General features: G+C 62.8%; 53 protein-coding genes, 1 pseudogene and 1 riboswitch (2 of these 55 running past the window's edge). Of the genes and pseudogenes, 41 read left to right on the top strand and 13 right to left on the bottom strand.

Annotated features, from left to right (window positions below; translation table 11 throughout):
* Positions 1 to 274 carry the 5' end (the start) of a hypothetical protein gene (locus HNO82_RS04520; protein ID WP_008334675.1) on the bottom strand. The gene continues 368 nt to the left of window position 1, outside the view, so only the first 274 of its 642 coding nucleotides appear in the window; the start codon lies at positions 272 to 274; its stop codon lies off the left edge, out of view.
* 66 nt (positions 275 to 340) lie between these two features.
* On the opposite strand from HNO82_RS04520, the gene mpl reads away from it, so the two are divergent.
* The 9 genes from mpl to HNO82_RS04475 all read left to right on the top strand — a co-directional run bounded on the left by mpl (position 341) and on the right by HNO82_RS04475 (position 9,456).
* The gene (gene mpl / locus HNO82_RS04515; protein ID WP_175342891.1) at positions 341 to 1,723 is read left to right on the top strand and encodes a UDP-N-acetylmuramate:L-alanyl-gamma-D-glutamyl-meso-diaminopimelate ligase; all 1,383 of its coding nucleotides are present in this window, start codon (positions 341 to 343) and stop codon (positions 1,721 to 1,723) included.
* Positions 1,720 to 2,310, top strand: coding sequence for a YqiA/YcfP family alpha/beta fold hydrolase (locus HNO82_RS04510; protein ID WP_175342890.1), 591 nt, complete (start codon positions 1,720 to 1,722; stop codon positions 2,308 to 2,310). Before mpl ends, HNO82_RS04510 begins: the two co-directional genes overlap by 4 nt.
* A complete protein-coding gene (locus HNO82_RS04505; protein WP_175342889.1) occupies positions 2,310 to 2,924 on the top strand; it encodes a chorismate--pyruvate lyase family protein in 615 nt (204 codons plus the stop codon). The genes HNO82_RS04510 and HNO82_RS04505 overlap by 1 nt, the downstream gene beginning before the upstream one ends.
* Positions 2,925 to 2,930: 6 nt before the next feature.
* A complete protein-coding gene (locus HNO82_RS04500; RefSeq protein ID WP_175342888.1) occupies positions 2,931 to 5,015 on the top strand; it encodes an RNB domain-containing ribonuclease in 2,085 nt (694 codons plus the stop codon).
* A 55-nt stretch (positions 5,016 to 5,070) separates the two neighbouring features.
* On the top strand, positions 5,071 to 5,952 hold the full coding sequence (tolA, locus tag HNO82_RS04495; protein ID WP_175342887.1) for a cell envelope integrity protein TolA: 882 nt from the start codon (positions 5,071 to 5,073) through the stop codon (positions 5,950 to 5,952).
* Between the two features lie 101 nt (positions 5,953 to 6,053).
* Positions 6,054 to 6,869 (top strand): shikimate dehydrogenase, encoded by an 816-nt coding sequence (aroE, locus tag HNO82_RS04490; RefSeq protein ID WP_175342886.1) that lies wholly within the window; start codon positions 6,054 to 6,056, stop codon positions 6,867 to 6,869.
* 131 nt (positions 6,870 to 7,000) lie between these two features.
* Entirely contained in the window at positions 7,001 to 7,708 is a 708-nt protein-coding gene (gene mtgA, locus HNO82_RS04485; RefSeq protein ID WP_008334693.1) for a monofunctional biosynthetic peptidoglycan transglycosylase, read from the top strand.
* 186 nt (positions 7,709 to 7,894) lie between these two features.
* Positions 7,895 to 8,860: a magnesium/cobalt transporter CorA gene (gene corA, locus HNO82_RS04480; protein WP_008334694.1), complete on the top strand. Its 966-nt coding sequence runs from the start codon at positions 7,895 to 7,897 to the stop codon at positions 8,858 to 8,860.
* Positions 8,861 to 8,985: 125 nt separating this feature from the next.
* The gene (locus tag HNO82_RS04475; RefSeq protein WP_008334695.1) at positions 8,986 to 9,456 is read left to right on the top strand and encodes a glycine zipper 2TM domain-containing protein; all 471 of its coding nucleotides are present in this window, start codon (positions 8,986 to 8,988) and stop codon (positions 9,454 to 9,456) included.
* A gap of 150 nt (positions 9,457 to 9,606) precedes the next feature.
* On the opposite strand, the gene HNO82_RS04470 is transcribed toward HNO82_RS04475, so the two are convergent.
* On the bottom strand, positions 9,607 to 10,725 hold the full coding sequence (locus HNO82_RS04470) for an anhydro-N-acetylmuramic acid kinase (RefSeq protein ID WP_175342885.1): 1,119 nt from the start codon (positions 10,723 to 10,725) through the stop codon (positions 9,607 to 9,609).
* Between the two features lie 81 nt (positions 10,726 to 10,806).
* On the bottom strand, positions 10,807 to 12,204 hold the full coding sequence (locus HNO82_RS04465; RefSeq protein WP_008334704.1) for a M23 family metallopeptidase: 1,398 nt from the start codon (positions 12,202 to 12,204) through the stop codon (positions 10,807 to 10,809).
* 242 nt (positions 12,205 to 12,446) lie between these two features.
* On the opposite strand from HNO82_RS04465, the gene tyrS reads away from it, so the two are divergent.
* The 7 genes from tyrS (at position 12,447) to purH (ending at position 18,925) form a co-directional block, all read left to right on the top strand.
* Positions 12,447 to 13,718 carry a tyrosine--tRNA ligase gene (gene tyrS, locus HNO82_RS04460; RefSeq protein WP_008334706.1) on the top strand — a complete coding sequence of 424 codons (1,272 nt, stop codon included), beginning with the start codon at positions 12,447 to 12,449 and terminating at the stop codon, positions 13,716 to 13,718.
* A 12-nt stretch (positions 13,719 to 13,730) separates the two neighbouring features.
* A complete protein-coding gene (gene dtd / locus HNO82_RS04455; RefSeq protein WP_175342884.1) occupies positions 13,731 to 14,213 on the top strand; it encodes a D-aminoacyl-tRNA deacylase in 483 nt (160 codons plus the stop codon).
* 87 nt (positions 14,214 to 14,300) lie between these two features.
* The gene (locus HNO82_RS04450; protein WP_008334713.1) at positions 14,301 to 14,948 is read left to right on the top strand and encodes a YbhB/YbcL family Raf kinase inhibitor-like protein; all 648 of its coding nucleotides are present in this window, start codon (positions 14,301 to 14,303) and stop codon (positions 14,946 to 14,948) included.
* An 8-nt stretch (positions 14,949 to 14,956) separates the two neighbouring features.
* Positions 14,957 to 15,601: a histidine phosphatase family protein gene (locus tag HNO82_RS04445; protein ID WP_175342883.1), complete on the top strand. Its 645-nt coding sequence runs from the start codon at positions 14,957 to 14,959 to the stop codon at positions 15,599 to 15,601.
* Positions 15,602 to 15,819: 218 nt separating this feature from the next.
* Positions 15,820 to 16,839: a tRNA dihydrouridine synthase DusB gene (gene dusB, locus HNO82_RS04440; protein ID WP_175342882.1), complete on the top strand. Its 1,020-nt coding sequence runs from the start codon at positions 15,820 to 15,822 to the stop codon at positions 16,837 to 16,839.
* 172 nt (positions 16,840 to 17,011) lie between these two features.
* The gene (locus HNO82_RS04435; RefSeq protein WP_006463627.1) at positions 17,012 to 17,245 is read left to right on the top strand and encodes a Fis family transcriptional regulator; all 234 of its coding nucleotides are present in this window, start codon (positions 17,012 to 17,014) and stop codon (positions 17,243 to 17,245) included.
* Between the two features lie 108 nt (positions 17,246 to 17,353).
* Entirely contained in the window at positions 17,354 to 18,925 is a 1,572-nt protein-coding gene (purH, locus tag HNO82_RS04430) for a bifunctional phosphoribosylaminoimidazolecarboxamide formyltransferase/IMP cyclohydrolase (protein WP_175342881.1), read from the top strand.
* 80 nt (positions 18,926 to 19,005) lie between these two features.
* Here purH and HNO82_RS04425 read toward each other — a convergent pair whose 3' ends face one another.
* On the bottom strand, positions 19,006 to 20,034 hold the full coding sequence (locus tag HNO82_RS04425; protein WP_175342880.1) for a MerR family transcriptional regulator: 1,029 nt from the start codon (positions 20,032 to 20,034) through the stop codon (positions 19,006 to 19,008).
* A gap of 96 nt (positions 20,035 to 20,130) precedes the next feature.
* On the opposite strand from HNO82_RS04425, the gene HNO82_RS04420 reads away from it, so the two are divergent.
* From HNO82_RS04420 to ruvC, 5 genes are read left to right on the top strand one after another with little or no spacing between them, the layout of a single operon-like run.
* Entirely contained in the window at positions 20,131 to 20,307 is a 177-nt protein-coding gene (locus HNO82_RS04420) for a DUF2256 domain-containing protein (protein WP_175342879.1), read from the top strand.
* Between the two features lie 11 nt (positions 20,308 to 20,318).
* Positions 20,319 to 21,635 carry an FAD-binding domain-containing protein gene (locus HNO82_RS04415; RefSeq protein ID WP_175342878.1) on the top strand — a complete coding sequence of 439 codons (1,317 nt, stop codon included), beginning with the start codon at positions 20,319 to 20,321 and terminating at the stop codon, positions 21,633 to 21,635.
* Complete coding sequence (locus HNO82_RS04410; protein WP_175342877.1) at positions 21,628 to 22,041, top strand: thiol-disulfide oxidoreductase DCC family protein; 414 nt, start codon at positions 21,628 to 21,630, stop codon at positions 22,039 to 22,041. The genes HNO82_RS04415 and HNO82_RS04410 overlap by 8 nt, the downstream gene beginning before the upstream one ends.
* Position 22,042: 1 nt before the next feature.
* Positions 22,043 to 23,509: an FAD-binding domain-containing protein gene (locus HNO82_RS04405; RefSeq protein ID WP_175342876.1), complete on the top strand. Its 1,467-nt coding sequence runs from the start codon at positions 22,043 to 22,045 to the stop codon at positions 23,507 to 23,509.
* A 36-nt stretch (positions 23,510 to 23,545) separates the two neighbouring features.
* Positions 23,546 to 24,088, top strand: a complete 543-nt coding sequence (gene ruvC, locus HNO82_RS04400) for a crossover junction endodeoxyribonuclease RuvC (protein ID WP_008334734.1) — start codon at positions 23,546 to 23,548, stop codon at positions 24,086 to 24,088.
* Here the strand turns inward: ruvC and HNO82_RS04395 are convergent.
* Positions 24,085 to 25,026 carry a DUF808 domain-containing protein gene (locus HNO82_RS04395; RefSeq protein ID WP_175342875.1) on the bottom strand — a complete coding sequence of 314 codons (942 nt, stop codon included), beginning with the start codon at positions 25,024 to 25,026 and terminating at the stop codon, positions 24,085 to 24,087. The genes ruvC and HNO82_RS04395 overlap by 4 nt on opposite strands.
* Before the next feature lie 113 nt (positions 25,027 to 25,139).
* Between HNO82_RS04395 and ruvA the strand changes: the two genes are divergently transcribed.
* The 4 genes from ruvA to HNO82_RS04375 all read left to right on the top strand — a co-directional run bounded on the left by ruvA (position 25,140) and on the right by HNO82_RS04375 (position 28,304).
* Positions 25,140 to 25,718, top strand: a complete 579-nt coding sequence (ruvA, locus tag HNO82_RS04390) for a Holliday junction branch migration protein RuvA (protein WP_088756219.1) — start codon at positions 25,140 to 25,142, stop codon at positions 25,716 to 25,718.
* A gap of 32 nt (positions 25,719 to 25,750) precedes the next feature.
* Positions 25,751 to 26,806: a Holliday junction branch migration DNA helicase RuvB gene (gene ruvB, locus HNO82_RS04385; protein WP_175342874.1), complete on the top strand. Its 1,056-nt coding sequence runs from the start codon at positions 25,751 to 25,753 to the stop codon at positions 26,804 to 26,806.
* 180 nt (positions 26,807 to 26,986) lie between these two features.
* Positions 26,987 to 27,829, top strand: a complete 843-nt coding sequence (locus HNO82_RS04380; RefSeq protein WP_034351620.1) for a 2-keto-4-pentenoate hydratase — start codon at positions 26,987 to 26,989, stop codon at positions 27,827 to 27,829.
* A 19-nt stretch (positions 27,830 to 27,848) separates the two neighbouring features.
* Positions 27,849 to 28,304 (top strand): YaiI/YqxD family protein, encoded by a 456-nt coding sequence (locus HNO82_RS04375; RefSeq protein ID WP_175342873.1) that lies wholly within the window; start codon positions 27,849 to 27,851, stop codon positions 28,302 to 28,304.
* Positions 28,305 to 28,315: 11 nt separating this feature from the next.
* On the opposite strand, the gene HNO82_RS04370 is transcribed toward HNO82_RS04375, so the two are convergent.
* Positions 28,316 to 28,780, bottom strand: a complete 465-nt coding sequence (locus HNO82_RS04370; protein WP_008334746.1) for a DUF2147 domain-containing protein — start codon at positions 28,778 to 28,780, stop codon at positions 28,316 to 28,318.
* Between the two features lie 155 nt (positions 28,781 to 28,935).
* Positions 28,936 to 31,746, bottom strand: coding sequence for a valine--tRNA ligase (locus HNO82_RS04365; protein ID WP_175342872.1), 2,811 nt, complete (start codon positions 31,744 to 31,746; stop codon positions 28,936 to 28,938).
* A gap of 158 nt (positions 31,747 to 31,904) precedes the next feature.
* On the opposite strand from HNO82_RS04365, the gene HNO82_RS04360 reads away from it, so the two are divergent.
* The 8 genes from HNO82_RS04360 (at position 31,905) to HNO82_RS04320 (ending at position 40,169) form a co-directional block, all read left to right on the top strand.
* On the top strand, positions 31,905 to 32,156 hold the full coding sequence (locus HNO82_RS04360; protein ID WP_088756279.1) for a type II toxin-antitoxin system Phd/YefM family antitoxin: 252 nt from the start codon (positions 31,905 to 31,907) through the stop codon (positions 32,154 to 32,156).
* Positions 32,153 to 32,566 (top strand): type II toxin-antitoxin system VapC family toxin, encoded by a 414-nt coding sequence (locus HNO82_RS04355; RefSeq protein WP_175342871.1) that lies wholly within the window; start codon positions 32,153 to 32,155, stop codon positions 32,564 to 32,566. Before HNO82_RS04360 ends, HNO82_RS04355 begins: the two co-directional genes overlap by 4 nt.
* 103 nt (positions 32,567 to 32,669) lie before the next feature.
* Positions 32,670 to 32,780: riboswitch (TPP riboswitch) on the top strand.
* Positions 32,781 to 32,877: 97 nt separating this feature from the next.
* Positions 32,878 to 34,791 carry a phosphomethylpyrimidine synthase ThiC gene (gene thiC, locus HNO82_RS04350; protein WP_039789264.1) on the top strand — a complete coding sequence of 638 codons (1,914 nt, stop codon included), beginning with the start codon at positions 32,878 to 32,880 and terminating at the stop codon, positions 34,789 to 34,791.
* Positions 34,792 to 34,796: 5 nt separating this feature from the next.
* A complete protein-coding gene (thiS, locus tag HNO82_RS04345; RefSeq protein WP_008334753.1) occupies positions 34,797 to 34,997 on the top strand; it encodes a sulfur carrier protein ThiS in 201 nt (66 codons plus the stop codon).
* Positions 34,998 to 35,077: 80 nt separating this feature from the next.
* Entirely contained in the window at positions 35,078 to 35,887 is an 810-nt protein-coding gene (locus HNO82_RS04340; protein WP_008334754.1) for a thiazole synthase, read from the top strand.
* A 2-nt stretch (positions 35,888 to 35,889) separates the two neighbouring features.
* A complete protein-coding gene (thiD, locus tag HNO82_RS04335; RefSeq protein ID WP_175342870.1) occupies positions 35,890 to 36,756 on the top strand; it encodes a bifunctional hydroxymethylpyrimidine kinase/phosphomethylpyrimidine kinase in 867 nt (288 codons plus the stop codon).
* A 1-nt stretch (position 36,757) separates the two neighbouring features.
* Positions 36,758 to 37,390, top strand: a complete 633-nt coding sequence (thiE, locus tag HNO82_RS04330) for a thiamine phosphate synthase (protein WP_175342869.1) — start codon at positions 36,758 to 36,760, stop codon at positions 37,388 to 37,390.
* Positions 37,391 to 37,733: 343 nt separating this feature from the next.
* Positions 37,734 to 40,169 carry a tetratricopeptide repeat protein gene (locus HNO82_RS04320; protein WP_217509804.1) on the top strand — a complete coding sequence of 812 codons (2,436 nt, stop codon included), beginning with the start codon at positions 37,734 to 37,736 and terminating at the stop codon, positions 40,167 to 40,169.
* 128 nt (positions 40,170 to 40,297) lie between these two features.
* Here the strand turns inward: HNO82_RS04320 and HNO82_RS04315 are convergent, their stop codons facing one another.
* From HNO82_RS04315 to aroQ, 3 genes are all read right to left on the bottom strand, one after another.
* Complete coding sequence (locus tag HNO82_RS04315) at positions 40,298 to 40,792, bottom strand: Dps family protein (protein WP_008334773.1); 495 nt, start codon at positions 40,790 to 40,792, stop codon at positions 40,298 to 40,300.
* A gap of 235 nt (positions 40,793 to 41,027) precedes the next feature.
* A complete protein-coding gene (locus tag HNO82_RS04310; RefSeq protein ID WP_175342866.1) occupies positions 41,028 to 42,269 on the bottom strand; it encodes an MFS transporter in 1,242 nt (413 codons plus the stop codon).
* A gap of 192 nt (positions 42,270 to 42,461) precedes the next feature.
* Positions 42,462 to 43,031, bottom strand: coding sequence for a gamma subclass chorismate mutase AroQ (aroQ, locus tag HNO82_RS04305; protein ID WP_175342865.1), 570 nt, complete (start codon positions 43,029 to 43,031; stop codon positions 42,462 to 42,464).
* 107 nt (positions 43,032 to 43,138) lie between these two features.
* Between aroQ and HNO82_RS04300 the strand changes: the two genes are divergently transcribed.
* The gene (locus HNO82_RS04300) at positions 43,139 to 45,418 is read left to right on the top strand and encodes a UvrD-helicase domain-containing protein (RefSeq protein ID WP_175342864.1); all 2,280 of its coding nucleotides are present in this window, start codon (positions 43,139 to 43,141) and stop codon (positions 45,416 to 45,418) included.
* An 82-nt stretch (positions 45,419 to 45,500) separates the two neighbouring features.
* Here HNO82_RS04300 and HNO82_RS04295 read toward each other — a convergent pair whose 3' ends face one another.
* The 3 genes from HNO82_RS04295 to HNO82_RS04285 form a co-directional block, all read right to left on the bottom strand.
* Positions 45,501 to 46,610 (bottom strand): J domain-containing protein, encoded by a 1,110-nt coding sequence (locus tag HNO82_RS04295; protein WP_175342863.1) that lies wholly within the window; start codon positions 46,608 to 46,610, stop codon positions 45,501 to 45,503.
* A 65-nt stretch (positions 46,611 to 46,675) separates the two neighbouring features.
* Positions 46,676 to 47,581: a carbohydrate kinase family protein gene (locus tag HNO82_RS04290; RefSeq protein WP_175342862.1), complete on the bottom strand. Its 906-nt coding sequence runs from the start codon at positions 47,579 to 47,581 to the stop codon at positions 46,676 to 46,678.
* 51 nt (positions 47,582 to 47,632) lie between these two features.
* Complete coding sequence (locus HNO82_RS04285) at positions 47,633 to 48,595, bottom strand: sugar-binding transcriptional regulator (protein ID WP_008334792.1); 963 nt, start codon at positions 48,593 to 48,595, stop codon at positions 47,633 to 47,635.
* 322 nt (positions 48,596 to 48,917) lie between these two features.
* Here HNO82_RS04285 and HNO82_RS04280 point away from each other — a divergent pair, with 322 nt between their 5' ends.
* The 7 genes and pseudogenes from HNO82_RS04280 to xylB all read left to right on the top strand — a co-directional run.
* Positions 48,918 to 50,273: an ABC transporter substrate-binding protein gene (locus tag HNO82_RS04280; RefSeq protein WP_008334797.1), complete on the top strand. Its 1,356-nt coding sequence runs from the start codon at positions 48,918 to 48,920 to the stop codon at positions 50,271 to 50,273.
* A gap of 153 nt (positions 50,274 to 50,426) precedes the next feature.
* Positions 50,427 to 51,401 (top strand): carbohydrate ABC transporter permease, encoded by a 975-nt coding sequence (locus HNO82_RS04275; protein ID WP_175342861.1) that lies wholly within the window; start codon positions 50,427 to 50,429, stop codon positions 51,399 to 51,401.
* A 32-nt stretch (positions 51,402 to 51,433) separates the two neighbouring features.
* Positions 51,434 to 52,213, top strand: a pseudogene (locus HNO82_RS04270) (carbohydrate ABC transporter permease); the annotation flags it as partial.
* Positions 52,213 to 52,938, top strand: a complete 726-nt coding sequence (locus HNO82_RS04265) for an HAD family hydrolase (protein ID WP_175342996.1) — start codon at positions 52,213 to 52,215, stop codon at positions 52,936 to 52,938. The pseudogene HNO82_RS04270 and the gene HNO82_RS04265, both read left to right, overlap by 1 nt.
* 52 nt (positions 52,939 to 52,990) lie before the next feature.
* The gene (locus HNO82_RS04260) at positions 52,991 to 54,109 is read left to right on the top strand and encodes an ABC transporter ATP-binding protein (protein ID WP_008334806.1); all 1,119 of its coding nucleotides are present in this window, start codon (positions 52,991 to 52,993) and stop codon (positions 54,107 to 54,109) included.
* A gap of 37 nt (positions 54,110 to 54,146) precedes the next feature.
* Entirely contained in the window at positions 54,147 to 55,580 is a 1,434-nt protein-coding gene (dalD, locus tag HNO82_RS04255) for a D-arabinitol 4-dehydrogenase (protein ID WP_175342860.1), read from the top strand.
* Positions 55,581 to 55,650: 70 nt separating this feature from the next.
* On the top strand, positions 55,651 to 56,559 hold the 5' portion of the coding sequence (gene xylB, locus HNO82_RS04250) for a xylulokinase (protein WP_008334811.1). Its footprint extends 564 nt past the window's final position; only the first 909 of its 1,473 coding nucleotides appear in the window; the start codon lies at positions 55,651 to 55,653; its stop codon lies beyond the right edge, outside the window.

Below are 56,559 nucleotides of genomic sequence, written 5' to 3'. Positions count from 1 at the left end.
GCAGGGCCACCTGGCGCAGGTGCAAGAGGCGCGCCGGTTGCGTGTCGGCAAAGAAGAGTTCGTTGTAGATGCGCACTTCTTCTTCGATCTGCTCGTTATCCGGCATGATCTCGCCGCGCACCTTCTGGTTGCCCAGGATCTGTCTGGCGGCCTTGCGCTTGGCGCTGCCGTAGTCGGCACCGTCTTCGGCGATCATGCGAGCGGCGGCCGCGGCGATTTCGGCGCGCAGCTGCTCGGTAGGGGAAGTGAATTCGAATTCAGACATGGCCGACATCATACTCGTTAGCGGGTGCACCCGCCGCCTCAGGTAAAATCGCGGGATTACACCCCAAGATTCGCTATGCACATACACATCCTCGGCATCTGCGGCACCTTCATGGGCGGCCTGGCCGTGCTGGCCAAAGAGGCTGGCCATACCGTGACCGGCTGCGACGCCAACGTCTATCCCCCGATGAGCACCCAGCTGGAAGCCCAGGGCATCACCCTGACCCAGGGTTTCGAGCCGTCCCAGGTGGACATCCAGCCTGATCTGTTCGTGATCGGCAATGTCGTCTCGCGCGGCAACCCGCTGATGGAAGAGATCCTCAACCGCGGCCTGCCCTACGTCTCCGGTCCACAATGGATGGGCGAGAACATCCTGCAGAACAAATGGGTCCTGTCGGTGGCCGGCACGCATGGCAAGACCACTACCTCGGCCATGCTGGCCTGGGTGCTGGAGCACGCGGGTTACCAGCCCGGCTTCCTGATCGGCGGGGTGCCGATGAACTTCGGCATCTCGGCACGCCTGGGCAGCGATGGTCACGGTGGACCTTCACCCTTCTTCGTCATCGAGGCCGACGAGTACGACACCGCCTTCTTCGACAAGCGCAGCAAGTTCGTGCACTACCGCAGCCGCACCGCCGTGCTCAACAACCTGGAATACGATCACGCCGACATCTTCCCCGATCTGGCCGCCATCGAGACGCAATTCCACCATCTGGTACGTACCGTGCCCGGGATCGGCCGGGTCATCGTCAATGGCCGTGAAGCCGCGTTGCAGCGCGTGCTGGCGCGCGGCTGCTGGAGCGAACGTGAAGATTTTGGCGTGGCCGCAGGCCAGCCCGGCTGGTCGCTGCAGACCCACGACGATGGCCGTTTCGAGGTCTTCTTCGAAGGCCAGTCACAAGGCACGGTGGACTGGTCGCTGACCGGTGAACATAACCGCATGAACGCCATCGCCGCCATCGCCGCTGCCCGTCACGTGGGCGTACCGGCGGCCCAGGCCATCGCGGCCCTGGGCGCGTTCCAGAATGTCAAGCGGCGCATGGAGCTGCGCGGCAGCGCCAACGGCGTGGCCGTGTATGACGATTTCGCCCATCATCCGACCGCGATTGCCACCACCGTGGCCGGTCTGCGCAAGAAGGTCGGCGCGGCCCGCATCCTGGCGGTGCTGGAGCCGCGTTCCAACACCATGAAGCTGGGCACGATGAAAGAGGCCCTGCCGGGCAGCCTGGTGGATGCTGACCTGGTCTTCGGTTTCGGCGCCCGGTCCGGGCGCGATGCGCTGGGTTGGGATCTGGCCGAGGCGCTGGCGCCGTTGGGGCAGAAAGCCTCTGCCTTCGACGATCTGGATGCGCTGGTGCAAGCCGTCAAGGCCGCCGCGCAGCCGGGTGACCACGTGCTGGTGATGAGCAATGGCGGCTTCGGCGGTGTGCACCAGAAACTGCTGGACGCGCTGGCATGATCCTGTACCTGCACGGCTTTCGTTCCTCGCCGCAGTCCTTCAAGGCGCGTGTGATGGGGCAGCGCATGGCCGCGCTGGGATTGCAGGACCACTACGTTTGCCCGCAACTGCCGGCGTCACCGGCCGGTGCCATCGCCCTGGCCGGCGCGCTGGTGGCCGGCGTGGACCCGGCGCGGCTGACCGTGGTCGGCTCTTCCCTGGGCGGCTATTACGCCACCTGGCTGGCCGAGCATACCGGCTGCCGGGCGGTGCTGGTCAACCCGGCGGTCAAGCCGCCGCGCGACCTGGAATCCTATGTCGGCGTGAGCACGCAATATCACTCCGACGAGCCCTTCGAATTCAAGCGCGAGTACATCGCCGAGCTGCTGGCTCTGGCCGTACCGGCGATCACCCGTCCCCAGCGATATTTCCTGCTGGCCGCCACCGGCGACGAAGTGCTGGACTGGCGCGAGATGGTGGCCCATTACCCCGGTGCCCGCCAGACCGTCATCGAGGGCAGCGATCACGGCATGGCCGAGTTTGCTGACCATCTCGACGAGGTGCTGGCCTTCTGCGGTGTGGATGTGTCCGGCAAGGCGGTGCGTTGATGCCGCATGCCGTGCGCAAGGCGCGCTGGATGGCGCATCCGCAGGCATTGGCGGGGCTGTTGGCCGCCGATGGCGAGCTGATGCGGCGCACCCGGTCCTGGTTGGCGGACCCGGGTTCCATGACCCTGAAACTCAGGAAACGGACAGAAAGCTTCAGTGTGCGCCTGCTGCGTCAGCGTCCGGGCCGCATCCTGGCCGATGAGCATGAAGCCTTGTGCATATCGCCCCGCAGCCGCGTGGTGGAGCGCGATGTGATCTTGCTGGGTGACGGGCAGCCGCTGGTGTTCGGGCACACGATCCTGTCCACCGGCTCGGTCAAGTCCGACTGGCCTTTTTTCAGCAAGCTGGGTACCACCCCGCTGGGCGCCAACTTGTTCTTTGATCCGCTGGTCGGGCGCAGTCCCATCCAGTATGCTCGGCTGTGCGCCGGCCATCCGCTGATGCGTCGCATTGCGCAGGCCCTGCCCGAGACCGAATTGCCGACCACCTTGCTCGCGCGCCGCTCCCTGTTTACCCGGCGCGGCGGCGTACTGATGGTCACCGATGTTTTCCTGCCGGCCCTGGAAGTGCTGATGCGTCCTCGGCCGGCCCACGTAGCGATTGAAAAGCGATAGAAGCAGATGAATTTATTGTTCGAAGAATCCGGCGACTTCAAGGCCGGCTCCATCATGACCCAGCAGGGCGAGTCCTACCAGGTCGAGATGGCCTCCGGCAAGCGCGCCAAGGTCAAGTCGCGCGATGCACTGCTGCAATTCGCTGCCCCTTCCCCGGCCGAGCTGATGCAGCAGGCCCAGGCCATCGCCGAGGAAGTCGACCTGGATTTCCTCTGGGAAGTGGCCGGCGAAGAAGAGTTCGGCTTCACCGATCTGGCCGCCGAGTACTTTGGTCATGCCCCGCTGCCGCCGGAAGCGGCCGGCTTGCTGCTGTGCCTGCATCGCGCGCCGATCTATTTCTACAAGAAGGGGCGTGGCCGCTACAAGGCCGCCCCGCAAGCCTCGTTGCAGGCCGCGCTGGCCGGGCTGGAAAAGAAGAAGCAGCAACTGGCCGCACAAGCCGTGTATGTGGAAGAACTCAAGGCGCACAAGCTACCCGAAGCTTTCCGCCCCATCGCCCTGCAACTGCTCTTCAAGCCGGACAAGAACGGCATCGAATTCAAGGCCCTGGACGCCGCCGCCAAGGAATTGCAGACCACCCCGCAACGCCTGATGCTGGCCGCCGGTGGGGTGGCCTCGCCCAAGGATCTGCATTACGCGCGCTTCCTCTACGAATTCTTCCCGCGTGGCACCGGTTTTCCGGCCATCGAGATTCCCCCCGCTACCACCGATCTGCCACTGGCTGACGTGCAGGCTTTCTCCATCGATGACGTGACCACTACCGAAATCGATGACGCGCTGTCGGTCACCCGCCTGCCGGATGGCAAGCTGCGCGTGGGCATCCACATTGCCGCCCCCGGCCTGGCCATCAAGCGCGGCGACGCCATCGATGCGCTTGCGCGCGCGCGCATGTCCACCGTCTACATGCCGGGCGAAAAGATCACCATGCTGCCCGACGACCTGGTGGCCGCCTATACGCTCGATGCCGGCGCCGCCCGTCCGGCCTTGTCGCTGTACGCCACGCTGGATGCGGCCAACTGGGAAGTGCTGGCCACCGAGACCCGCGCCGAGCGGGTGCCGATCGCCGCCAACCTGCGCCACAACGACCTCGACGAGCTGGTCACCGAGGAAGCCCTGGCCGAAAATCGCGGCGAGTATCCGCACAAGGACGAGATCGCCCTGCTGTGGCAGTGGGTGCAACTGCTGGAACAGGGGCGCATGGCCAAGCGCGAGAGTTTCGGGCTGCGTCCGGAACAGAACAACCGCGTCGACTTCAACTTCTACGTCGAGAACGATGTGGTGAGCATCGTGCGCCGCCGCCGTGGCGCGCCGCTCGACAAGATCGTGGCCGAGCTGATGATCTTTGCCAACAGCACCTGGGGCAAGCTCATGGCCGATCATGGCGTCCCCGGCATCTACCGCGCGCAAGGCGGCGGGGCAGGCGGCTGGGCGGCCAAGATGCAGGTGCGCATGGTCACGCACGCTGCGCCTCACCAGGGACTGGGTGTGGACCAATATGCGTGGAGCACATCGCCCCTGCGCCGCTATACCGACCTGGTCAACCAGTGGCAGATCCTGGCCTGCATCGAACATGGCGTGACCGCGCCGCTGGTGGCGCCCTTCAAGCCGCGTGATGCCGATCTGTTCGCCATCGTCTCGGGCTTCGATGCGGCGTATTCCGGTTATGCCGATTTCCAGTCCACCATGGAACGCTACTGGTGTCTGCGCTGGCTGGCCCAGGAAAATGCCCGTACCGTGGAAGCGGTGGTGTTGAAGGATGAAATCCTGCGCCTGGTCGAGATTCCGCTGGTGCTGCGCATGCCCGGCCTGCCGCAGCTGGCGCGCGGCCTGCAGGTCAAGCTGGACCTGCTGCGCTGGGATGAAGTCGACCTGACCGTGGAAGCGCGCCTGCTGGAAGTGCCGACCGCCGCCGCCCAGACCCTGGACAACGATCTGGGCGAAGACGACGAGGAGTTGCTCGAAGGCATGGCCGCCATGGGCGGCGAAGCGCAGGATGAAGACGCTGCCGCCGAACCCGATCCGGCGCAGGAGGATGAGCCCGATCACCTGGCCGACGCGGGCGAAAACCCGTCCGCCCAGGCGGCCCAATGACGCGGTGCTGGCGTAGAATTGGCGCTGTGAATATCGTCGTTGCTCCCCATCTGCTGTGAATCTGTTTGCCCAACACCGTCTGCTGAGCCTGGCGCTCGGAATTTCGCTGCTGGTGCATGGCCTGCTGCTGGCCGTGCACTTCGCCGCGCCCGACGCCTTCCGCTTCAAACCGTCGGACCCGGAACTGGAAGTCATCCTGGTCAACGCCAAGCATGACAAGAAGCCGGTCAACGCCCAGGCGCTGGCGCAGGCCAATCTGGATGGCGGCGGCAATGCCGAGAAGGGCCGTGCCAGGTCGCCGCTGCCGGACATGCAGCACGTGCAGAGCGGTGACAGCGTCAAGGCCGCGCAGCGCAAGGTGGCCGAACTGGAACAGGAGCAGCGCAAGATGCTGGCCCAGTTGCGGGAGGCAAGGCAGCACGTGGCCAGCGCCGAGCAGCACAAGCCGGTGGCCGCGCCCCAGCCCGAGGCGCGCGACCTGACCGAGACCGCCCGGGCCATGGCGCGCATGGAAGCGGAACTGGCCAAGGACATCGAGCAATACAACAAGCGTCCGAAGAAGACACAGATCACGCCCAGCACCCGTGAAGTCGGCTATGCCCGCTACTTCAAGGCCCTGCAGGACAAGATAGAAAAGGTCGGCACCCTGAACTTCCCGACCCGCGACGGCAAGAAGCTCTACGGTGAATTGCTGGTGGTGATCCCGGTCTTCCAGGATGGCAGCATCTACGAGCGCGATGGCGGCGTGCTGGTGCGCACCAGTTCCGGCAATGCCGCACTGGACCAGGCGGCAGTGGCCATCGTGCGGCGTTCGGCACCGTTTGGCCGCTTTCCGGACAACATGCGTACCAACGGCAAGGATGATGTGTGGGAAGTCATCGTGACCTTCCGTTTCACCCGCGACGAGGGTGTGCAGGCACAGCTGGGTGCCGGCTGATATCGTCGGCGGCGCAGCCGACTGGGGCCGCAGTCTCCAATACCCGCCCATGCCGGCCAAGAAGAGCGAACAACATACAACGAGGGAGCAGGTCCATCACCATGGATGAATACGTCGTCATCGGCAATCCGATTGCCCACAGCAAGTCGCCCGAGATCCATGCGCAGTTCGCTGCCCAGACCGGCCAGTCGCTGCACTACGAGCGCCTGCTGGCGCCGCTGCACGGTTTCACGGTGGCGGTGCAGGTGTTCCGGCGGCGCGGCGGGCGCGGCGCCAACGTCACCGTACCCTTCAAGCTGGAGGCACATGCCCTGGCCGATCAATTGACCGAGCGCGCGCGCCTGGCGGGGGCGGTCAATACCCTCAAGTTCGAGGGTGGACGCATCCTCGGGGACAACACCGATGGTGCCGGCCTGGTCACCGACATCATGGTCAATGCCGGCCAGGCCCTGGCAGGGCGTCGTGTGCTCTTGCTGGGCGCCGGGGGAGCCTCGCGCGGGGCCTTGCTGCCCCTGCTGCAGCAGCGACCGGCGCAGCTGGTGATCGTCAACCGCACCCAATCAAGGGCCGACGAGCTGGCGCAGCAGTTTGCCGAATACGGGCCCATCACCAGTGCCGCCTATGCCGAACTGGAGGGCGTGTTCGATGTCATCATCAATGCCACCTCGGCCAGCCTGTCCGATGACCTGCCGCCGTTGCCGGTGTCGGTCTATGGTGGCGAGACCCTGGCCTACGACATGATGTATGGTCGCCAGCCCACGGTATTCATGCAGAGCGCACAGCAACATGGTGCCAGCGTGCGCGATGGCCTGGGCATGCTGGTCGAGCAGGCAGCCGAAGCCTTCCAGCTCTGGCGCGGCGTGCGACCGGCCACCGCCGAGGTGTTTGCCAGCCTGCGCCAGCAGTTGTCGCAATGAGGGCAGGATAGTCCTCTGCTCCTGTAGAAGACTGCAGGACCACAGGACTGCTGGATTGCAGCTCTGCAGGACCCTGCCATGACACAATTTCCCGGATCGACGCAACACGGCAACAGAACAACAACAGGCACATGAAATCGCTACGCAAGCTGCTCTTCTGGATCATCGTCCTGCCCATTGCACTGGTATTGCTGCTGCAGATGTACTTCTTCGTGCAGATCTGGTGGTGGAAGGATCACAATCCCGAGTCCACCAGTTTCATGCGCCAGCAATTGTCGCTGCTGCGCGAGAAGGATCCGAAAGCCCAGTTGCAATTGCGCTGGGTGCCTTACGCGCGCATCTCCAACAATCTCAAGCGCGCCATCATCGCTTCCGAGGACTCCAATTTCTCCGAGCATGACGGTATCGACTGGGACGCCCTGCAACGGGCCTACGAAAAGAATGAGAAGAAAGGCCGCGTGGTGGCCGGTGGGTCGACCATCACCCAGCAGCTGGCCAAGAACCTGTTCCTCTCGGGCGAGCGCAGCTACCTGCGCAAGGGCCAGGAATTCATCATCACCTACATGCTGGAATTCCTGCTGGACAAGCAGCGCATCTTCGAGATCTACCTCAACGTGGTGGAATGGGGCAACGGTGTCTTCGGCGCCGAGGCGGCGGCCCAGCATTACTATCACATCAGTGCCGCCAGTCTCGGCCCGGAGCAGGCCGCGCGGCTGGCGGTGATGTTGCCGCGTCCGCGCTATTACGACCGCAATCGCGGCTCCGGCTACCTGGCGGTGCGTACCAGCCTGATCCTGCGTCGCATGAATGCGGCCACGCTGCCGCCTGCGCACAAGTGAAGTGATCGCGCTGCTGCCGCAGCCAGATGACTGCCGTATGACAGTGCGCCCTGGCGAGCACGGCCGTGTCGTCGGCGCTGGATTGGCGCTTGCCTGGCGCGGGGCTTGAACGTACACTTGCGCACGTTTCGCGCCTGTCGCCACGGGCTGCCCGCACTTCACCCGCGTTCCACCGAGCGAGAACCCATGATCAATGTATTCGTGTTGCAAAACGGACGGCTGAGTCAGGTCAACATCGACAGCCGCACCGACCTGGAACAGGCCGCGCCGGTCTGGGTGGACCTGACCGAACCCAATGACGAAGAGCGCGCCTGGGTCAAGAGCATCTATGGCGTGACCCTGCCCGACGAGGATGAATTCAGCGACATCGAAGCCTCTGCCCGCTACTTCGAGGCCGAGAACGGCGACCTGCATCTGCGCACCGACTTCCTCTTCGAAGGGGATGATGATTCGTCCTCCACCATGACGGTGGCTTTCATCCTGGCGCGCAACATCCTCTTCTCGGTGCACGCCGAAGACCTGCCGGTGTTCCGCCTGGTGCGCATGCGCGCGCGCTCGCGGCCCGGTTCCATCGGCGACTACCGCGACGTGCTGCTCGATCTCTACGAGACCGATGCCGAATACTCCGCCGATGCCCTCGAAGGCATCTACCAGAAGCTCGAAGCGGTCAGTACCAGCGTGTTGAAGAAAAGCCTCTCCGACCAGGCCGCCGCCGATGTGCTCAACACCATCGCCCACGAAGAAGACTTGAACGGTCGCATCCGCCGCAACATGATGGATACGCGCCGCGCGGTCAGCTTCCTGATGCGCGGGCGTCTGCTGAGTTCGGAGCAGTTCGAGGATGCGCGCCAGATCCTGCGCGACATTGAATCCCTGGATGGTCACACCGCCTTCCTCTTCGACAAGATCAACTTCCTGATGGATGCCACGGTCGGCTTCATCAACATCAACCAGAACAAGATCATCAAGATCTTCTCGGTGGCCTCGGTGGCCTTCCTGCCCCCCACGCTGATTGCCAGCATCTACGGCATGAACTTCCGGGTCATGCCCGAACTCGACTGGGTGGTCGGTTATCCCTTGGCCATCCTTCTGATGGTGGGGTCGGCCATTGCGCCGTTCTGGTATTTCCGTAGGCGCGGCTGGCTCAATTGACTGTCTGCTGACGGCGACGTCCTCATTCTTCCGACACGCATTGCCGGGCTTCTCCGATGCCGCGCGCGCACCAGGCGCGGCACACTGTGCACACTATCCATCGCATTGCCGCACAGGAGAATCGCATGTCCATCCGTCATCATTATGTTTCGCTGGCCGTGGTCAGCGCCAGTTTCGCCGGCCTGCTGATCGGCTGCGCCAGTCCGCAGCAAGCGCCTTACGGCGCTGCGCCCACCTCGCAGAACTATGAACGGGTGGCAGCCTATTCCGGTACCGGCGTGGTGGAAGCCATCGAAGTCACCCACAAGGAAAGCAGCGGCGTGGCCGGTGCAGTGGTGGGTGGCGTGGCGGGTGGTTTGCTGGGCAACGCGGTAGGTGGCGGCACCGGCCGTGTGCTGGCGACCGTAGCCGGTGCGGCCGGTGGCGCGTATGCGGGTAACCAGGTCCAACGCAACAGCGCAGCAGCTCATCCGGTCTACAACATCCGCGTGCGCATGAGTGACGGTTCCTTGCAGACCTTTGCGCAGGAAGACAATACCGACTTCCGCGTGGGCGACCGCGTGCGACTGGATAACGGTCGTATCAGCCGTTACTAATTACTAATTACAAATTGCAAATGGCGATTTTTATTTTGATACCGAACTGATCGGTATCGAAATAAAATGAAAAATGAAAAATAGAATAAATAATAAAACGAAGCCGTCCGATGCTGCACCGGACGGCTTCGTCGTTTCTGCGATATCGGTTCAGGCCGGGTAGAGCGCACCCAGTACCCGCAAGCCGCGCGCGCCGGTCACTGCCGGCAGATTGCCCGGCAGTCGCAGGTCGAAGCGGCGCGCCAGCCAGGCGAAAGCCAGCGCTTCCACATGTTGCGGGGCCACGCCCAGTACTGCCGTCGACTGCACGATCGCGCGGTCCTGCAACTGCTGCTGCAACAAGCGCATCAGCAGGGCATTCTCGGCGCCGCCTCCGCAGACATAGACCTGTCGGGCCGCAGGTGCATGGGCCAGGATGGCCTCGGCAATGGTGCTGGCGGTGAGCATGGCCAGGGTGGCCTGCACATCTTCCGGGGCGAGCGCTGCGCCGGTGCGCAGCAGCGCTGCCTGCAGCCAGTCCAGGTGGAACAGGTCGCGTCCGGAACTCTTGGGCGGTGCTGCGCGGAAGAAGGCTTCATCGCGCAATTGCGCCAGCAGTCCCGCATGGACCTGGCCGGAGGCGCCCCAGTGACCATTGGCGTCGTAGGGGCGGTGCTGGTGCAGATGGATCCAGCCATCCATGAGCGCATTGCCGGGACCGGTATCGAAACCGTAAGCCCCTTCTTCATCGGCAGGCAGGATGCTGATGTTGGCGATACCGCCGATGTTGACCACCACCCGCGACTGGGTCGCATCACCGAAGAGGGCGCGATGGAAGGCTGGTACCAGCGGTGCGCCCTGGCCACCGGCGGCGACGTCGCGGCTGCGGAAATCGGCGACCACATCGATGGCGCACAGTTCGGCCAGCAGGGCGGCATTGTTGCTCTGGCGCGTGAACCCCAGTTCGGGACGATGGCGGATGGTCTGTCCATGCACCCCCACCATGCGCACATCGGCTGCCGACTTGCCGGCCTGCAGCAGCAGTTGCGCCACGCAGTCGGCGTAATGCACTGCCAGCGCATTGGCGGCCAGGGCTTCGCGCTCGATCTCGTTGGGGCCGGCGGCTTGCAGGGCCATCAGGTCGGCGCGCAGATGTGCGGGAAAGGGTACGTAGGCTGCTGCCAGCGTGGCCGACACGGCCTGGCCGTCGAAGGCGGCCAGCACGCCATCGACACCGTCGAGACTGGTGCCGGACATCAGGCCGATATACAACTGGGAAGAATCGTTCATGGCGGGCAAGGGCAGAAAAAGAAAAGGGCGGCCGCTGATTCTACAGCGCCGCCCCGGCAGGGGATATCGGACAGCCCCGGCTTATTTGATGGTCGCCAGCTTCACATCGGGCGCACCCGGCACGCGCAGCATGGCCATGCGATGCTGCATCTCGGCCGCCACGGCACGGAAGCGCTGCATTTGCGGTCCCGTCAGGGCCTGGGTGTTGGGCACGTCCACCGACAGCGGATTGCGCGGCTGGTTGTTGACGCGGAACTCGTAATGCAGGTGCGGGCCGGTGGCCCAGCCGGTCATGCCGACGAAGCCGATCACATCATTCTGGCTGACCTTCATGCCCTTCTTGATGTTGGGCGCGAAACGGCTCATGTGACCGTAGGCGGTGGAGTAGCCGCCCCAGTGCTTGATGACGACGATGTTGCCGTAGCCATTCTGCTGGCCGACGAAATCGATCACACCGTCGGCTGCGGCATGGATGGGGGTGCCGGTCGGCGCGGCAAAGTCCACGCCGGTGTGCTGCTTCCACTTGCCGAGGATGGGATGCAGGCGCATCGAGAAACCGGAAGAGATACGCGTGAAGGCCAGGGGCGACTTCAGGAAGGCTTTTTTCAGCGACTTGCCATCGAAGGCATAGTAGCCGCCCCCGCCGGTCTTGCTGGCCGGGTCGCTGAACCAGACGGCCTGGTAGCGGTTGCCGGCATTGTCGAATTCACCGGCCAGCACGCGGCCGGTGCGCACCAGGTCACCGTTCTGGTAGTAGGTCTCGTAGACCACGTTGAAACGGTCGCCACGGCGCAGGTCGGAGGCGAAGTTGATGTTGGTGGCGAACATGTCCACCAGCTGCATCGCGATGGCGTCCGGGATCTGGGCCGCATCGGTGGCGGCGAAGAGCGAAGAGAAGATGATGCCGGCGCGCATTTCCACGCGGCGCTCCAGCACGGCGGGCTGGGCTTGGGCGGTGAGCTTGCCGTCGTGGCGCGAGATCACCAGGTTCTTGGGGGTATCGCTGCCGTCGTCCAGGGTGGCGGAGAGCTTGACGAGCTCGCCGTTGTCATCGGTCTGTGCCACCACGCGCTTGCCGGGACGCAACTGCATCACCGTGCGCGCCAGGGTATCGGACTTGATGAAGGCGGTGGCCTCGTCGTCATCCACGCCCAGACGGTTGAGCAGGGTGGCCAGGGTGTCGCCGCTGCGGACCTTCTCTTCGTTGACGTAATACTGCGAGCGTTCTTCCAGCGCGCTGATCTGCTGTTGCAGATTGGGCAGGGCCAGTTCCTTGGAGATCGGGTTGACCGGGGCATCGCGCAGGTCCGGCTCGGCCGGGGCGAAACCGGCGGCACCGATGGTGAAGGCGGCCAGGAACAGGGCGCTGGCGCCAATGATGCGGGTCTTGGGCGAGGAGGCGGCGACTTTGTGGTGGCAGGACTGCAACACGGAGAAGCACAGGGACGAGAGGTGCTTGAGTTTATCTTGTGGGAACATGCAAACCGAATACGTTAAAATCTGGCGTTTCCGTGGCGGATGGCGGGTATGGCTGCAATGCGGCGTTTCCTGTCCCCCACCGTGTTGCGCCCGCGAAACATCGCCTACGGGTCGATACGCTTTTTCTGCTGCTGAGCTTCTGAGGCCGCGTCCTGGCGCTGGGCAGAAAAAACGAAAGTCGGAATTATAGCAACACGGTTTAGCGGTCCTGTCCTACAAAAGCCTATTTTTTAGTTATATCGATGAACGCCGATCAGTCCACCTCCGCTGCTGCTTCTGCTGCCACGTCTGCAGCCCCTTCCCGCCTGCCCCTCACCGACAAGGTGCAGGAGGCGCTGGCCATTACCAAGCGCGGCATCGATGAGCTGCTCATCGAAAGCGAATTCGCGCAAAAGCTGGCGCGTTCCGAGCAAAGCGGCCAGCCGCTGCGCATCAAGCTGGGTCTGGATCCGACTGCGCCCGACCTGCACCTGGGGCACACCGTGGTGTTGAACAAGATGCGCCAGCTGCAGAACCTGGGCCACCAGGTGATCTTCCTGATCGGTGACTTCACCTCCATGATCGGCGACCCGTCCGGTCGCAACGCCACCCGTCCGCCGCTGTCGCGCGAGCAGATCGAGGTCAACGCCAAGACCTATTTCGCCCAGGCCAGTCTCGTGCTGGATCCGAGCAAGACCGAGATCCGCTACAACTCCGAATGGTGCGACGCCCTGGGTAGCCGCGGCATGATCCAGCTGGCTTCGCGTTACACCGTGGCGCGCATGATGGAGCGTGATGACTTCACCAAGCGCTTCAAGGAAGGTACGCCGATTTCGGTGCATGAATTCCTCTACCCGTTGATGCAGGGTTATGACTCGGTGGCCCTGAAGTCCGACCTGGAACTGGGCGGCACCGACCAGAAATTCAACCTGCTGGTGGGCCGCGAGCTGCAGAAGGACTTCGGCCAGGAGCCCCAGTGCATCCTGACCATGCCGCTCCTGGAAGGCCTGGACGGCGTGGAAAAGATGTCCAAGTCCAAGGGCAACTACATCGGCATCACCGAACCGGCCAACACCATGTTCGCCAAGGTGATGAGCATTTCCGACGTGATGATGTGGCGCTACTACGAGCTGCTGTCTTTCCGTTCCATGGCCGAGATCGCCGGCTTCAAGGCTGATGTCGAAGCCGGCAAGAATCCGCGTGACATCAAGGTGGCCTTGGCCCAGGAAATCGTGGCCCGCTTCCACTCGCAGCAGGCCGCCGAAGATGCGCTGGCCGACTTTGTCAACCGTTCCAAGGGCGGCATCCCGGACGACATCCCGGAAGTCTCGCTGTCGGGCGCGCCGCTGGGCATCGGCCAGTTGTTGAAGCAGGCCAACCTGTGCGCCTCCACCTCGGAAGCGCTGCGCATGGTGGAGCAGGGCGGTGTGCGTATCGACGGCACCGTCATCAGCGACAAGGGTTTGAAGGTCGAGGCCGGCCAGTGCGTGGTGCAAGTGGGCAAGCGCAAGTTCGCCCGCGTCACCCTGGCGTAAGCTGGAGCGCGCATGATCGCTCTCTTGCAGCGGGTCAGCCAGGCCTCGGTGGTGGTGGATGGCCAGACGCTGGGCAGCATCGGCACCGGGCTCATGGTGCTGGTCTGCGCCGAGCGCCACGACACCCCGGCCGAAGCTGACGCCCTCCTGAAGAAGCTGCTGGCCTATCGCGTCTTCAGCGACGAGGCCGGCAAGATGAATCGCAGTGTGGCCGATGTGCAAGGCGGCTTGCTGCTGATCCCGCAATTCACGCTGGCGGCCGATACCAATTCAGGCACGCGCCCCTCCTTCACGCCTGCTGCGGCGCCGGAACTCGGGCGGCAGCTGTTCGATCACTTCGTGGCGCAGGCGCGCGTGCGGCATGGTCAGGAGCGGGTCGGAACAGGGCGCTTCGGAGCCGATATGAAGGTATCGCTCATCAACGACGGTCCGGTGAGCTTCTGGCTGCAGATCAAGCCCAAGGCCCCGACGGCCGATATGAACCTTGCTCAATAAATCCAGACCCGGCATTGAAGCCGGGCGGCGCGTCCCCAAATGGATCCGTAATGCGTGTTGAATGTGGCCTTACTTTTAGGAGGTGATATGAAATTCTGGAGCGATTCTTTCAAGGACGGTGCCAACATCCCCGGCGAATTCGCCTTTGCGGTGATGGACCCCAAGACCCACGTGGCGTTGTCTTCCAATCGCAATCCGCACTTTGCGTGGAGTGATCTGCCGGCCGGCACCAAGTCGCTGGCGCTGGTGGTGCACGATCCTGACGTGCCTTCGCGCGGCGACGACGTGAACCAGGAAGGCAAGACCGTGCCGCTGGAGCTGCCGCGCGTTGATTTCTATCACTGGACGCTGGTCGACATTCCTGCCAATGTCAGCCAGATCAAGGCCGGCCAGTTCAGCAACGGCGTGACCGCCCGTGGCAAGCCGGGGCCGGCGGTGCTGGGCGAGGTCATGCCGGGGGCGCGCCAGGGCATCAACGACTACACCGGCTGGTTCGCCGGGGACGGCGACATGCGCGGCGACTACTTCGGCTATGACGGCCCCTGCCCGCCGTGGAACGATGCGCTGGTGCACCGCTACATTTTCACCCTCTATGCACTGGACGTGGAACAGCTGCCGGTAGCCGGCAACCTGGAAGGATCGGTGGTCCTGACCGCATTGCGTGATCACGTGCTGGAGCAGGCTTCGATCACCGGCCTGTACACCCTCAACCCCAACGCGGTCCCGCGCAGCTGAACTGAAGCATGACCGAGATCCTGCTGATCCGCCACGGCGAAACCGACTGGAACGTGGACAAGCGCCTGCAAGGGCATATCGACATCGGCTTGAATGAGGCCGGCCAGCGTCAGGTGCTGGCGCTGGGCGAGGCGCTGGCGGGGGAGGGCATCGATGCCGTCTTCGCCAGCGACCTGCAGCGTGCGCGCGATACCGCCCAGGCCGTGGCGGGATTGGCGGGATTGGCGGTGCAGATCGATGCCGGTCTGCGCGAACGCTGCTATGGCGCCTTCGAGGGGCTGCGCCATACCGAGATCGAGGTGCGCTATCCCGAGGCTTATCGCCAGTGGAAGGCACGCGAACCGGACTTTCGTTATCCCGCCGGTGAGCGCATCGCCGAGACCATGCGCGAATTCTATGAACGTTCTGTCGCGGCGGTGCAGCGCGTGCTGGCCTCGGGCCGCTATCGCAAGGTGGCCATCGTCACGCATGGCGGCGTGCTGGAGTGCGTGCATCACTGGGCCAGCCAGACTTGCTTCGCCCAGCCGCGCACCTTCGACATCTTCAATGCCAGCGTGAACCGCCTGCACTGGGACGGCGAACGCGCCCACATCCGCTCCTGGGGCGAGATCGGGCATCTCCAGCGGGAGACGCTGGATGAGGTGGATCGTTGAGCTGCACTGTTGCCGGGAGGTATCTTTCCGGTCGTTTGATCTTGGCGGTTTGTTGGTTTTCCTGTCCGCTGATACGTGACATTGGCATTTCGCCAACAGTCCCTCCTGCCCAATAAATAATCAGCCCCAAAGATGTAACCGCGCCCGATTCTTGTTGGGCGAGGCTGGCAATCGCGCTAAAATAGCGCCCTTCCTCGAACCTCCCCCTGATCCACGTCGTGAACATTGGGCCCTATTCCCTGCGCAACAACGTGTTCGTCGCCCCCATGGCGGGTGTGACCGACCGTCCGTTCCGTCAGCTGTGCAAGCAGCTGGGGGCAGGGTATGCCGTGTCCGAAATGGCGGCGTCCGATCCGCGGCTGTGGCAGAGCGAGAAGACCTCGCGTCGCATCAACCACGATGGCGAGATGGAACCCAAGGCGGTGCAGATCGCCGGGGCCGATCCGGTCATGCTGGCCGATTGCGCCAAGTACAACGTTGAGCGCGGTGCGCAGATCATCGACATCAACATGGGCTGCCCGGTCAAGAAGGTCTGCAACAGCTGGTGCGGTTCGGCCCTGTTGCAGGACGAGGACCTGGTGGCGCGCATCCTGGACGCGGTGGTGTCGGCGGTGGACGTGCCGGTGACGCTGAAATTTCGCACCGGCTGGGACCGCGCCAACAAGAACGCCCTCGCGATCGCCGCCCGCGCCGAAGCCGCCGGTATCGCCATGCTGACCCTGCACGGCCGCACCCGGGCCGACGGCTACAGCGGTGAAGCCGAGTACGACACCATCGCGGCCGTGAAGGCCGCCGTGACGATCCCGGTGGTGGCCAATGGCGACATCACCACCCCCGAGAAGGCGCGCGAGGTCCTGCGCATCACCGGGGCCGATGCCGTCATGGTTGGTCGCGCCGCCCAGGGACGCCCCTGGATCTTCCGCGAGATCGATCATTTCCTGCGTACCGGCGAACACCTGCCGGCGCCGCTGGTGACCGAAGTGGCGCACCTGATGGAGGAACACCTGCAAGCCCACTACGCCTTCTACGGCGACTACCTGGGCGTGCGCACGGCACGCAAGCACATCGGCTGGTATGTGCGCGACCTGCCGGGCGGTGAGACTTTCCGCCGCAGCATGAACCGCATCGAAGACTGCGGCCAGCAGTTGCAGGCAGTACGGCAATTCTTTGCCGACCAGACCGTGCATGGCGATCGCCTGCAATACGGACTGGCCGACGAGGTGCCGCTGGCCGCCTGAAGCAACACGGCAGGACAGCACCACAGGACAGGGTATCGGATGCGCCGGCGCGAGCGGCAACGGCGGGCGCAATTGATCAACAATACGGCATCGCCACGCACGATCGCGCCCAGGGGAAATGGCGCATTCAAGCCTGCGAGGCGGCGCCGACAAGAACAGAAGCAACAAAGCAATGAGCAAAGAAAGTATCGAGGATGTCGTCAAGAAGAGCCTGGAAAAATATTTCCGGGATCTGGGTGAACAGCTACCGACCAATGTCTACGACATGGTGCTGGCCACGGTCGAAAAACCGGTCTTCGAGACCGTGATGGCGCGCGCCGAGGGCAACCAGTCCCAGGCCGCCGAGATCCTCGGCATCAACCGCAACACGCTGCGCAAGAAGCTGCAGCAACACGGCCTGCTGTAGCCGTCACCGACCATGCCGGCGCCACATCGGGGGCGTCGGGATGGGGTGCGGATGCCGCTTCCTTCCACGGTTTTTCAGGTTTCCTTTTCCTTACCAGTCTTGCCTACCATGATCAAACAAGCACTCATTTCCGTATCCGACAAGGCAGGCGTGCTCGACTTTGCGCGCGCGCTGTCCGCCATGGGCGTCAACATCCTGTCCACCGGCGGCACCGCCAAGCTGCTGGCCGACAATGGCGTGCCGGTCACCGAAGTGGCCGACTACACCGGTTTCCCGGAAATGCTGGATGGCCGCGTGAAGACGCTGCATCCCAAGGTCCATGGCGGCATCCTGGCCCGTCGCGATTTCCCCGAGCACGTCGCCGCCCTGGAACAGCACGGCATTCCCACCATCGACATGGTGGTGGTGAACCTGTACCCGTTCCAGCAGACCGTGGCCAAGGACGAGTGCTCGCTGGAAGACGCGATCGAGAACATCGACATCGGCGGCCCGGCCATGCTGCGTTCTTCGGCCAAGAACCACAAGGACGTCATCGTCATCTGCGATCCGACCGACTATGAAGGCGTGCTGGCCGAGCTGAAGTCCGGCGGCGACCTGCCCTACGAAAAGCGTTTCGCGCTGGCCAAGAAGGTCTTCGCCCACACCGCGCAATACGACGGCGCCATCACCAATTACTTCACCTCGCTGGGTGAAGACAAGCAGCACAGCACGCGCAGCGCCTACCCAGCCACCCTGAATCTTCACTTCGAGAAGGTCCAGGACATGCGCTATGGAGAGAACCCGCACCAGAGCGCCGCCTTCTATCGCGACATCAAGAAGGTCGATGGCGCCCTGGCCAACTACACCCAGTTGCAAGGCAAGGAACTGTCCTTCAACAACATTGCCGACGCCGATGCCGCCTGGGAATGTGTCAAGAGCTTCGATCCGGCCACGGAAGCTGCCTGCGTCATCATCAAGCACGCCAATCCCTGCGGCGTAGCCATCGGCGCCAACCCGCTGGAAGCCTACAGCAAGGCCCTGCAGACCGACCCGACCTCGGCCTTCGGCGGCATCATCGCCTTCAACCGCGAAGTGGACGCTGCCGCAGCCGAAGCCGTGGCCAAGCAGTTCCTGGAAGTGCTGATCGCCCCGTCCTTCAGCGCCGAGGCCAGGCAGATCTTCGCGGCCAAGCAGAACGTGCGCCTGCTGGAAATCCCGCTGGGCACGGGCCTGAACGGCTATGACTTCAAGCGCGTCGGTGGCGGCCTGCTGGTGCAGTCGCCGGATGCCAAGAACGTGCTGCTGGCCGATGTGAAGGTGGTCAGCAAGAAGCAGCCGACCCAGCAGCAATTGCAGGACCTGATGTTCGCCTGGCGCGTGGCCAAGTTCGTCAAGTCCAACGCCATCGTCTTCTGCGGCAATGGCATGACCCTGGGCGTGGGCGCGGGCCAGATGAGCCGCATCGATTCGGCCCGCATCGCTTCCATCAAGGCGCAGAATGCCGGCCTGACCCTGGCCGGTTCGGCCGTGGCCTCGGATGCCTTCTTCCCGTTCCGCGATGGCCTGGACGTGGTGGTTGATGCCGGCGCGACCTGCGTCATCCATCCGGGCGGCTCCATGCGCGACCAGGAAGTCATCGATGCCGCCAATGAGCGCGATGTCGTCATGCTGCTGACCGGCACCCGTCACTTCCGTCACTGATTGCGGCTTGCTGCAAAAACGACGCCCGGCTTCATGCCGGGCGTTTTTGTTGGTGCCGCGTGCGCCGTGCCAGGCCGGTTTCAACTGTCCTCGGTGATGAATCCTTCATGCAGGGCAATTCGCGTCATGGCTGCTTCAAAACGCTGGCGTGATTCCGAGGTCAGCTGTTGCAGGTATTGATGCAATTGCGCGTCGGCCACGTTGCGGTTGGCACACTGGGCGCTGTAGCGCTCGAACTGCGACAGCTGCATCAGCAATTCGGCCACGTGGCGCGGGCATTCACAGGCCACCGTGGTGGACTGGTTGGCGAAGGCGATCAGTTGGTTGTCATCCCAGCGGCGCGGTGGCAGGGACTTGTCCTCGCCTGACGCATCACGCCCCGGTGAAGACAGCGCCGCCAGGCCGCGCAACCATTGCAGGATCACCACGTCCGGCTGGGGCGCGCGCAGCAGGCTGATGCCGACCGCCGCCAGGGTCTCGCACACGGCCTCGCTGGCAAAACCGTACAGTACCGCCATCGGCAGCCCGCTCAGGGCCGGCGCCGAACTCTCCAGCGCGCCCAGCCAGCCGGCGTGCAATTGCGGCTCATGCAGCAGCAGGGCATCGACTTCCTCCCGCTTCAAGGCCATGGCCGCCTGCTCGATGTTTTCGAACGGGCCCAGCAATTGCAGCGGCCGCCCCAGGCGTTGCAGCAGACCCGGTTTGTCCAGGCGCTGCGCCAGGGTAGAGCCGATCACGGCCAGCCGCCACTGGCCCTGCGCTGCCTCCGGTGGCGTGGGGCGCGCGGCGTGCAGTTCGGCGTGGGTGGCGGCGACCTGCTGGAGCTGATCCATGTCCAGCCCCGCCAGACTGCCGATGGCGTGACCCAGTTCAGTCAACTGCCGGATCAGCGCCAGACGCCGTACGTCGGCTTCCGAATACAGTCGCTGACCGCTGGGGGAGAGCTTGCCCTGGGTCAGGGCATAGCGGCGCTCCCACACCCGCAGTGTGGCGACCGGCATGCGCAGCATGCGGGCCACCGCGCCGGTGCGGCGCAAGGCTTCACCGGCGGGTTTGTCCGCGGCCGCGGCAGGGGACGTGGCGGGCGTGGTCGAATTGGCAAGGCTCATGGCTTCCTCCTATGAATCATATTTGACACAGATTATAGATGCTAAATCTGCGTCATGAGTCAAGTGTGACGCATTTATTCGGTACAATTCTGCGTCATGAAACCCAAAAGCCAGATCAGCGGACATCGCGGCAACAAGGCGCACTTGCCCAGCAAGCCCTGCGTCGTGTGCGGCCTGCCCATGACCTGGCGGCGCGCCTGGGCGAAGAACTGGGAGGAGGTCCGATACTGTTCTCAAGCCTGTCGCCGCAAGCGCGTCCATCCTGGTCTTTGAGGAGTCGAGCCATGTACCGCAAACATCAATTCGACCTGATCCTGGATATGCCTTCCCCGGAAGACTGTCCCGCTGCTTCCCCCGCCCCCGTAGACCGGCTGGCCCAGCCCCTGGCCTTGCTGCCCTTGCTGCCGACCCTGGCCGCCGCGCGCGAACGCATTGCCGCCGTGCGACCGGGGGCTTACGCACGCACCCGCAACAGTCTCGACGGTGCCGTGACCGGGCTGTCGCCCTATCTCACGCACGGCCTGGTCAGTCTGCGCGAGGTCTTGGCCGGGGTATGCAGCCGACAGGCGCTGGATGTGCAGCACAAGTTCGTCTACGAGCTGGGCTGGCGCGCCTTCTATCGCTACGTGTGGGCGCGGCGCGGGGCGCGCATCTTCGATTCGCTGCACGCCGGGCCACTGCCGGAGTCGGCTTACGCCCGCGAGCTGCCGGCCGACATCCGCGAAGCCGCCACCGGCCTGCCCGTCATCGACCAGGCCGTGCACACCCTGTATGCCACCGGGACCCTGCACAATCACGCGCGCATGTGGCTGGCCAGCTACGTGGTGCATCTGCGCAAGGTCCATTGGCGCGCCGGTGCAGACTGGATGGTCGGCCATCTGCTGGATGGCGACCTGGCCAGCAATCACCTGAGCTGGCAGTGGGTGGCCGGTACCGGCAGTCACAAGCCCTATCTTTTCAATGCCGAGAACGTGGCCAAATACGCACCGTCCGAATGGCACAGCCCGGGTACGGTGGTAGATACCTCCTATGAAGCTTTAGGCGAAATTGCGCTCCATCCCGACCCGGTGGCGGCCGAACCGGCCCAGCGCATGCGGGAGCGCTGCAAGGAGCCGGCACTGCTGTCAATGCCACCTGAATATTTGGGCAGCATTGCGCCCGAGCCTGACGCCGTGGCCGGACGAGATGTCTGGCTGGTTCATCCATGGAGCTTGGGCGAGTTGCCCACCGATCTGTCGCCCGATACGGTAGTGGTCGGTCTTTATCTCTCGGACTTCCATCTGCTGTGGCCCTGGGACCAGCGTCGCTGGGCCTTCGTGGGAGCGCGCATGCGTGAGCTCACGCCGCTGTGCTGGCATGGCGATGCCGCCACCGTCGGGCGCGCGCTCAAGGCGGCGCGCAGCGTGCGTTGCCTGGCCGATCCGCATCTTGCGCCCTGGCTGCCGCTGTGGGCGCAGTGTGTGGCGCCGCCGGACCTGTTCCCTGTGGTGGACAAGCCCAGTGACCTGTTCACGCAATGGTGGCGCCGCAGTACCCAAGGTCTGCAGACGGCTGCCGAGCTGCTGGCGCGCACCGAGCACAGGGAGCGGCGCGATGGCTGATGCCGATCCCCAGTCACGGGACGAACTGACCGTGCTCTACGATGGCGCCTGTCCGCTGTGCCGGCGCGAGATCAGCCTCTACCAGCGTGGTGCGCAGGAGGCTCCCCTGCGCTTTTGCGATATCAGCCGTACCGACGTGTCCCCGGCCGATCTTCCGGCAGGGTTCACGCGCGCGCAGTTACTGGCGCGCTTTCACGTGCGTCGAAGCGATGGTGTGGTCTTCAGCGGTGCCGAAGCCTTCGTCCAGTTGTGGGCGAGCTTGCCGGGCTGGCGCTGGCTGGCCGGGCTGGCGCGCCTGCCCGGCATGTTGTGGCTGATGGAACGCAGCTATCGCGCTTTCCTGCAGGTACGCCCGGCCGTGCAGCGGCTGGTGGTGCGCCTGGAGCGCGGCCGCGAAAGAGGCTGACGTGGCTGTCGGCCTGGTCTGGTTCAAGCGCGACCTGCGCTTGCGCGATCATGCGGCGCTGGCCGAGGCTGCGCAGTGCGAGCGCGCCTTCGCGGTCTTCATCATCGAGCCCGCGTGGTTGCAGAGTGTTGAATGCGATCCGCGCCATGTGGATTTCCTGCTGCGTTCGCTGGCGTCCTTGCAGCGGGAATTGCAGCGGTGCGGACTGCCGCTGCTGGTGCGGGTGGGCGAGGCGGTGCAGGTGCTGGAGTCCTTGCGCCGTGCATGGGGTGTCACCCATCTGTTCAGCCATGAAGAAACCGGCCCGGCGTGGAGCTATGCGCGCGATATCTCGGTCAATCGCTGGTGCCGCATCCAGGGCGTGCAATGGCTGGAGTGGCCGCAGACCGGCGTGGTGCGGCGCCTGCGCAGCCGCGATGGCTGGGCTGCGCGCTGGGTGCGGCGCATGGAGGCGCCGCAGGTGGGCAATCCTGTCGGCTTGCGCGCGCCTGCGGGCATGCAGCCGGACCGTCTGCCGACGCTGACCGAACTGGGTTTGCCCGAAGTCCGTCTGCAACCGCCTGCCGGCGAGGCCGCAGCGTGGGACACCCTGCGCGCCTTTCTCGGTGGTGGCGCACGGGATTACCGGCGCGGCATGTCCAGTCCGCTGACCGCACCCGACGCCTGCAGCCGACTCAGCGCGCATCTGGCCTTCGGTACCATTTCCATGCGCAGCGTGCATCAGGCCACCGAGCTGGCCATCGAGCACACCGCCGACCGCGAGCTGGCCTATGGCCTGCGCGGCTTCTCCAGCCGCCTGCGCTGGCATTGCCACTTCATGCAGAAGCTGGAAGACCAGCCTGATATCGAATGGCGCAACGTCGCGCGTTCGCTGGATGGCTTGCGCCCCGGTGATGGCGGTCCGTGGGGCGTGGAGGCGCAGGCGCGTTTCGATGCCTGGTGCGAAGGCCGAACCGGTTATCCCATGATCGACGCCTGCATGCGCCAGCTGTGCGCCACCGGCTGGCTCAACTTCCGCATGCGCGCCATGCTGGTCAGCTTTGCCGCCTATCACCTGTGGCTGCATTGGCGCGCGCCGGGCTTGTTCCTGGCGCGGCAGTTCCTGGATTTTGAACCGGGCATTCACTGGAGTCAGATGCAGATGCAGTCCGGCACCACCGGCATCAACACGCTGCGCATTTATTCACCGGCCAAGCAGGCGCGCGATCATGATCCGCTGGGCGAGTACGTGCGGCGCTGGGTGCCGGAATTCGGCACGGCGGCTTATCCCGATCCCATCGTGGATGAGAAGACGGCGCTCAAGCACGCCAAGGATGCCCTCTACGGCCAGCGCAGCAGCAGTACTGCGCTGGCGGAAGCCGACGCCATCCAGGACAGGCACGGTTCGCGCAAGAGCGGCCTGCCGTCGACCGCCCGGCGCCCGCCACGCCAGAAAATGCCGGATCTGGGGCAGGGCGTCTTGTTCTGACGCGAGATGCCCGCCTGATCGGTTAGACTGGCGGGCATGAAAATCCTCGGTATCGACCCTGGCTTGCGCACCACCGGTTTCGGGGTCATCCACAAGCAGGGCAACACGCTCTCCTATATCGCATCCGGCACCATCAAGACCCCGGACGGCGACCTGCCTTCACGCCTGAAGGTGATCCTGGCCAGTGTTGGCGAAGTGGTGAGGTCCTATGCGCCGGACTGCGCCGCCATCGAAAAAGTATTCGTCAACGTCAATCCGCAATCCACACTGCTGCTGGGGCAGGCGCGCGGTGCGGCCATTTGCGCGCTGGTGGCCGCCGACCTGGCGGTCGCCGAATATACGGCCCTGCAGGTCAAGCAAGCCGTAGCCGGCCATGGACGCGCCCAGAAGGCGCAGGTGCAGGAGATGGTGGCGCGGCTGCTGAAGCTGCCCGGTTTGCCGGGCACCGATGCCGCCGATGCGCTGGGCGTGGCGATCTGCCATGCGCATGGGGGAGGGGTCCTGTCGGACCTTGGCGCGCTGGCCCCGGCGCTGGCGCGCAAGGGCATCCGCATGCGCGGCGGGCGTCTGGTCGGTTAGGCTTGCTTTTTGAAGAGGGACAGCACGCGCTGCACCAGCTTCACGACTACCAGCACTACTGCACCGGCGACTACGCCGAAGACGGCATTCAAGACCGCCGGAGTGATCGCCCCGAGGACCGGCCCGACTACCGCGATACCCTCCACGGCGTGCGCCGCCGCCTCGATGGCGTGATGCGCGAAGGGCAGGCCATGCGTCAGGATGCCGCCACCGACCATGAACATGGCAATCGTGCCGATCACCGACAGGCTGCGCATCATCTTTGGCGCGGCCGCCAGGACTGCCCGTCCGATACCGGCCTTGAAGCGTCCCCAGGCGCTCGCGCCCGCATGCTGCACCAGGTAGAGGCCACCGTCATCGAGCTTGACGATGCCGGCCACCAGCCCGTAGACCCCCGCCGTCATGATCAGTGCGATGCCCACCAGCACCGTGATCTGCTGCTGTAGCGGTGCACCGGCGACCGTGCCCAGGGTGATGGCGATGATCTCGGCTGAAAGGATGAAGTCGGTGCGCACGGCATCCTTGATCTTTTCCTGCTCGTAGACCAGCGGGTCGATGTCGTCGTCGGTCCTGGCGGCGACTTCATGATGTTCTTCCTCGTGCGGAAGATACTTGTGGGCCAGCTTCTCGAAGCCTTCGAAACAGAGGAAGGCACCGCCCAGCATCAGCAGCGGCGTCACCGCCCAGGGGATGAAGGCGCTGATGGCCAGTGCCGCCGGCACCAGGATGGCCTTGTTCTTCAACGAACCCTTGGCGACGGCCCAGACCACCGGCAGTTCCCGCTCGGCCCGTACACCGGCCACCTGCTGGGCGTTCAGGGCCAGGTCGTCGCCCAGCACGCCGGCGGTCTTCTTGGCGGCCACCTTGGTCATCAGGGAAACATCGTCAAGAACGGTGGCGATGTCGTCAATCAATGCAAAAAGGGCGCTGCCGGCCATGTTTTTCCTTTGTCTTCATCTCAACGGGGGCGCTTGGATACTGTTTATCCGAACAGTGCTGTATCATCGCGGGATTATCACAGAAGCTGCCTCCCACGCACATCCCTGACGCCATGATTGGTCGCCTCTCCGGAATTCTTTTGGAAAAAATCCCCCCGAACCTGCTGGTTGACTGCCAGGGCGTCGGTTATGAAGTGGCCGTGCCGATGAGCACCTACTACAATCTGCCGGGCCTGGGCGAGAAGGTCACGCTGCTGACCCACCTGGCCATCCGCGAGGATGCCCACATCCTGTTCGGGTTTGGGACCGCCGAAGAACGCAATACGTTCAAGGAGCTCATCAAGATTTCCGGCGTGGGCGCGCGCACGGCGCTGTCCATTCTCTCGGGCATGTCGGTGGCCGACCTGGCCCAGGCCGTGACCCTGCAGGAAGCAGGCCGCCTGACGCGTGTGCCCGGCATCGGCAAGAAGACCGCCGAACGCCTGCTGCTGGAACTGAAGGGCAAGCTCGGCGCCGATCTTGGCGCAGCGGCCGGCGTGGTCCACAGCGATGCCTCGGCCGACATCCTCAATGCCCTGCTGGCGCTGGGCTATTCGGACAAGGAAGCGACCCTGGCCATGAAGCAGGTGCCCAAGGACAGCAGCGTCTCGGACGGCATCAAGCTGGCCCTGAAGGCGCTCTCCAAGGGCTGATGCACAGGCAAAAGGCAGACAAGGATTAGAGCATGAGCATCCAGACCGACGATTTCTCCGAACAGCGCATCATCTCCGCCACTCCGGCTTCGGCCAACGAGGAAGCCATCGAGCGTGCGTTGCGGCCCAAGCAGCTGGACGAGTACGTCGGCCAGGAAAAGGTGCGTGCCCAGCTCGAAATCTTCATCTCGGCCGCCCGCAAGCGCGGCGAACCGCTCGACCACACCCTGCTGTTCGGCCCGCCCGGCCTGGGCAAGACCACCATGGCCCACATCATCGCCCGCGAAATGGGCGTGAACCTGCGCCAGACCTCAGGCCCCGTGCTGGAGCGCGCCGGTGACCTGGCGGCCTTGCTCACCAATCTCGAAGCCAATGACGTGCTCTTCATCGACGAGATCCACCGCATGTCGCCGGTGGTGGAGGAAATCCTCTACCCGGCACTGGAGGATTACCAGATCGACATCATGATCGGCGAAGGCCCGGCCGCCCGTTCGGTGCGCCTGGACCTGCAGCCTTTCACGCTGGTGGGTGCCACCACCCGAGCCGGCATGCTGACCAATCCGCTGCGCGACCGCTTCGGCATCGTCGCCCGGCTGGAGTTCTATACCCCGCCCGAGCTGGCCCGCATCGTGACCCGCAGCGCCGGCTTGCTCAACGCCCCCATCGTCGAGGAAGGCGCGCTGGAAATCGCCCGCCGCAGCCGTGGCACGCCGCGTATCGCCAATCGCCTGCTGCGCCGCGTGCGCGACTATGCCGAGGTCAAGGGTGAGGGCCGCATCACCCGCGAGATGGCCGATGCCGCGCTGATCATGCTGGACGTCGACCCGGTCGGGTTCGACCTGATGGACCGCAAGCTGCTGGAGGCGGTGCTGTTCAAGTTCGGCGGCGGCCCGGTCGGGCTGGACAACCTGGCGGCCGCCATCGGTGAGGAACGCGACACCATCGAAGACGTGCTGGAACCCTACCTGATCCAGCAGGGCTACCTGCAGCGCACCCCGCGCGGGCGCATCGCTACCGGCGCGGCTTACCAGCACTTCGGCGTGACCGCACCGCAAACCGGTCCGAATGGTGAGCTCTGGGGCGGCTGAGCTCGGCCATTCTCAAGCCGGGCGCGACTGTTGCAGCAGTTGAAAAACTTCATGACGCAGAGCAGCACGATCTGATGAAATTTTTGTCAGATCTCGTATAAAAGCGAGTTTTTGCTTGTGCAAAAATTAATCGTCATCGACAATGGATAGCTATTCACTATCTTTCGATGTGAGCCCTCCATGCTAATGTCGAGCCAAGCCCTTCGATACGCGCATCAGCTGCTGGATGCCCGCGCCCAGTCCCGGATCATCCCGCGCATCTCCGAGTCCGAACCCTTGTCGGTGGAAGACGCCTACGAAATCGCCCACAACATCCGCAATATCCGTGTCGCCCAGGGCGAGCAGCCCATAGGCCGCAAAATCGGTTTCGTGGTGCGCAAGAACTGGGAGCGCTACGGCATCATCGATGAAGCGCGTATTCCGACCTGGGCGCCGATGTATGACGCCACGGTACGCTTTGCCGAAGACAACCACGGTGCGCAGTCGCTGACCGGTGCGGTGCAGCCGCGCATCGAACCGGAGATCGTCTTCAAGCTCGGCAAGACCCCGGCACCGGGGGCCTCGCTCATCGAGCTGGCCGATTGCCTGGAGTGGATGGCGCATGGTTTCGAGATTGTGGTCTGTCCCTTCCCCAACTGGGAATTCACGGTAGCCGATTCGATTGCCGCCTTCGGCCTGCATGGCACGCTCATCGTGGGCGAGCCACATGTGCTGTCCTCGGCGACCAGGCACCACCTGCCGCAGATCCTGGCCAGCGCCAGCGTCTCCCTGTCCTGCAACACGGAATCGTCCAGCGTGCTGCGCGCCGCCGGCTTCTGCAATGACGAGATGGATAGCCCCCTGCATGCCCTGTGGCACCTGCACCAGCTGTTGCAGAAGCAGAGCCGCTTCCGCCAGTTGCAGGCCGGCGAGATCATCACGACCGGCACCTGGACCGACGCCTGTCCCATCGAGCCGGGCCAGACCTGGACCACGGCCTTCTCGGGCGTGACCCTGCCGGGCCTCACCGTTTCCTTCGTCTGAACCGGGCGACGCCGCGCTGATGGCCATCTGGGTCGATGCCGACGCCTGTCCGGGCGTCATCAAGGACATGCTGTTCCGGGTGGCCGACCGCACCACGATCATCGTGACGCTGGTGGCCAACCGGCCATTGCGTACGCCTCCTTCGCGCTATATCAAATCCCTGGTGGTCCCTGCCGGTTTCGATGTGGCCGACAAGGAAATCGCCCGCCAGGTGGAGCCCGGCGACCTGGTCATCACCGCCGATATCCCGCTGGCCGCCGATGTGGTGGCCAAGGGCGCACTGGCGCTCAATCCTCGCGGCGAGCTTTATACCGCCCAGAACATCGGCCATCACCTCAGCACCCGCAATTTCATGGAAGAGCTGCGCAGCAGCGGCATCGAGACCGGCGGCCCGGCCGCCTTCAGCGCCAGCGACGGTCGCGCCTTCGCCCGCGAGCTGGACCGTTACGTGCTCAAAGCTTCACGTCCGGCCTGAGTGCAACGGCCTTACTGCTCCCGCAGCCAGGTCTGGGTGCGGCCCAGTATCGGCATGCCGACATAACCGCGCACATTGAGCTTTTGCCCGTCATCGACCACTGACAACTTGCTCTTGTAGACCTTGCCATTGGCCGGATCGATGATCTGTCCACCGTTGTACTCGTCCCCATCCTTCTTCAGACCCGACAGGATGGTCATGCCAATGACCGGCTGGTCCTTCAGCTCGCCCTCGCACTTCTGGCAGACCGGGTTCTGGTCTTCATCTGGTGCACGGAAGAGCTTTTCGATCTTGCCGCTCAGTTCACCGTTGCTTTCGCTGATGCGGATGAGCGCTTTGGGCTTGCCGGTGGCGTCATCGATGCTCTTCCACAAGCCCACCGGCGAGCCATCGGCCCAGGCGGCTGCACTGGAAAGCAGGGTGGCGGCCAGCAGCGATAGCGTGGCCAGGCGGGAAGGGGAGGAAATACGGTTCATGCTTGTCTCCTGTTATCAAGTCGAATGCCATAAAAAAGCACGGTTGTTCTAATTTATTCGATCCAGTCTAGACAAGCCCGCCGCGCAAGGCAAGCACAAAAAGCAAAAGCCGCCGCCCCGTGAGGGACGACGGCTTCATCAAGAAACAGGCCGGCTTACTTCAGCTTGGCCAGCTGTTCCTTCACCTTTTCCAGCGTAGCGCTGAAGTTGGCGACGCGTTCCTTCTCCTGCGCCACCACCGCCTCTGGCGCACGGGCCACGAAGCTTTCGTTGGACAGCTTGCCGTTGGCCTTGGCGATCTCGCCGGTCAGGCGGGTGACTTCCTTGCCCAGGCGTTCGCGCTCGGCGGCCACGTCGATTTCCACCTTCAGCATCAGCTTGACTTCGCCGACGATGGCCACCGGTGCCGGCGACTCGGGCAGTTGCGCCACTACCGTGGCTTCCGACAGGCGCACCAGGCCTTGCAGATAAGGCAGCAAGGATTCCACTGCCGACGCATCGGCGGCTTCCACGATCAGCGGCACGCGCAGGGAAGGCGCCAGTTGCATCTCGCCGCGCAGGTTGCGGCAGGCATCGGTGTAGGCCTTGAACTGGGCAACCCAGGCTTCGGCTTCGGCATCGATCTTGTCCAGGTCCGGGCGCGGATAAGCCTGGCGCATGATGGAGTCGCCCGCCGGATCAGGCTTGCGATCGGTCAGCGGGGCCACGCTTTGCCACAGCTGTTCGGTGATGAAGGGCAGTACCGGATGGGCCAGGCGCAGCACGCTTTCCAGCACGCGCAAGAGCGTGCGGCGGGTGGCGCGCTGCTGCGCTTCGTTGCCGCTCTGGATCTGGGCCTTGGCCATTTCCAGGTACCAGTCGCAGTACTCGTCCCAGACGAACTTGTAGATCGCGGTGGCGATATTGTCGAAGCGGTAGTCGGCAAAGCCCTTTTCCACTTCAGCCTCGGTACGCTGCAGCAGCGACACGATCCAGCGGTCAGCCTTGGAGAATTGCAGCTTCTCCTTGTCGCAGACACCCTTCTCGTGGCCGTCGAAACCGCAGTCCTGGCCTTCGGTATTCATCAGCACGAAGCGGGTGGCGTTCCACAGCTTGTTGCAGAAATTGCGATAGCCTTCGCAGCGGTTCAGGTCGAAGTTGATGTTGCGGCCCAGGGTCGCCAGCGAGGCGAAGGTGAAGCGCAGCGCATCGGTGCCGAAGGCCGGGATGCCATCGGCAAATTCCTTGCGGGTGGCCTTCTCGATGCTGGCCGCCTGCTTGGGATTCATCAGGCCCACGGTACGCTTGGCCACCAGCTCGTCCACGCCGATGCCATCGATCAGGTCGATCGGGTCCAGGGTGTTGCCCTTGGACTTGGACATCTTCTGGCCCGAGGCATCGCGCACCAGGCCGTGGACATAGACGGTATCGAAAGGCACCTTGCCGGTGAAGTGCGTGGTCATCATGACCATGCGCGCCACCCAGAAGAAGATGATGTCGAAGCCCGTCACCAGCACCGACGAGGGCAGGAACAGCTTGTAGTCCGGCGTTTCTTCCGGCCAGCCCAGGGTGGAGAAGGGCACCAGCGCCGAGGAGAACCAGGTGTCGAGCACGTCTTCATCGCGCTTGACGGCACGGCCGCCGGCTTGCGCACGGGCTTCTTCTTCGGTGCGGGCAACGTAGATGCCGCCGTCCTCGTCGTACCAGGCCGGGATCTGGTGGCCCCACCACAGTTGGCGCGAGATGCACCAGTCCTGGATGTTGTTGAGCCACTGGTTGTAGGTGTTGGTCCAGTTCTCGGGCACGAACTTGATCTCGCCCGAGGAGACTTTTTCCAGCGCCGTTTCGGCAATCGACTTGCCGGGGAAGAAGGTCCCTTCCGGTGCCGGCTTGCTCATGGCCACGAACCATTGGTCGGTCAGCATCGGCTCGATCACCACGCCCGTACGGTCGCCACGCGGCACCATCAGCTTGTGCGGCTTGACCAGTTCCAACAGGCCCAGCGCGTCGAGGTCGGCCACGATCTGCTTGCGCGCCTCGAAGCGGTCCAGGCCCTGGTACTTCTCGGGCGAATTCTCGTTGATGGTGGCCTTGAGCGTGAAGACGCTGATCATTTCCAGGTTGTGGCGTGCGCCGACCTGGTAGTCGTTGAAGTCGTGGGCCGGGGTGATCTTCACGCAGCCGGTGCCGAATTCCTTGTCGACGTATTCATCCTTGATGATGGGGATCTCGCGGCCCACCAACGGCAGCTTGATCATCTTGCCCACCAGCGCGGCGTAGCGTTCGTCAGTCGGGTCCACTGCCACGGCGACGTCGCCCAGCATGGTTTCTGGACGGGTGGTGGCCACCACGATATGGCCGCTGCCATCGGCCAGCGGGTACTTGATGTGCCACATGGAGCCGTCTTCTTCCTCCGACACCACTTCCAGGTCGGAGACGGCGGTGCCCAGCACCGGGTCCCAGTTCACCAGGCGCTTGCCACGGTAGATCAGGCCTTGCTCGTAGAGGCGCACGAAGACTTCGGTGACGGCCTTGGACATCTTCGGGTCCATCGTGAAGTATTCACGCGCCCAGTCGGTGGAGGCGCCCATGCGGCGCATCTGGCCGGTGATGGTGGAGCCGGATTTTTCCTTCCACTCCCACACCTTCTCGACGAATTTTTCACGGCCCAGGTCGTGGCGCGAGACCTTCTGCGCATCCAACTGGCGCTCCACCACGATCTGGGTGGCGATGCCGGCGTGGTCGGTGCCGGGGATCCAGGCGGTGTTGTAGCCGCGCATGCGGTGGTAGCGCGTCAGGCCATCCATGATGGTCTGGTTGAACGCGTGACCCATGTGCAGGGTGCCGGTCACATTGGGCGGCGGCAGCTGGATGGAAAACGAGGGCTTCTCCGCGTCGGTGGTGGCGGCGAAGTAACCGCGCTTTTCCCACTCCTCGCGCCAGAATTTCTCAATCTCGGCGGGCTCGAACGACTTGGCTAATTCCATGATTTGACGTGTGTTTTTGCGAAACCCAACATTATAAGGGACGGATAGTACAAAGCCCCCAAAACGTCGCCGCGAGCCGGCGAAGAATTCCGGTGCCAGCGGTGTTTGCAAACGAATGCTGCTATGATCTGACCTGTCTGGTCAGATTGGAGGTATTCATGCGTACATGGCAAATACAAGAAGCCAAGGCTCAGTTTTCGGAACTGGTGCGGGATACGGAGCGCTCGGGTCCGCAGGAAATCACCTGGCACGGTCGCTCAGTAGCGGTAGTCATGTCGAAAGCCGACTATGAGCGGCTCAGCGGCGCAGATTTGACCTTGGTCGAATTTATGCGGCGTTCGCCGCTTTACGATGCAGATGATGTTGAATTCGAGCGTGATACCAGCCTGACGAGGGAGGTTGACCTTTGAGTTATCTGCTCGACACCAATGTCCTGTCTGAACTGCGTCGCCGCGAGCCCAATCCCCGGGTCATGGAATGGTTTGCGCGCAGACCTCCGGCTACCTTGTACCTGAGCGTCCTCACCATGGGCGAAATACGAAAAGGTGCCGATAACAAGCCGCCGGGCCCTGCAAAGTTGCGCTTGATAGATTGGCTGGAAACTGAGTTGCCCGCCTATTTTGCCGGAAGAATCTTGCCGATTGATGTTGTCGTTGCAGACCGATGGGGGCGCATTCAGGCAGAAGCGGGGCGTCCGGTTGCAGCAGTTGACAGCCTCTTGGCTGCCACTGCACTCGTGCACGGACTGACCATGGTGACCCGCAATCGCAAAGATTTTCAGTTCCCGGGTCTGCAAGTGATCGATCCTTGGGCTGAGTGAAAATGCTGCGCTGCACACCTAGCCCATCCGAAATGAAACCTTGTTCGTCAAGCCAATTGGAGTAGAATCCGGCCCACGACAAGGACTGCGCAAGCAGCCCGCGTCGCATCGCTAGGGGTCCTGGCACCGGAGCACATGCTCTGGCAGCCGGGTGAGAAATACCCTTGAACCTGATCTGGATAATGCCAGCGAAGGGAAGCAACCGGCAGCATGACGCACCCACGGCCCTGTATCACCTCCACGCCGTCCGTCCTCTTCCGCAACCTCCTTTGCTGGCTCCGAGCCAAGAGTCATCAAGCAAAGGAGCCGAAATGAATGCCAACCCGAAATTCCTGTCCGCCACGGCGACCGTCGACGAGGCCGCCGTCCAGCCTCTCCCGAATTCCCGCAAGATTTACGTGACCGGCTCGCGCCCGGACATCCGCGTGCCCATGCGCGAGATCAGCCAGGCCGACACCCCCGCCATGTTCGGTTCGGAAAAGAACCCGCCGATCTATGTCTACGACACCTCCGGCCCCTACACCGACCCGGACGTGAAGATCGACATCCGCGCCGGCCTGTCCACCCCGCGCCTGCCCTGGATCCTGGAACGCAACGACACCGAGGAACTGCCCGGCCCGACTTCCGAATACGGCCAGCAGCGCCTGAACGACCCGGCCCTGGCCGAGCTGCGCTTCAACCTGCACCGCAAGCCGCGTCGCGCCAAGGCTGGCGCCAACGTCACCCAGATGCACTACGCGCGCCGGGGCATCATCACGCCCGAGATGGAATTCATCGCCATCCGCGAAAACCTGCGCCGCAAGGAGTATCTGGAACAGCTCAAAGCCTCCGGCCCCATGGGCAACAAGCTGGCCGACCTGATGGGCCGCCAGCATCCGGGCCAATCCTTCGGTGCATCGATTCCCGCCGAGATCACCCCTGAATTCGTGCGTGACGAAGTCGCACGCGGCCGCGCCATCATCCCCGCCAACATCAACCACCCGGAAGTGGAACCGATGATCATCGGCCGCAATTTCCTGGTCAAGATCAACGCCAACATCGGCAACTCGGCCGTCACTTCTTCCATCGGTGAGGAAGTGGAAAAGATGACCTGGGCCATCCGCTGGGGTGGCGACAACGTCATGGACCTCTCCACCGGCAAGAACATCCACGAGACCCGTGAATGGATCATCCGCAATTCGCCGGTACCCATCGGCACCGTGCCGATCTATCAGGCCCTGGAAAAGGTCAACGGCAAGGCAGAAGACCTGACCTGGGAAATCTTCCGCGACACCTTGATCGAGCAGGCCGAGCAGGGCGTGGACTACTTCACCATCCACGCCGGCGTGCGCCTGCAATACGTGCCGCTGACGGCCAAGCGCATGACCGGCATCGTCTCGCGCGGCGGTTCCATCATGGCCAAGTGGTGCCTGGCGCATCACCGCGAATCCTTCCTCTACGAACACTTCGAAGAGATCTGCGAAATCATGAAAGCCTATGACGTCAGCTTCAGCCTGGGTGATGGCCTGCGTCCCGGCTCGATCTACGACGCCAACGACGAAGCCCAGCTGGGCGAGCTGCGCACCCTGGGCGAACTGACCCAGATTGCCTGGAAGCACGACGTGCAGGTGATGATCGAAGGCCCCGGCCACGTGCCCATGCACCTCATCAAGGAGAACATGGACCTGCAGCTGGAGCAGTGCCACGAAGCCCCGTTCTATACCCTGGGCCCCTTGACCACTGACATCGCTCCCGGCTACGACCACATCACCTCCGGCATCGGTGCCGCGCAGATCGGCTGGTACGGCACGGCCATGCTGTGCTACGTCACGCCCAAGGAACACCTGGGCCTGCCCAACAAGACCGACGTCAAGGACGGCATCATCACCTACAAGATCGCCGCCCACGCCGCTGATCTGGCCAAGGGCCATCCGGGCGCGCAGATCCGTGACAACGCGCTGTCCAAGGCGCGCTTCGAGTTCCGCTGGGAAGACCAGTTCAACATCGGCCTGGACCCCGACAAGGCGCGCGAATTCCACGACGAAACCCTGCCCAAGGATTCGGCCAAAGTGGCGCACTTCTGCTCCATGTGCGGCCCGCACTTCTGCTCCATGAAAATCACCCAGGAAGTGCGTGATTACGCCGCCAAGGAAGGCATCTCCGAGATCGATGCCCTGAAGCAGGGCATGCAGGTGAAATCGGTCGAGTTCGTCAAGATGGGCGCCGAGATCTATTCGAAGCAGTAAGCGCCATGCAGATCGAACTGAACGGCAAGCCGCACCCGCTGCCTGACGGCGCCACGCTGGACCAGCTCATTGCCGGCCTCTCCCTGGCCGGCAAGGCGGTGGCGGTGGCGGTGAACCGCCAGGTGGTGCCCAGCGCGCAATGGCCTGAGCGCGCGCTGGCCGAGGCCGACAAGGTAGACGTAGTGCGCGCCATCGGGGGCGGATGAACGATTGTTCCGCGGCGGCGCGCGAGTGCCGCCAGCAGCCGCCTCCCGTGGCACGCAGCTCTTACAGACAAGGAATCGACATGAACATGAACGACGCCCCCCACCTCACCGAGGACAAGGGCCTGACCATCGCCGGCAAGACCTATCGCTCACGCCTCCTGGTGGGCAGCGGCAAATACAAGGACCTCGACGAAACGCGCGCGGCGACGGTGGCCAGCGGCGCCGAGATCATCACGGTGGCGATCCGCCGCGTCAACATCGGCCAGGATCCGAATGCGCCCAGCCTGCTGGACGCGGTGCCACCCTCCGAATTCACCATCCTGCCCAACACCGCCGGCTGCTACAACGCCACCGATGCGGTCTACACCCTGCAACTGGCGCGCGAACTGCTGGGTGGCCACAAGTTGGTCAAGCTGGAAGTGCTGGGCGACGAGAAGACGCTCTTCCCCAACATGCCCGAAACGCTGAAGGCTGCCGAGACCCTGGTCAAGGATGGCTTCGACGTGATGGTCTATTGCAGCGACGATCCGATCCAGGCGCGCATGCTGGAAGACCTGGGCGTGGCCGCCGTCATGCCGCTGGCCTCGCTGATCGGTTCGGGCATGGGCATTTTGAATCCCTGGAATCTCTCGCTCATCATCGAGCAGGCGCGTGTGCCGGTGCTGGTTGATGCCGGCGTGGGCACGGCGTCCGATGCGGCCATCGCCATGGAGCTGGGCTGTGACGGCGTGTTGATGAACACCGCCATTGCCGGTGCGCGCGATCCCATCCGCATGGCGCGTGCGATGAAACTGGCGGTGGAAGCGGGCCGCGAGGCCTTCCTCTCCGGTCGCATCCCGCGCAAGTTTGCCGCCTCGCCGTCCTCGCCGATGGCCGGGCGAGTGGCGTGAGCATGCAGGCAGCTTATCGCTCCACGCCGCCCTGCGTGCTGGTCTTCTCCGGATCCGACCCCAGCGGCGGGGCCGGCATGCAGGCCGATATCCCGGCCATCACGGCACTGGGTGCGCATCCCTTGTCGGTGCCGACCGCATTGACGGTGCAGGACAACGTCAGCGTTTTTGCCGTGCATGCGCTCGATCCGGCGCTGGTGCGGCATCAGGCGCAGGTGTTGATCGATCGCTTCGCCATCGCGGCGGTCAAGCTCGGCATCGCCGGCAGCCGTGAAAATGCCGAAGTGATCGCCGACCTGATTCGCCAACTGCGTGTGCACGATCCGCACTTGCCGGTGGTGCTCGATCCGGTACTGGCCAACGGCAAGGGCGACCAGCTCTCGCGCGATGATGCCGCACGCGTGATCGAGCCGCTCTACGAACTGGCCACGGTGATTACCCCCAACCTCAACGAGGCGCGGCGTCTCTGTGACGACGATGAACCGGCGCGGCAGGCGGCCTTGCTGATGGAGCGGGGCTGTGCGCACGTGCTGCTCAAGGGCGGGCATGGCCCGCAGGAGCAGGATGTGATCAATCGTTGGTACGGACAATTGTTCCGTTCCGAATTTGCGCAAGAGGCCATTGAAAGCGCACGCTGGCGCTGGACCCGCCTGCCTGATGAATTCCACGGCAGCGGCTGTACGCTGGCCGCCGCTCTGTCGGCCTGCCTGGCGCGTGGCCTGCCCATGCGCGAGGCCATCGACCTGGCGCAGCAGTACACGCAGCAGGCGCTGTCGACGTCCTATGCGATTGCTGACGGGCAGCGCATCCCCAATCGCGTGCCTGCCTTTGAACCTGTTATTGATGCCGCCGTTGCGGCAGGAGCCTGACATGAAACCCGAGTACGCAACGCATCTGCGCGGCCTCTACATCGTCACACCCGATTGGGATGACACCGCCCAATTGCTGGCCGCTACCGAACTGGCCTTGCAGAACGGCGCCGCGCTGGTGCAGTACCGCCACAAGACCGCTGGCGTGGAGCAGCGCCGCGCGCAAGCGTCGGCATTGCTGGCGCTGTGCCGGCAATATGATGTGCCGCTCATCATCAATGATCATGTAGACCTGTGCCTGGAGATCGATGCCGATGGCATCCACGTCGGTGGTACCGATGCCTCCATTGCCGAGGTGCGCAAGGCGGTGGGGCCGGAGCGCATCGTCGGAGCCTCGTGTTACGGTACGCTGGAGCTGGCCCATGCGGCGTATCGCGATGGTGCCAGTTATGTCGCCTTCGGCGGCTTCTATCCGTCGCGCGTCAAGAAATACGATTTCCGCACCGCGCCGGAAATCATTGCGCAATCCAAGCGCGAGATCCCCTTGCCGGTGGTGGTGATCGGCGGCATCACGCTGGAGAACGCGCCGCCGCTGGTGGCGCAGGGGGCTGACATGGTGGCCGTCATCAGCAGCGTCTATCTGGTGCCGGTGGAGGAGCGCAAGACGCGGCAGTTGGTGTCGCTGTATCTCTGATAGTAGGAGCCAAACTATAACCAGTTTGTGAGCAGCAGTAGCAGTGAGTTAGACGTGTAGCGGGTGTACGTATAGAGTTGTTCAATCGCAATATCCTTCCTTATGATGTCTAAAGATTTTGATGAACTCATCTACGCACACGAAGTGATCCTCTATTAAATCAGCTTCCTAATCTCTTGGAAAAGACTGGAATTTGCGATTCAAGTAAAGTTGGTTGCAATAAGTGATTTTTGGTATATTTATTTTGATTTTTAATATTTCGTTGAGCGAGATTCTTTTCGCTAAGCGCATAAAAAGCTGGTAAATCAAAGATCAACAAATACATCTTTTCCGGGGGGGGGCAGTGCGCAACCGCTTTCTTAATTTGGTGGCAGAGTCTAAAGGCTTGCTTTCTGATACTGAACGAAGAGCGGCTCACACTGCGCTCTTCCGTATTTTGGTTCAGCACGTAGCAGTATCATTGGCAGAAATCATTCTTGAGTTAAGACGTAAAAATCCTTTACGTCTTAACGAGTTACCGCTTCCGTTTGAAGGGCTTCGAATGCCGGCCGATGGAACGCTTGTAACTGCTATCACCGAGATGCTGTTGATTTGCGAGAATGAGTATTCCGCCGGCTACTGTCGTGCAATTTGGGCCGAATCTACCGAGATTAGGGCTTGCTGGCAGTTGTTGCCTTCTGGATCGAAGAGAACGGCTGAGCGAATTATGCAGTCACTGGTGAGTATTCGGAATGATGGAGTCGAGGGGCATGGGATCGCTGGTGAAAGTAATCTGGATGCAGAGATAGATGCTATTGAATATCTCCTCGATACGTTTTCTATGCTGCTGCCGGTAGCAGATTCGGATGGCAAGAGCTATACGTTATCTCTTCACGATGGAGAGGCTTATAAGATTAAGTTATTGCAGCATCGTGATGGGCACTTGGTTTGCTACCGAAATATTAAGAAATCTTCTGCAGGTCGGTGCGTGGTAAAAGCGCAACTTGAACGTGGCTGGTTTCAGCGCGACGAAATTTCATATGAGGCTGATGACGTTTTTGCGAACGTCGTCATCAATGGTGAGGTTGGCAGATATGAGATTTTGCGTTCTTATGACCACGAGTGGTCTCCCCTAGCACTGTTTCCTAGTCGCCTCACAGAAGATTTCACCGGACGCCAAAAGGAAATCGATGAGCTGGCGGATTGGTTTGATGATACTGAGTCGCGTGCATGCATGCTGTATGGTGACGGTGGGATCGGTAAAACCACTTTAGCTGTTGAGTTTATTAGTCGTGTTTTGGAGGGGCGAGTTAAGTCTGGATATCGTCCAGAGCTTATTACGTTTTACACGGCAAAGAAGACGCGATGGGGGTTGCAGGGACTGGAAATTATTCGTTTGACTGATGTTGGCGTAGCGGACGTCGCGACGTTTGTTCCAAGAGCCTTGGAGGGGAACACGCTAGACCGGGCATGGTATACAAAGCCGCCTGAAACAGTAATTCAAATGTTAGCTAGTTATCTGGCTGAGACATGGGGCGTTAATCGAAATAATCATCTTCTTATTCTCGATAACACCGAAACGATGGCAACCAATGCGGACGAGATCCGAGAGTTGGCCAAACAAATTCGAGAGCTTTCTAGGAGGGTAGGAAGAGTATTGCTCACCTCCCGTCGGCGAGAGTCTATTGAAGCGCGGCATATCGAGATTAAGCCTCTTGAGGAAGACGAGTCGCTTGTCTTTTTACGTGCTCGAGGCACAACTTTGGCTCGGAAGTCGATTTTGGACGCAGGCGACAGTACTCTGAAACGCTATGGGCGGTCGCTTGGAAATAAGCCTTTGGTATTAGAGGTTTTTGTTCAGGCACTGGGAGCGCACGGTATAGGACTATCTCAAGCATTTGATCGAGTGATGCGGATGCAGACTCAGGATTTAGGCGAGTTTCTTTATTCCGACGCTTGGAACCGTATGTCTCCGACAATGCGCCATCTACTGTTGTTGATGTCCAAGGTTACGGATGTTCATGACGATACTCTTCTAAAGCTATGTTGTATTCACGTAGGTATATCCGTTATTGAGGCCTATGAGGCGTTAGAGGAAAGTCGTGGTATTGCGCAAATTACTAGTTTTAACGGGGTGGCACAGATACTGTTGAGCCCGGAATTTATGAAATATTGCGCAGACCGTACTGTCGAAATATCAGGAGTCTTCTGTCCAACGGCCGCGTCAGTAGAAAGAATCCGAGTCAGGTATAACGAGTTTCTTCGCAGTAAATCTGCAATGGTGAAAGACCGTCTGGCGATTGCATATCGGCATCCATATGCACGAGCTGCCTATATGGCATTTCATGAAGGCCGTGATGAAGATTGTGAGATGTTTTACGATTTGGCGGTTAACGCAGATGTGGATAATGGTTGGTTATATGACAGGTTCGCATTCTTCCTAATAAGTCGTCGCTTTATTCGTAGAGACGAAAGTTTAGACTGGGCGAAGAAGGCGACAAGTCTTATCCCTAATGATCCCGATGCTTGGTTCACGCGAGGAGCAATTGAATCTAAGCTCGGGCTGGTAAAAGATTCATTGGCTAGCTTAGACAGGGCCGCTGCTCTAGGTAAGCACAAACACCTTTGTTATTTGCAACAGGCCTACGCTTATGCAAACGATAACCCACCCAATCGAGCCCTTGCAAAATCTAAGTTAGTTGCAGCTGAAGATGCTGAGCCTAAGGGCGACAGTCTTCTTTGGAAATTTAGGAGCGAAGTTGCGGGACTCAGGCGTCGGTTGGAAAGACAAGAATTATGACCTTCTTATCGTAGAGCAGGACGCGAAGCGACAGACGAGCGAAGCCAAGTATCAATTGATGCTATAGAAGGGCGTAAAAAAGCCGTTCATGATCGAACGGCTTTTTTGACGATCTCAAGGTCCCAGTTTCAGCCTTCCAGCAGGCTGCGCAGCATCCACGCATTCTTTTCATGCAGCTGCATGCGCTGGGTCAGCAGGTCGGCGGTCGGTTCATCAGCGGCGGCATCGACGGTCGGGAAGATCGAACGCGCGGTGCGGGTCACGGCTTCCTGGCCGGCCACCAGCTGGGCGATCATCTCTTGCGCATTGGGCACGCCTTCGGCTTCGGGGATCGAAGACAGCTTGGCGAATTCCTTGTACGAACCCGGTGCCGGATAACCCAGCGCGCGGATGCGTTCAGCGATCAGGTCCACTGCCAGTGCCAGTTCGTTGTACTGGCCTTCGAACATCAGATGCAGGGTGTTGAACATCGGACCGGTCACGTTCCAGTGGAAGTTGTGGGTCTTCAGGTACAGCGTGTAGGTGTCGGCCAGCAGCTTGGACAGGCCGTCAGCAATCTTCTTGCGGTCCTTGTCGTTGATGCCGATGTTGATCGAGGGGGCTGCCACATTCTTCTTTGCCATCATTCGCTCCTTAGCTGTTCGGTTTTTCGTAAGCGGGTACATAACACTGCGCACTCCGCGATTCTATTGCAAATCGCAGACGGACAACCTGCGACCACGCAACTATTGATGAGACAGTGGGGCCGACGTTCCCTATTTCAATCGATTTTAGAGATAAATGCACGCCTATAAATCAATCGGGCCGATAGATCAAAACCTATCAGCCCGAGGTGCACTGCCTGCAATCGCAATCAGATCAAGTCTTCGCGCCCTGCTGCGCACTGCGATACAAGGACAGCGACAAGGCCACGCCACCAATGGCCGCGATGGCGGCAAACAGGAACACCTGCGCATACCCCAGCTGTCCTGCGATGGCCCCGGCCAGCGGGCCGGTCACGCCCAATGCCAGATCGAGGAATACCGAATATGCCGCCAGTGCCGCGCCACGATTGGCCGGCGACACCAGGCTGACCGCTTCCACCCCCAGCGACGGGAACACCAGCGCAAAGCCGAAGCCGGCCAGGCCCGCGCCCAGCAGCGCCAGTGCCGGCGTGGTGGCGCTCCACAGCAGCAACAGTCCGACGGACTCGGTCAGGAAGCACACCACGGCTACGCGATATCCGCCAAAGCGCGTAATGACATTGGCAAACAGCAGGCGCGCACCGACGAAGGCGGAGGAGAAGGCGGTCAGCGCAAAGGCCGCCCCGCTCCAGTGCTGGTCGGCGTAATAGAGGGTGATGAAGGTGGCGATCGAACCGAAGCCGATGGTGCCGAAGGCCAGGCCCATGCCATACGCAAACACCTTGCGCAGCACCAGTTTGAAGGACAGCTGTTCACCCGGGACCACCGGCGTGACCGGACCACCGCGCGCCAGCAGATAGCCCAGCACGGTGAGCAGCATGCCCGTCAGGCCGATCACGGCAAAGCCCAGCGAGCGATCCAGCACCACGCCCAGCGGGGCGCCGATGGCCAGCGCGGCATAGGTGGCAATGCCGTTCCAGGAGATCATCTTGGCGGTGTTCTCCGCACCCACGCGCCCCACGCCCCACATGATGGCGCCGGTGCCGACCAGACTCTCGCCCAGGCCCAGGAAAGCGCGGCTGGCAAACAGCAGTACCAGCGACAGGAAGGGCAGCGGCTGCGCCAGGGCCGACAGCAGCAGCAAGCCGCCGCTGGCCGAGCACAGCAGCATGCCGCGCATGACGGTGTGCTTGGCGCCCATGGTATCGATCATGCGGCCGGCATTGGCGCGGCTGACGAAGGTCGCGAAATACTGCACGCTGATGCCCAGGCCCGCGATCACCGAGCTGTAGCCCAGGTCGAGGTGGATGTAACCCGGCAGCACCGCCATCGGGATACCGATGGCCAGATAAACCAGGAAGGTGAAGAAGGCGGTAGAAATGATCTGCCGGGTGACCCTGGCCGGCGTCAGCGGACGCGGCGCGGCGGCAGGCAAGGACGTGCCGGTGGAACTGGGACTACAGGAATCGTCGGACATGGCGGGAAAATCGGAACGTGAATCCGGAACAACAAGCCGGAAGAGAAGGCCGCGCGCGCCGGTGTGCGCGTGAACAGCAACCCGAATTCTACTCCCGCCCTAAAAATGCTGCAGGACAGCAAAAGATTTTTGCCTGTCAATTCAGCAACTTAGTCGTTTTTGTGCGACGGCATGTTGCCGCCCGGGCGCATGTCAATGCTGGCAGCGCAGCGCTTCGGTGGCCCGCGCGCGCACGGCCGGCGCATAGTCGGCGCCGAGGATTTCCGGTTCCAGCTCGGCCAGATCGCGCTGCACGGCCGGTTCGCACCAGTGGCCGTTCAGGCGTGCCAGGGCCGCCAGCAGGTCAGGCGTGAGGCGATCCAGGACCGGGCGCACCTGCAGCGCCAGGTCAGGCGGATTGGTGAAGGGCGGGCGTTGCTCCACGCGCCACTGGCGATGCAGGTCGCGCTGCACGATCTTGCCGGCCTCGAACTGGTCCTGGAAGAAGCGCCGCGCCCAGGCGGCATCCAGGCCCAGTTTCTGCGCCCGTGCGGCCACGTCGTCGAGAATCACCGCTTCGCGTACCGGGTCGTCGATGGGGGCGTGCGAGTTCCACTTGCTGCGGGCCACGGGCGTGGCCACATCCAGGCGGGTCTTCTGCAGTGTCAGCAGTTGTTCGACATCGCTGCGCGAGGCCGGTGGCGGCGGCGTGGCGCAGGCGGTGAGCAGCAGGGCGGCCAACAGGGGGAGGGCGTAGAGGGGGCGGGAAGACAGACGGCGCATGAGCGGGAGCGTGGTGAGTTGAAAACGGCTGTGGATAAATCAACTGGCCGCAGTATAGCGCTGCGCCTGCCCGCCCGGTCATGGCACGCGCCCTTTATAATCGCGGGATGCAAAATCTTCTCCACAACCTCAATGAAGAGCAGCTCGCCGCCGTGACGCTGCCCGCGCAATCGGCGCTGATCCTGGCCGGTGCCGGTTCCGGCAAGACCCGGGTGCTGACCACCCGCATCGCCTGGCTGATCCAGACCGGGCAGGTCTCGCCCTCGGGCATCTTGGCGGTGACCTTCACCAACAAGGCCGCCAAGGAAATGACCGCGCGCCTGTCGGGCATGCTGCCCATCAATACGCGCGGCATGTGGATCGGCACATTCCATGGACTCTGCAATCGTCTGCTGCGCGCGCATCATAAGGATGCCGGACTGCCGCAGACCTTCCAGATCCTCGATACGCAGGATCAGCTCTCGGCCATCAAGCGTTTGTTGAAGCAGATGAACGTGGACGACGAGAAGTATCCGCCGCGCAACCTGATGTACTTTATCAACAGCGCCAAGGACCAGGGCCTGCGCGCCAAGGATGTGGATGCCTACGACGACTACAACCGCAAGTTCGTCGAACTCTACGAGCTCTACGACCAGCAATGTCAGCGCGAAGGTGTGGTCGATTTTGCCGAGCTGCTCTTGCGCACCTATGAATTGCTCTCGCGCAACCAGCCCTTGCGCGAGCACTACCAGGGCCGCTTCCGTCACATCCTGGTCGACGAGTTCCAGGACACCAACGACCTGCAATACAAGTGGTTGAAACTCATGGCCGGCCAGCACGGTGCGGTCTTCGCGGTGGGCGACGATGATCAGAGTATCTACGCTTTCCGTGGGGCGAACGTTGGCAACATGTCGGCCTTCGAACAGGAATTCCATGTGGAGAACCTGATCAAGCTGGAGCAGAACTACCGCTCGCACGGCCATATCCTCGACACCGCCAACGAGCTCATCGCCAACAACAGCAAGCGTCTGGGCAAGAACCTGCGCACCGATGCCGGTCACGGCGAGCAGGTGCGCGTCTATGAAGCCACCAGCGACCTGCAGGAAGCGCAGTGGATCATCGAACAGGTCAAGGATCTGATCGCCGAAGGCTGGGCGCGTAGCGAGATCGCCATCCTCTATCGTTCCAATGCGCAGTCGCGCGTGCTGGAACATGCGCTCTTCAGCTCGGCCATTCCCTATCGCGTCTATGGCGGCCAGCGCTTCTTCGAGCGCGCCGAAATCAAGCACGCGATTGCCTATCTGCAGCTGATGGACAACTTGCACAATGACTCGGCCTTCCTGCGCGTGGTCAACTTCCCTACGCGCGGCATCGGTGCCAAGGCCATGGAGTCCTTGCAGGATGCGGCGCGCCAGTATGGCTGCTCGCTCTATGCGGCCGTGCCTTACGTGGCGGGCAAGGCGGGCTCATCGCTGAACGCCTTCATCAAGCTCATCGAAGGTGCGCGCTTCGAGACCCAGCATCTGCCGCTACCCGAAATGGTCAAGGTGGTGCTGGACCTGTCCGGCCTGATGACCCACTACCGCAACGAAAAGGAAGGCGCCGACCGCATCGAGAACCTGGAGCAATTGGTCAGTGCTGCTACGCTCTTCGTCTCGGAAGAAGGCTATGGCCTGGACGCCCCGGCCTTCCTCGGCCCGCAGGCGCAACCCACGGCCGGTACGGCCATCACCACGGCGGATGGTGTGGAAGTGCTCGATGCCGATGCCCCGCTGGTGACCATCATGTCGCCGCTGTCGGCCTTCCTCTCGCATGCTTCGCTGGAGGCGGGCGACAACCAGGCCCAGGCCGGCCAGGATGCCTTGCAGCTGATGACGGTGCACTCGGCCAAGGGACTGGAATTCGACGCGGTCTTCATCACCGGCATGGAAGAAGGATTGTTCCCGCACGAGAACAGTGCCAAGGAAGAGGGGGGAGTGGAAGAAGAGCGCCGCCTGATGTACGTGGCCATCACGCGGGCGAGGAAGCGCCTCTTCATGACCTTCTCGCAGACCCGCATGCTGCACGGCCAGACACGCTACAACATGCGCTCACGCTTCTTCGATGAAATGCCGGAGCAGTCGATCAAGTGGCTCTCGCCCAAGATCGCCCAGCATCACTGGTTCGCCAATCCCAAGTCGGCCTGGGATGAAGTGCCGGAGGCGGGCAACAACAAGATTGCCCAGAGCTTCTCGCGCCAGACCGATTCCGGCTGGCGCATCGGTCAGAACGTGTCGCATGCCAAGTTTGGCGAGGGCGTCATCGTCAACATCGAGGGTGGTGGTGGCGCGGCACGGGCGCAGATCAACTTCGGCAAGTTCGGCATGAAGCTGCTGGATCTGTCGGTGGCCAAGCTGGAGAAAATCTGAAGGTCCACTGTCGCTGTTGAGGTGGTGTTGAAGGGGAAAACGCCCCCGTTGTCTTGAAAAGGACAACGGGGAGAACACCCCCTCAAAACTCCCTCATCCCCCTTAGTCTCTGTTGCTTCAGCCAGACCTTGATCTGCTGGACATCCTCGAAATCCGCCAACATCGACCGCAGCGCCTTGCCGTCTTCGCGCATCCAGGTCATTTCCTTGTTCAGATCGCGCACGACGCTCTTGGGTGACACGCGCGCTAACGGCGGCAGTCCATAGGTTTGCCTGAAATGCTGCTCGACGTGGAAAATTTCCTGATCCAGCTCGGCCAGCTGTTCCTTGAGAATCTGGTTGTAATGCTTCAATCGTTCCGCACTGATGTCGTTCAATGCAGCCTGGTCGATATGTTCCAGTTCCAGCTGGAGCTCAAGCAGTCTGAGCAGATCGTTCTTTTCATATGCCTGGTTGACCTGCTGCATCAGCAAGGTCTTGCGTTCACGCTCGGTGGCGTCAGGTTCGCGGTCAGGATGCAGGGCGCTGGCCAGCTTGCGGTAGACCGCGCGGATGGATTGGCTCAGTTCGGTACGCTCAGTCTCGCGTTTGACTTCCGCCGCGCGCTGGCGGGGCGACTTCTTCCGGCTGGCGCGACGCTCCTCGCGTGCTTGCTCCGCTGCCAGTTGCTCCCGCTCCCGCTCCTCGAGCAGGGCTTCCATTCGCTGCATGATCTCTTCCGGCGTTGCACTGCCCAGGTCGTCACCCAGATCAATGTCCAGCATGTCTTCGATTACCTCCCTGACCTCGTTGAGATCCGCTTCGGCCTCCAGGTCATAGTCGGACGCACTGTGCTGGTTGTAGATGAGCTTGAGTTCCGGGTCATCATTCTTCACAAGCAGGCGATGCGCCATGTCGGCAATCAGTTCCGAGAGCATGCCCCGCTCACCCTTGGTCAAGCCCTTCTGCGGCCATGCTTCATGCAGACGCCGGACCAGCCTGCCATTGAGCTCCTGCAACTCCCGGTCCAGCGGCAGGAATTGAGCAAGATACTTTTTCTGGAAGTCCGCCGTGGCACTCTCCCATTCCTGCAGACCAGCGCGCCGCTTGCCAATCTGCTTGATCAGGTCATTGAACTTCTTCTGGGCTTGCGAGAGGGGCGCTTCCTGGCTGGCATCGGCAATGCTGACGCTGCGCAGAGGGGGTTTATTCATGGAAGTCAGGGGGAGTAATTCAGAAGCAGGGATTCTAACCGTACAGGGGGAACGCAAATAATCGGTCAGCCGCGGCCGATCATGGCTTGTACTTCGTCCCACGTGGCGGCATACGCGCCCGCCTTCGAGGCCGCAATGGCCGCGCCGGCCGCCGCACATTGCAGATGGACCTGGGCGGGGGCCTCCGGCTGGCGCAGCTGGCTGGCAATCCAGCCGCCCATGGAGGCGTCGCCGCAGCCCACGGTGTCGATTACCTCGACACGATAGGCCGGCTGGTCGATGACCTGCTCGCCCTTGATCCACTGCATGCCCTTGGCGCCCAGGGTGTACAGAATCTCCGCCTGCGGGGCCAGGGATTGCAGGGTGGCCAGCGCATTGGTATCACCGGGGAAGAGGCGCTCCAGGTCTTCGTCGGAAACCTTCACGTAGTGCGACAGCGACAGCAATTGCTGGAACAGGATGCGATACGACGGGCTGTCCATCAGCTTGCGCCAGTTCGGATCGAAGGCGATCTTCTTGTTGCGCAGTGCCGCTTCCTGGGCGATCTGCAACAGCCGCGAGGCCAATGGTTCGCGGGTCAGGCTGATGCAGCCGAAGTGCAGTACGCGCGCCTCGTCCAGCCATCCGGCCGGCAGGCGCTGCGGGTCGAAATGCAGGTCGGCGCTGTCGTCGCCGATGAAGAAGTAATCAGGCGGCGTGGTCGAGGTCACCATGGCCAGCAAGGGGGCCTTGGCGTGCTGCTGGGTGAAGCGCATGTCCAGTCCGGCCGCTTGCGTCAAGGCATACAGCTCGGCCCCGAAGACATCGGTGCTGACACTGCCGGCATAGCCGGTGGCCACGCCCAGCCGGGCGGCGGCGCGCGCCACGTTCCAGCAGGCACCGCCAGGAATGGCGCGCCACTGGCCGTCAGGCTGGCGGATGAAATCGGTCAGGGCTTCGCCGAAGACGACGAATGCGGCGCTCTGGGTCATGCTGGTCTCCGTGGGCTTGTCGTTGTGTAAGGTAGTCAATGCCTAGCTGGCTCAATCCTGCAATGCGTGGCGCGCGCAGGTCTCGTCGGTGACGAGACCCGTGAGCCAGCCGCCGCGCAAGGCCGCACGCACGGCGTCGGCTTTCTTGCTGCCGCCGGACAGCGCGATCACGGGCCGTTGCGGGGCCTGCGCCAGCGGCGGTGTGGTCACCCGTGCGGCCAGCGAGGAGCTCAGCATGGCGCCGTCTCTATCGAAGGCGTGGCAGATCATCTCGCCCACCGCGCCCTGGCGCTGCAGGTCGGCCACTTCCTCGTCGTCGATGAAACCGTCTTCGTGCATCGCGCCCTGCAAGGCGATGGTGCCGATGCCAAGGAAGGTCACGTCGGCGCGTTCGGCCAGGCCGGTCACGATCTTGTAGGCGCGGTGGTTGCACCACTGCTGACGGTCGCGTTCGCTCTCGGCTACGCGCGGCGCGGGCAGCAGGTAGAAACGCGCGCCCAGTTTTTCTGCCGCTTGCAGGGCGACGTCGTAGCGATTGGCCGACCCGTCGGAGGCAAAGGCGCCGATCATCGAGACGATCTGGTGCTGCGGGCGCTCCAGTTCCGACAGGCGCTCGATGGCCGCCTTGAGCGTGCGCCCCGAGCCGACATTGACCACCAGCGGCGCCTGCGAACTGAGATATTGCTCCATCACCTCGGCCCCGGCCACGGCCAGCATCTGCTGCACTTCCTGCGATTCGTTGGGATTGTCCGCACCGCCCGCCCCCGGCACTACCCGGCAGACTTCCAGCCCGTAGCGCTCTTGCAGGCCCTGCGCCAGCTCCAGGCAGGAGGAGACCGGATGCGTGATCTGCACCCTCACCAGGTTGGCATCGGCCGCATAGGCCACCATGCGCTGCGCCATCTGGCGCGAGATACCGAGCCGCTCGGCAATTTCGTTCTGGGTGTTGCCGGCCACGTAGTACATCCACGCGGCGCGCGCCGCCAGGTCCAGTTTGGATGCGCTGCTAGACATGTTCTCCTCGCCAGCCGCCCCGCCATGACCATGCAGGCGGGCGCGGACTGTCTCTGTGATGTTGATCGGGGTGAATTCCCTGCTGGGTCGCCATTTTACGGCCAGTTGACCACGCCATTATTGCGAAGCTTGGGCAAATGCTCAATCGAAAAGCAAATGCTTGACACGAATTCGAGAATCGATGAATATTTGCCCATAAAAATAATATTTGCTCAAAACTCGTTCGCAAAAATCGCCTTTCCCTGCATGCGTGCATGGGCCTGACCGGCCGCTGCCACCCAGGAAGAACGTGCAGGAGGGCCCATAACATTCGGAGACCAGCATGTCCAAACTCGTGCGCCCTCGTGCGTCCGGCTTCACCCGCGTTCGCTTCACCCTGGCCGCTGCGGCCATCTCGACTCTGTTTGCTGCCGGGCTGGCGCAGGCCGAGCCGGTGACGCTGAACATCGCGTCCATCAACAACCCCGACATGATCGAGCTGCAGAAGCTGGCACCGGCCTTCGAGAAGGCCCATCCCGACATCAAGCTGCGCTGGGTCACGATGGAAGAGAGCGTGCTGCGCCAGCGTTTGACCACTGACATCGCCACCAACAGCGGTCAGTTCGACCTGATGACCATCGGTGCATATGAAGCGCCGATCTGGGCCAAGAAAGGCTGGCTGGCGCCGATGACCGGCCTGCCGGCGGACTACGATGAAGCCGACCTGATCAAGCCGGTGCGCGAAGGACTGACGGTCGATGGCAAGCTCTACGCGCTGCCGTTCTACGCCGAAAGCTCGATGACCTATTACCGCAAGGATCTGTTCGAGCAAAAGAAGCTGACCATGCCGCAGCGTCCGACCTGGGACGAGATCGCCAAGCTGGCCGCGCAACTGCATGATCCGGCCAAGGGGGTCTATGGCATCTGCCTGCGCGGCCGCGCCGGCTGGGGTGAGAACATGGCCATCATCACCACCATGGCCAATGCCTGGGGTGGTCGCTGGTTCGATGAGAAGTGGCAGCCGCAGCTGTCTTCGCCGGAGTGGAAGAAGTCGGTCAATTTCTATGTCGACCTGATGCGCAAGTACGGTCCGCCGGGCGCCAGCTCCAATGGTTTCAATGAAAACCTGGTGCTGTTCTCCAGCGGCAAGTGCGGCATGTGGGTCGATGCCACGGTGGCCGCCGGCATGCTCTATCACGGCAAGGATTCCAAGGTCTCCGACAAGACCGCCTTTGCGCCGGCGCCGATGCAGGTGACCGACAAGGGTTCGCACTGGTTGTGGATCTGGTCGCTGGCCGTACCGAAGTCCTCCAAATCGCAGGACGCGGCCAGGAAGTTTGCCGCCTGGGCCACCTCCAGGGAATACATCAACCTGGTGGCCAAGGATTCCGGTTGGGCTCTGGTGCCGCCGGGTACGCGCAACTCGACCTATGCCTCGGCCGAGTACAAGAAGGTCTCGCCCTTCTCCGACTTCGTGCTCGATGCGATCCAGACGGCGGATGCCAACAAGCCGACCTTGAAGCCGGTGCCCTATACCGGTGTGCAGTTCGCCACCATCCCCGAGTTCCAGTCGATCGGAACCGTCACCGGCCAGGCCATTGCCGGTGCGCTGGCCGGCAAGACCAGTGCAGACGCCGCACTGGATGCAGCCCAGGCTCAGGCCGTGCGGATGATGCGCCAGGGGCGCTACCTCAAGTAAGGCGTCGCGCAGGTCCTTCCGATGGCATGCAGCGTGCTGCATGCCCCGCGCGCGGTGTGAGCGGCATGCCTCTATGCCGACCGGCACCGCGCCGTTCTCCCCGGCTGCCCGCTGCTTGCGAGCGGGCAGCCGGACTGAAATGCCGAGGCCGTCATGTCCACGATCCACTCCACCCAGGTGTCGTCCACCTCACCGATGATGCAGAGTTCTTCCCAGCCTGCTGCCCGCAGGCAGCAGACCAGTCCGCCGCGCAAGGAGCGCTTCAATCCCATCCGCCTGATGCAGATGCCCTCGGTGCTGATCCTGCTGGCCTGGATGATCGTGCCCCTGGCGATGACCATCTATTTCTCGGTCAATCGCTACAACCTCCTGGCACCTGACCAGACCGGTTTCGTCGGCCTGGAGAATTACGCCTTCCTGTTGCAGGACCCGGCCTTCTGGCCCTCCATTGGCAATACCGCCCTGCTGATCGGTTCGGTGCTGGCCATCAGCGTGATCGGCGGCACCTTGCTGGCGGTGCTGTTCGACCAGCCTTTCCGCGGACGCGGCATTGCGCGCCTGCTGGTCATCGGCCCCTTCTTCGTGATGCCCACGGTGGCCGCGCTGATCTGGAAGAACATGATCATGCACCCGGTCTACGGCATCCTGGCTTACGTGATGCGCCATCTGGGGCTGGAACCCATCGACTGGCTGGCCGAATTTCCCATGCTGTCGGTCATCATCATCGTGGCCTGGCAGTGGATTCCGTTTGCCTTCCTGATCCTGCTGACGGCCTTGCAGTCGCTCGATACCGACCAGAAGGAAGCCGCCCAACTGGATGGCGCGGGACCGGTGCGCATCTTCTTCTACATCGTGCTGCCGCACTTGAAGCGCGCCATCACCGTGGTGATCATGATCGAGACCATCTTCCTGCTGTCGATCTTCGCTGAAATCTTCACCACCACCGCAGGCGGCCCCGGTACGGCCACCACCAACCTGACCTTCCTGGTCTATTCGATCGGCCTGCAGCAGTTCGATATCGGTATCGCCTCGGCCGGCGGCATCTTCGCGGTGGTACTGGCCAATATCGTCTCGTTCTTCCTGGTGCGCATGCTGGCCAGGAACCTCAAGGGAGTCAACGAAAAATGAGCGATCCAAAGAAAAGCCCCCTGTGGGTAACGCTGCTGGGCTGGACCTGCGCCATCGTGCTGTTCTTCCCCATCTTCTGGGTGGCGGTGACGGCTTTCAAGACCGAATCTCAGGCCTATACACCCTCGCTGATCTTCCTGCCAACGCTGGACACCTTCCGCGAAGTCTTCAGTCGCAGCCACTACCTGGGCTATGTGCAGAATTCGCTGATCGTCTCGCTGGGCTCGACCCTGCTGTCGCTGCTGCTGGCGGTACCGGCCGCTTACTCGATGGCCTTTTTCCCGACCGGTCGCACGCAGAAGCTGCTGCTGTGGATGCTCTCCACCAAGATGATGCCGGCGGTGGGGGTGCTGATCCCGATCTACCTGCTGGCCAAGAATACCGGCCTGCTCGATACGGTGACTGGCCTGACCATCATCTACACGCTCATCAACCTGCCCATCGCGGTGTGGATGGCCTTCACCTACTTCAATGACGTGCCCAAGGAAATTCTCGAGGCAGCCCGCATCGATGGTGCCAACGCCTGGCAGGAAATGATTTACCTGCTCCTGCCGACGGCCATGCCGGGGCTGGCCTCCACGGCCCTGCTGCTGGTCATCCTGTCGTGGAATGAAGCCTTCTGGAGCCTCAACCTGACCAGCATCGATGCGGCGCCGTTGACGGTCTTCATTGCCTCCTATTCCAATCCGGAAGGATTGTTCTGGGCCAAGCTGTCGGCGGCGTCGCTGCTGGCCATTGCTCCCATCATGGCGCTGGGCTGGCTGGCACAGAAGCAGTTGGTACGCGGCCTGACCTTCGGCGCGGTGAAATGATGATGGTCCGTCAGGCGATCACCCATCTGATCTGCGACTGCGACGGCGTATTGCTCGACAGCGAGAGCATCGCGCTGCGCGTGCTGCATCGTGAATTGCTGCCGCTGCTGCCGGCCTGCAGCGGGGCTGACGACGCGCAGCACGAGGCACAGCGCAGTGCCGCCCTGCATAGCGCCATTGCGCATCGTCTGGGCATGTACACCGACATCCTGCTGGGCGAAGTCGATATGGAATTCGAGCTGGGTCTGGATGCGATCCGCACCGAGCGCATCCATCAGAGCGTGGCGCTGGCCTGCGGCGAAGAAGCGCAGCCGGTGCCGGGCGTGGTCGAGGCCTTGCAGGCGATCCGCCTGCCGCGCGCGGTGGCCAGCAACAGCGACGCACCACGCATCGAGGCGGGCCTGCGTCGCTGCGGTTTGTATTCGCAGTTTGCCGGACGGATCTACAGCGGTCACGATGTGGCCCATCCCAAGCCTGCGCCGGATGTGTATCTCGCCGCCGCCGCCGGATTCGGCGTCGAACCGGCGCGTTGCGTGGCGGTCGATGACAGCGTCACTGGCGTGCGAGCGGCGGTGGCCGCCGGCATGCACGTACTGGGCTTCACCGGCGTGGCGCATGACCGCAAGGCGATGGCGCGCAAACTGAAGGAGGCCGGTGCGCATCAGGTCTTCGAGGACATGAAACAGTTTCCGCAACTGGTGAGTGAATTGATCTGGCTGCGCTGAACAAGCAACAAGCAGCGCGCAGTCCCCCCTACAAGAGAACGAGGAGAATCCCATGGCAGCCGTGAGCATCAGAAATCTGGCCAAGCGCTACGACGACAACGAAGTCATGCGCGACATCAATCTGGATATCGAGGATGGCGAATTCGTCGTCTTCGTCGGTCCCTCGGGCTGCGGCAAGTCGACCTTGCTGCGCATGATCGCAGGACTCGAAGAGATCAGCGATGGCGACCTCGACATCGGCACCCGCCGCATGAACGACGTACCCGCCTCCAAGCGCGGCGTGGCCATGGTGTTCCAGTCCTATGCGCTGTATCCGCACATGAGCCTGTACGACAATATGGCTTTCGGCCTCAAGATCGCCGGCAAGTCCAAGGCCGAGATCGATGCCGCCGTCCAGCATGCGGCGAAGATTCTGCACATCGATCACCTGCTGGACCGCAAGCCCCGTGCGCTCTCCGGCGGCCAACGCCAGCGCGTGGCCATCGGTCGTGCCATCACGCGCCAGCCCAGCGTGTTCCTGTTCGATGAACCGCTGTCTAACCTGGATGCAGCCCTGCGCGTGAAGATGCGCCTGGAATTCGCCAAGCTGCATGATGAACTCAAGACCACCATGATCTACGTCACCCACGACCAGATCGAAGCCATGACCCTGGCCGACAAGATCGTGGTGCTCTCCGAGGGCCGCATCGAACAGGTGGGTTCGCCCCAGCAGCTCTACCACCATCCGGCCAATCGCTTCGTGGCCGGTTTCATCGGTTCGCCCAAGATGAACTTCATCGATGGCAGCGTGGCCGCCATCCAGGCCGAGGGTGTACAGGTGCAGTTGCCCGGTGGCGGCCTGCAATGGGCAGCCGTCGACGGCAGCACGCTGCAGGCGGGCCAGAAGGTCACGCTGGGCGTGCGTCCGGAACATCTCAACATCGCCGAAGGCCAGGCCGCGTTGCAGGCACGCTGCACGGCACTGGAACTGCTGGGCGATTTCTCTTACCTCTATGCGGCCTATGAAGGCAGCGAAGATGCGTTGATCCTGCGGGTTCCCGACAGTCTCGATCCGCCGCATGGCAGCCTCTTGCACCTGGCCGCTGATCCGGCGCGCTGCCACCTGTTCGGTGCCGACGGTCAGGCCTTGCCGCGCCTGGCATCGAGCGGGGCGGCGCAGCGCCAGCATTGACCTCTCCGTACATTCACTTCATCGACAAGGACCAGGCATGACCCGTACCGCCACCTCTCCCGACCAGGACGCCGCTGACAGCCTGACCTGGCTGCACATCGGCGCCGGCTCCTTCCATCGCGCCCACCAGGCGGTCTACCTCAATGCCTTGCGCGAGAGTGGTGCCGACCGTCGCTGGCAACTGGCGCTGGCCAATATCCGCGCCGACATGAGCCCGCTGCTGGAGGCGCTGGCGCGCCAGCAGGGCCAGTACACGCTGGAAACCGTCACGCCCCAGGGTGAGCGCAGCTACCAGCGCATCGCCGCCATCGGCCGCATCCTGCCGTGGGATGCGCAGCTCAAGCAACTGATCGCCGCTGGTGCCGAAGAACGTACCCGCATCATCTCCTTCACCGTGACCGAAGGCGGCTACTACCTCGACCACCACTACCAGCTCGACACCGGCAACCCCGACCTGGCCGATGATCTGCGTTGCGCCCTCGATGGCAGCGGTACGCCCCGCACCATCTACGGCGCGATTGCCGCGATCCTGCGTGCGCGCAGCCAGGCGCATCCGCAAGCGGCCCTGACGCTCCTGAACTGTGACAACCTGCGCCACAATGGCGAGCGTTTTCGTGATGGCCTGCGCCAGTTCCTGAGGCTGCGCGGCGAGACCGCACTGGTGGCCTGGATGGAGGCCAACACCAGCAGCCCGAACGCCATGGTGGACCGCATCACACCCCGCCCAACACCGGCGGTTGCGGCCCGTGTGAAGGAAAAGACAGGTGTCGACGATCCCTGCGCCCTGATGGGCGAGTCCTTCATCCAATGGGTGATCGAAGACGACTTCAAGGCCGGTCGTCCACGCCTGGAGGCGGCGGGTGTGGAGATGGTGCAGTCAGTGCTGCCCTATGAGGAAGCCAAGATCCGCATTCTCAATGCCAGCCATAGCTGCATTGCCTGGGCCGGTACGCTGGTTGGGCTGCAATACATCCACGAGGGCACGCTGCGCGACGATATCGGCCAGATGGCGCATGACTACGTAACGCAGGACGTGATCCCCTGTCTCACGCCCAGCCCCATCGACCTGGCGGCGTACCGCGATACGACGCTGGCGCGCTTCTCCAACCCGGCCATCCAGGACACCAACCAGCGCGTGGCCGCCGATGGCTATTCCAAGATCCCCGGCTTCATCCGTCCGACCTTGCAGGAGAGCCTCGATGCGGGCCGTCATCCGCAGGCCACCGCCATGCTGCCAGCCCTGTTCCTGGCCTTCCTGCAGCGCTGGGCGGCTGGCCAGCTGCCTTACGAATACCAGGACGGCATCTTCGATGCTGCCGCTGCGCGCCGCATGCTGGAGGCCGAGGATGTCGTGCTGGCCTTCTGTCAGGATGCCGTGCTGTGGGGTGAACTGGCCGGTGATGCGCGGCTGGTGGCCCTGGTGCGCACGGCCCATGAGCGCGTGCAGCAGTGGCTGACGCAGGCGCGCTGAGGCTGCCCTTTGCAGGCGAGGCAGCATAGAATTGCCGTTCCGTGACGGATAACGAATAACGAGGAGCACCATGTATCTTGGGATCGACCTGGGTACGTCCGAGGTCAAGGCGGTGGTGATTGACGACGCGGGCGCGCTGCTGGCATTGGCCGGAAGTACGCTGAGCGTCTCGCGCCCGCATCCGCGCTGGTCCGAGCAGAACCCTGCCGATTGGTGGCAGGCCACCTGTGCCACCGTGGACAAGCTGCGCGAGCAGCTCGGCAGTGAGCGTTTCGGCAGCATCCGCGCCATTGGCCTGTCGGGTCAGATGCACGGGGCGGTGTTGCTGGATGCGCAGGATGCCGTGCTGCGTCCGGCCATCCTCTGGAGCGATTCGCGCAGTGCTCCTGAATGCGCCGAGCTGGAACGCCGCGCGCCGCGCCTGCATGGCATCGCCGGTAACCTGGCCATGCCGGGCTTCACCGCGCCCAAGCTGCTATGGGTGGCGCGGCATGAGCCGCAGCTGTTTGCGCGCATCGCTACCGTGCTGCTGCCCAAGGATTGGCTGCGTTTGATGATGACCGGTGGCAAGGTCTCCGATCCGTCGGATGCGGCGGGCACGCTGTGGCTGGATGTGGAAGGACGCAACTGGTCCGATGAATTGCTGGCCGCCTCGGGCATGCGGCGCGACCAGATGCCCATGCTGGTCGATGGCAGTGCAGTGTCCGGTACGTTGTTGCCGGAAGTGGCGCAGGCGTGGGGGCTGGATGCGGACGTCATCGTTGCTGGTGGTGCTGGCGATGGTGCGGCCAGTGCGGTCGGGATCGGTGCAGTCAGGCCGGGTGATGGCTTCCTTTCGCTGGGCACCTCGGGCGTGCTGTTCGTGGTCAATGACCGCTTCCGCCCGAATCCAGGACGCGCGATTCACGCCTTCTGTCATACGCTGCCGCAGCGCTGGCACCAGATGAGCGTGATGCTTTCGGCGGCCAGTTGCCTGCGC

Source organism: Herbaspirillum sp. C9C3 (assembly GCF_013359625.1).
Taxonomy (GTDB): Bacteria; Pseudomonadota; Gammaproteobacteria; order Burkholderiales; family Burkholderiaceae_D; genus Herbaspirillum.
The sequence above is the reverse complement of the archived record's forward strand: the minus strand, read 5'-3'. Positions and strand labels throughout refer to the sequence as shown.

Excerpts from the sequence above, each read along its gene's own strand:
- HNO82_RS04510 (WP_175342890.1), top strand. The coding sequence starts at position 1,720 with ATGATCCTGTACCTGCACGGCTTTCGTTCCTCGCCGCAGTCCTTCAAG.
- corA (WP_008334694.1), top strand. The coding sequence starts at position 7,895 with ATGATCAATGTATTCGTGTTGCAAAACGGACGGCTGAGTCAGGTCAAC.
- ruvA (WP_088756219.1), top strand. The coding sequence starts at position 25,140 with ATGATTGGTCGCCTCTCCGGAATTCTTTTGGAAAAAATCCCCCCGAAC.
- HNO82_RS04275 (WP_175342861.1), top strand. The coding sequence starts at position 50,427 with ATGTCCACGATCCACTCCACCCAGGTGTCGTCCACCTCACCGATGATG.
- HNO82_RS04500 (WP_175342888.1), top strand. The coding sequence starts at position 2,931 with ATGAATTTATTGTTCGAAGAATCCGGCGACTTCAAGGCCGGCTCCATC.
- HNO82_RS04290 (WP_175342862.1), bottom strand. The coding sequence starts at position 47,581 with ATGACCCAGAGCGCCGCATTCGTCGTCTTCGGCGAAGCCCTGACCGAT.
- dtd (WP_175342884.1), top strand. The coding sequence starts at position 13,731 with ATGATCGCTCTCTTGCAGCGGGTCAGCCAGGCCTCGGTGGTGGTGGAT.
- ruvC (WP_008334734.1), top strand. The coding sequence starts at position 23,546 with ATGAAAATCCTCGGTATCGACCCTGGCTTGCGCACCACCGGTTTCGGG.
- HNO82_RS04365 (WP_175342872.1), bottom strand. The coding sequence starts at position 31,746 with ATGGAATTAGCCAAGTCGTTCGAGCCCGCCGAGATTGAGAAATTCTGG.
- HNO82_RS04295 (WP_175342863.1), bottom strand. The coding sequence starts at position 46,610 with ATGAATAAACCCCCTCTGCGCAGCGTCAGCATTGCCGATGCCAGCCAG.
- HNO82_RS04360 (WP_088756279.1), top strand. The coding sequence starts at position 31,905 with ATGCGTACATGGCAAATACAAGAAGCCAAGGCTCAGTTTTCGGAACTG.
- HNO82_RS04415 (WP_175342878.1), top strand. The coding sequence starts at position 20,319 with ATGTACCGCAAACATCAATTCGACCTGATCCTGGATATGCCTTCCCCG.
- mpl (WP_175342891.1), top strand. The coding sequence starts at position 341 with ATGCACATACACATCCTCGGCATCTGCGGCACCTTCATGGGCGGCCTG.
- HNO82_RS04465 (WP_008334704.1), bottom strand. The coding sequence starts at position 12,204 with ATGTTCCCACAAGATAAACTCAAGCACCTCTCGTCCCTGTGCTTCTCC.
- thiC (WP_039789264.1), top strand. The coding sequence starts at position 32,878 with ATGAATGCCAACCCGAAATTCCTGTCCGCCACGGCGACCGTCGACGAG.
- HNO82_RS04340 (WP_008334754.1), top strand. The coding sequence starts at position 35,078 with ATGAACATGAACGACGCCCCCCACCTCACCGAGGACAAGGGCCTGACC.
- HNO82_RS04420 (WP_175342879.1), top strand. The coding sequence starts at position 20,131 with ATGAAACCCAAAAGCCAGATCAGCGGACATCGCGGCAACAAGGCGCAC.
- HNO82_RS04280 (WP_008334797.1), top strand. The coding sequence starts at position 48,918 with ATGTCCAAACTCGTGCGCCCTCGTGCGTCCGGCTTCACCCGCGTTCGC.
- dalD (WP_175342860.1), top strand. The coding sequence starts at position 54,147 with ATGACCCGTACCGCCACCTCTCCCGACCAGGACGCCGCTGACAGCCTG.
- HNO82_RS04470 (WP_175342885.1), bottom strand. The coding sequence starts at position 10,725 with ATGAACGATTCTTCCCAGTTGTATATCGGCCTGATGTCCGGCACCAGT.
- HNO82_RS04475 (WP_008334695.1), top strand. The coding sequence starts at position 8,986 with ATGTCCATCCGTCATCATTATGTTTCGCTGGCCGTGGTCAGCGCCAGT.
- HNO82_RS04285 (WP_008334792.1), bottom strand. The coding sequence starts at position 48,595 with ATGTCTAGCAGCGCATCCAAACTGGACCTGGCGGCGCGCGCCGCGTGG.
- HNO82_RS04380 (WP_034351620.1), top strand. The coding sequence starts at position 26,987 with ATGCTAATGTCGAGCCAAGCCCTTCGATACGCGCATCAGCTGCTGGAT.
- thiS (WP_008334753.1), top strand. The coding sequence starts at position 34,797 with ATGCAGATCGAACTGAACGGCAAGCCGCACCCGCTGCCTGACGGCGCC.
- HNO82_RS04370 (WP_008334746.1), bottom strand. The coding sequence starts at position 28,780 with ATGAACCGTATTTCCTCCCCTTCCCGCCTGGCCACGCTATCGCTGCTG.
- HNO82_RS04260 (WP_008334806.1), top strand. The coding sequence starts at position 52,991 with ATGGCAGCCGTGAGCATCAGAAATCTGGCCAAGCGCTACGACGACAAC.
- ruvB (WP_175342874.1), top strand. The coding sequence starts at position 25,751 with ATGAGCATCCAGACCGACGATTTCTCCGAACAGCGCATCATCTCCGCC.
- HNO82_RS04310 (WP_175342866.1), bottom strand. The coding sequence starts at position 42,269 with ATGTCCGACGATTCCTGTAGTCCCAGTTCCACCGGCACGTCCTTGCCT.
- HNO82_RS04445 (WP_175342883.1), top strand. The coding sequence starts at position 14,957 with ATGACCGAGATCCTGCTGATCCGCCACGGCGAAACCGACTGGAACGTG.
- aroE (WP_175342886.1), top strand. The coding sequence starts at position 6,054 with ATGGATGAATACGTCGTCATCGGCAATCCGATTGCCCACAGCAAGTCG.
- mtgA (WP_008334693.1), top strand. The coding sequence starts at position 7,001 with ATGAAATCGCTACGCAAGCTGCTCTTCTGGATCATCGTCCTGCCCATT.
- thiE (WP_175342869.1), top strand. The coding sequence starts at position 36,758 with ATGAAACCCGAGTACGCAACGCATCTGCGCGGCCTCTACATCGTCACA.
- HNO82_RS04265 (WP_175342996.1), top strand. The coding sequence starts at position 52,213 with ATGATGGTCCGTCAGGCGATCACCCATCTGATCTGCGACTGCGACGGC.
- aroQ (WP_175342865.1), bottom strand. The coding sequence starts at position 43,031 with ATGCGCCGTCTGTCTTCCCGCCCCCTCTACGCCCTCCCCCTGTTGGCC.
- HNO82_RS04315 (WP_008334773.1), bottom strand. The coding sequence starts at position 40,792 with ATGGCAAAGAAGAATGTGGCAGCCCCCTCGATCAACATCGGCATCAAC.
- thiD (WP_175342870.1), top strand. The coding sequence starts at position 35,890 with ATGCAGGCAGCTTATCGCTCCACGCCGCCCTGCGTGCTGGTCTTCTCC.
- HNO82_RS04505 (WP_175342889.1), top strand. The coding sequence starts at position 2,310 with ATGCCGCATGCCGTGCGCAAGGCGCGCTGGATGGCGCATCCGCAGGCA.
- HNO82_RS04410 (WP_175342877.1), top strand. The coding sequence starts at position 21,628 with ATGGCTGATGCCGATCCCCAGTCACGGGACGAACTGACCGTGCTCTAC.
- HNO82_RS04395 (WP_175342875.1), bottom strand. The coding sequence starts at position 25,026 with ATGGCCGGCAGCGCCCTTTTTGCATTGATTGACGACATCGCCACCGTT.
- tyrS (WP_008334706.1), top strand. The coding sequence starts at position 12,447 with ATGAACGCCGATCAGTCCACCTCCGCTGCTGCTTCTGCTGCCACGTCT.
- HNO82_RS04375 (WP_175342873.1), top strand. The coding sequence starts at position 27,849 with ATGGCCATCTGGGTCGATGCCGACGCCTGTCCGGGCGTCATCAAGGAC.
- purH (WP_175342881.1), top strand. The coding sequence starts at position 17,354 with ATGATCAAACAAGCACTCATTTCCGTATCCGACAAGGCAGGCGTGCTC.
- HNO82_RS04300 (WP_175342864.1), top strand. The coding sequence starts at position 43,139 with ATGCAAAATCTTCTCCACAACCTCAATGAAGAGCAGCTCGCCGCCGTG.
- HNO82_RS04435 (WP_006463627.1), top strand. The coding sequence starts at position 17,012 with ATGAGCAAAGAAAGTATCGAGGATGTCGTCAAGAAGAGCCTGGAAAAA.
- HNO82_RS04450 (WP_008334713.1), top strand. The coding sequence starts at position 14,301 with ATGAAATTCTGGAGCGATTCTTTCAAGGACGGTGCCAACATCCCCGGC.
- HNO82_RS04425 (WP_175342880.1), bottom strand. The coding sequence starts at position 20,034 with ATGAGCCTTGCCAATTCGACCACGCCCGCCACGTCCCCTGCCGCGGCC.